Annotated in this window: 48 protein-coding genes (1 of these 48 only partly in view); 25 read left to right on the top strand and 23 right to left on the bottom strand. The window is 38.2% G+C overall.

The window, feature by feature from the left end; all coding sequences use genetic code 11:
- The 6 genes from QM538_05135 to QM538_05110 all read left to right on the top strand — a co-directional run.
- On the top strand, positions 1 to 1,459 hold the 3' portion of the coding sequence (locus tag QM538_05135) for a hypothetical protein (protein ID MDI9347868.1). 479 nt of this gene lie to the left of the window's left edge; the window shows 1,459 of its 1,938 coding nt (coding positions 480-1,938); its start codon lies beyond the left edge, outside the window; its stop codon occupies positions 1,457 to 1,459.
- Between the two features lie 288 nt (positions 1,460 to 1,747).
- Positions 1,748 to 3,469 (top strand): hypothetical protein, encoded by a 1,722-nt coding sequence (locus QM538_05130; protein MDI9347867.1) that lies wholly within the window; start codon positions 1,748 to 1,750, stop codon positions 3,467 to 3,469.
- Positions 3,470 to 3,643: 174 nt separating this feature from the next.
- Positions 3,644 to 4,171, top strand: coding sequence for a carbonic anhydrase (locus QM538_05125; GenBank protein MDI9347866.1), 528 nt, complete (start codon positions 3,644 to 3,646; stop codon positions 4,169 to 4,171).
- A 24-nt stretch (positions 4,172 to 4,195) separates the two neighbouring features.
- On the top strand, positions 4,196 to 4,507 hold the full coding sequence (locus QM538_05120; protein MDI9347865.1) for a hypothetical protein: 312 nt from the start codon (positions 4,196 to 4,198) through the stop codon (positions 4,505 to 4,507).
- The gene (locus QM538_05115; GenBank protein MDI9347864.1) at positions 4,508 to 5,395 is read left to right on the top strand and encodes an NAD(P)-dependent oxidoreductase; all 888 of its coding nucleotides are present in this window, start codon (positions 4,508 to 4,510) and stop codon (positions 5,393 to 5,395) included.
- 12 nt (positions 5,396 to 5,407) lie between these two features.
- The gene (locus tag QM538_05110) at positions 5,408 to 6,811 is read left to right on the top strand and encodes an amino acid permease (protein MDI9347863.1); all 1,404 of its coding nucleotides are present in this window, start codon (positions 5,408 to 5,410) and stop codon (positions 6,809 to 6,811) included.
- 4 nt (positions 6,812 to 6,815) lie between these two features.
- Here the strand turns inward: QM538_05110 and QM538_05105 are convergent, their stop codons facing one another.
- The 3 genes from QM538_05105 to fahA are packed head-to-tail and all read right to left on the bottom strand — an operon-like array spanning position 6,816 to position 9,903.
- Positions 6,816 to 7,958 carry a hypothetical protein gene (locus tag QM538_05105; protein MDI9347862.1) on the bottom strand — a complete coding sequence of 381 codons (1,143 nt, stop codon included), beginning with the start codon at positions 7,956 to 7,958 and terminating at the stop codon, positions 6,816 to 6,818.
- A gap of 3 nt (positions 7,959 to 7,961) precedes the next feature.
- On the bottom strand, positions 7,962 to 8,594 hold the full coding sequence (maiA, locus tag QM538_05100; protein MDI9347861.1) for a maleylacetoacetate isomerase: 633 nt from the start codon (positions 8,592 to 8,594) through the stop codon (positions 7,962 to 7,964).
- A gap of 13 nt (positions 8,595 to 8,607) precedes the next feature.
- The gene (gene fahA, locus QM538_05095; protein ID MDI9347860.1) at positions 8,608 to 9,903 is read right to left on the bottom strand and encodes a fumarylacetoacetase; all 1,296 of its coding nucleotides are present in this window, start codon (positions 9,901 to 9,903) and stop codon (positions 8,608 to 8,610) included.
- Between the two features lie 34 nt (positions 9,904 to 9,937).
- On the opposite strand from fahA, the gene hmgA reads away from it, so the two are divergent.
- Positions 9,938 to 11,251, top strand: coding sequence for a homogentisate 1,2-dioxygenase (gene hmgA / locus QM538_05090; GenBank protein MDI9347859.1), 1,314 nt, complete (start codon positions 9,938 to 9,940; stop codon positions 11,249 to 11,251).
- Here hmgA and QM538_05085 read toward each other — a convergent pair.
- The 3 genes from QM538_05085 to QM538_05075 are packed head-to-tail and all read right to left on the bottom strand — an operon-like array spanning position 11,248 to position 14,042.
- Positions 11,248 to 11,451: a hypothetical protein gene (locus QM538_05085; protein MDI9347858.1), complete on the bottom strand. Its 204-nt coding sequence runs from the start codon at positions 11,449 to 11,451 to the stop codon at positions 11,248 to 11,250. The genes hmgA and QM538_05085 overlap by 4 nt on opposite strands.
- Complete coding sequence (locus QM538_05080) at positions 11,448 to 13,055, bottom strand: FAD-dependent monooxygenase (protein MDI9347857.1); 1,608 nt, start codon at positions 13,053 to 13,055, stop codon at positions 11,448 to 11,450. Before QM538_05080 ends, QM538_05085 begins: the two co-directional genes overlap by 4 nt.
- A 9-nt stretch (positions 13,056 to 13,064) precedes the next feature.
- Complete coding sequence (locus QM538_05075; protein ID MDI9347856.1) at positions 13,065 to 14,042, bottom strand: MBL fold metallo-hydrolase; 978 nt, start codon at positions 14,040 to 14,042, stop codon at positions 13,065 to 13,067.
- A 39-nt stretch (positions 14,043 to 14,081) separates the two neighbouring features.
- On the opposite strand from QM538_05075, the gene QM538_05070 reads away from it, so the two are divergent.
- Positions 14,082 to 15,305 carry an acetyl-CoA C-acyltransferase gene (locus QM538_05070; GenBank protein ID MDI9347855.1) on the top strand — a complete coding sequence of 408 codons (1,224 nt, stop codon included), beginning with the start codon at positions 14,082 to 14,084 and terminating at the stop codon, positions 15,303 to 15,305.
- Here the strand turns inward: QM538_05070 and QM538_05065 are convergent.
- Positions 15,302 to 16,729: an amidase family protein gene (locus tag QM538_05065; protein ID MDI9347854.1), complete on the bottom strand. Its 1,428-nt coding sequence runs from the start codon at positions 16,727 to 16,729 to the stop codon at positions 15,302 to 15,304. The two genes, QM538_05070 and QM538_05065, sit on opposite strands and share 4 nt — an antisense overlap.
- Positions 16,730 to 16,733: 4 nt before the next feature.
- Positions 16,734 to 18,008, bottom strand: coding sequence for a phenylacetate--CoA ligase (locus QM538_05060; GenBank protein ID MDI9347853.1), 1,275 nt, complete (start codon positions 18,006 to 18,008; stop codon positions 16,734 to 16,736).
- Between the two features lie 64 nt (positions 18,009 to 18,072).
- Between QM538_05060 and paaZ the strand changes: the two genes are divergently transcribed.
- From paaZ to QM538_05040, 4 genes are all read left to right on the top strand, one after another.
- Positions 18,073 to 20,127 carry a phenylacetic acid degradation bifunctional protein PaaZ gene (gene paaZ / locus QM538_05055; GenBank protein MDI9347852.1) on the top strand — a complete coding sequence of 685 codons (2,055 nt, stop codon included), beginning with the start codon at positions 18,073 to 18,075 and terminating at the stop codon, positions 20,125 to 20,127.
- Between the two features lie 99 nt (positions 20,128 to 20,226).
- Positions 20,227 to 22,659, top strand: coding sequence for a TonB-dependent receptor (locus tag QM538_05050; GenBank protein MDI9347851.1), 2,433 nt, complete (start codon positions 20,227 to 20,229; stop codon positions 22,657 to 22,659).
- Between the two features lie 67 nt (positions 22,660 to 22,726).
- On the top strand, positions 22,727 to 22,924 hold the full coding sequence (locus QM538_05045) for a hypothetical protein (protein MDI9347850.1): 198 nt from the start codon (positions 22,727 to 22,729) through the stop codon (positions 22,922 to 22,924).
- Positions 22,921 to 24,450, top strand: coding sequence for a hypothetical protein (locus tag QM538_05040; protein MDI9347849.1), 1,530 nt, complete (start codon positions 22,921 to 22,923; stop codon positions 24,448 to 24,450). The genes QM538_05045 and QM538_05040 overlap by 4 nt, the downstream gene beginning before the upstream one ends.
- Here the strand turns inward: QM538_05040 and QM538_05035 are convergent.
- Genes QM538_05035 through QM538_04990 form a run of 10 tightly spaced genes read right to left on the bottom strand, consistent with a single transcriptional unit; the run spans position 24,445 to position 33,253 of the window.
- Complete coding sequence (locus QM538_05035) at positions 24,445 to 26,394, bottom strand: 3-hydroxyacyl-CoA dehydrogenase NAD-binding domain-containing protein (GenBank protein ID MDI9347848.1); 1,950 nt, start codon at positions 26,392 to 26,394, stop codon at positions 24,445 to 24,447. The two genes, QM538_05040 and QM538_05035, sit on opposite strands and share 6 nt — an antisense overlap.
- A 4-nt stretch (positions 26,395 to 26,398) precedes the next feature.
- Entirely contained in the window at positions 26,399 to 27,319 is a 921-nt protein-coding gene (locus QM538_05030) for a PaaX family transcriptional regulator C-terminal domain-containing protein (protein ID MDI9347847.1), read from the bottom strand.
- 11 nt (positions 27,320 to 27,330) lie between these two features.
- Entirely contained in the window at positions 27,331 to 28,410 is a 1,080-nt protein-coding gene (locus QM538_05025; protein MDI9347846.1) for a 2Fe-2S iron-sulfur cluster-binding protein, read from the bottom strand.
- Positions 28,407 to 28,883, bottom strand: coding sequence for a phenylacetate-CoA oxygenase subunit PaaJ (gene paaJ / locus QM538_05020; GenBank protein ID MDI9347845.1), 477 nt, complete (start codon positions 28,881 to 28,883; stop codon positions 28,407 to 28,409). Before paaJ ends, QM538_05025 begins: the two co-directional genes overlap by 4 nt.
- Positions 28,877 to 29,632, bottom strand: coding sequence for a phenylacetate-CoA oxygenase subunit PaaC (gene paaC, locus QM538_05015; protein ID MDI9347844.1), 756 nt, complete (start codon positions 29,630 to 29,632; stop codon positions 28,877 to 28,879). The genes paaJ and paaC overlap by 7 nt, the downstream gene beginning before the upstream one ends.
- The gene (gene paaB, locus QM538_05010) at positions 29,632 to 29,982 is read right to left on the bottom strand and encodes a 1,2-phenylacetyl-CoA epoxidase subunit B (GenBank protein ID MDI9347843.1); all 351 of its coding nucleotides are present in this window, start codon (positions 29,980 to 29,982) and stop codon (positions 29,632 to 29,634) included. Before paaB ends, paaC begins: the two co-directional genes overlap by 1 nt.
- Positions 29,979 to 30,899 (bottom strand): 1,2-phenylacetyl-CoA epoxidase subunit A, encoded by a 921-nt coding sequence (gene paaA, locus QM538_05005; GenBank protein MDI9347842.1) that lies wholly within the window; start codon positions 30,897 to 30,899, stop codon positions 29,979 to 29,981. The genes paaB and paaA overlap by 4 nt, the downstream gene beginning before the upstream one ends.
- Before the next feature lie 44 nt (positions 30,900 to 30,943).
- Complete coding sequence (gene paaI / locus QM538_05000) at positions 30,944 to 31,369, bottom strand: hydroxyphenylacetyl-CoA thioesterase PaaI (GenBank protein ID MDI9347841.1); 426 nt, start codon at positions 31,367 to 31,369, stop codon at positions 30,944 to 30,946.
- The gene (gene paaG / locus QM538_04995; GenBank protein MDI9347840.1) at positions 31,366 to 32,157 is read right to left on the bottom strand and encodes a 2-(1,2-epoxy-1,2-dihydrophenyl)acetyl-CoA isomerase PaaG; all 792 of its coding nucleotides are present in this window, start codon (positions 32,155 to 32,157) and stop codon (positions 31,366 to 31,368) included. The genes paaI and paaG overlap by 4 nt, the downstream gene beginning before the upstream one ends.
- A gap of 13 nt (positions 32,158 to 32,170) precedes the next feature.
- Positions 32,171 to 33,253: a hypothetical protein gene (locus QM538_04990; GenBank protein ID MDI9347839.1), complete on the bottom strand. Its 1,083-nt coding sequence runs from the start codon at positions 33,251 to 33,253 to the stop codon at positions 32,171 to 32,173.
- 21 nt (positions 33,254 to 33,274) lie between these two features.
- On the opposite strand from QM538_04990, the gene QM538_04985 reads away from it, so the two are divergent.
- Positions 33,275 to 33,823: a DNA-3-methyladenine glycosylase I gene (locus QM538_04985; protein MDI9347838.1), complete on the top strand. Its 549-nt coding sequence runs from the start codon at positions 33,275 to 33,277 to the stop codon at positions 33,821 to 33,823.
- Here the strand turns inward: QM538_04985 and QM538_04980 are convergent.
- On the bottom strand, positions 33,816 to 34,691 hold the full coding sequence (locus QM538_04980) for a metal ABC transporter permease (protein ID MDI9347837.1): 876 nt from the start codon (positions 34,689 to 34,691) through the stop codon (positions 33,816 to 33,818). The two genes, QM538_04985 and QM538_04980, sit on opposite strands and share 8 nt — an antisense overlap.
- Entirely contained in the window at positions 34,633 to 35,349 is a 717-nt protein-coding gene (locus QM538_04975) for a metal ABC transporter ATP-binding protein (GenBank protein MDI9347836.1), read from the bottom strand. Before QM538_04975 ends, QM538_04980 begins: the two co-directional genes overlap by 59 nt.
- A 43-nt stretch (positions 35,350 to 35,392) precedes the next feature.
- Between QM538_04975 and QM538_04970 the strand changes: the two genes are divergently transcribed.
- Entirely contained in the window at positions 35,393 to 36,283 is an 891-nt protein-coding gene (locus tag QM538_04970) for a metal ABC transporter substrate-binding protein (GenBank protein ID MDI9347835.1), read from the top strand.
- Here the strand turns inward: QM538_04970 and QM538_04965 are convergent.
- Positions 36,272 to 37,981 carry a lysophospholipid acyltransferase family protein gene (locus tag QM538_04965; protein MDI9347834.1) on the bottom strand — a complete coding sequence of 570 codons (1,710 nt, stop codon included), beginning with the start codon at positions 37,979 to 37,981 and terminating at the stop codon, positions 36,272 to 36,274. The genes QM538_04970 and QM538_04965 overlap by 12 nt on opposite strands.
- Positions 37,982 to 38,019: 38 nt before the next feature.
- A complete protein-coding gene (locus QM538_04960) occupies positions 38,020 to 40,872 on the bottom strand; it encodes a UvrD-helicase domain-containing protein (GenBank protein MDI9347833.1) in 2,853 nt (950 codons plus the stop codon).
- 22 nt (positions 40,873 to 40,894) lie between these two features.
- Here QM538_04960 and parE point away from each other — a divergent pair, with 22 nt between their 5' ends.
- From parE to QM538_04905, 11 genes are all read left to right on the top strand, one after another.
- Positions 40,895 to 42,784: a DNA topoisomerase IV subunit B gene (gene parE / locus QM538_04955; GenBank protein ID MDI9347832.1), complete on the top strand. Its 1,890-nt coding sequence runs from the start codon at positions 40,895 to 40,897 to the stop codon at positions 42,782 to 42,784.
- A gap of 16 nt (positions 42,785 to 42,800) precedes the next feature.
- Entirely contained in the window at positions 42,801 to 45,071 is a 2,271-nt protein-coding gene (gene parC / locus QM538_04950) for a DNA topoisomerase IV subunit A (GenBank protein MDI9347831.1), read from the top strand.
- 15 nt (positions 45,072 to 45,086) lie between these two features.
- Positions 45,087 to 45,974, top strand: a complete 888-nt coding sequence (gene htpX / locus QM538_04945) for a protease HtpX (protein ID MDI9347830.1) — start codon at positions 45,087 to 45,089, stop codon at positions 45,972 to 45,974.
- Positions 45,975 to 45,985: 11 nt separating this feature from the next.
- Entirely contained in the window at positions 45,986 to 46,561 is a 576-nt protein-coding gene (locus QM538_04940) for an ImmA/IrrE family metallo-endopeptidase (protein ID MDI9347829.1), read from the top strand.
- A 1-nt stretch (position 46,562) separates the two neighbouring features.
- The gene (locus QM538_04935; GenBank protein ID MDI9347828.1) at positions 46,563 to 47,420 is read left to right on the top strand and encodes a hypothetical protein; all 858 of its coding nucleotides are present in this window, start codon (positions 46,563 to 46,565) and stop codon (positions 47,418 to 47,420) included.
- Between the two features lie 53 nt (positions 47,421 to 47,473).
- Complete coding sequence (locus QM538_04930) at positions 47,474 to 47,773, top strand: DUF1524 domain-containing protein (protein ID MDI9347827.1); 300 nt, start codon at positions 47,474 to 47,476, stop codon at positions 47,771 to 47,773.
- Positions 47,774 to 48,010: 237 nt separating this feature from the next.
- The gene (locus QM538_04925) at positions 48,011 to 49,564 is read left to right on the top strand and encodes a class I SAM-dependent DNA methyltransferase (protein ID MDI9347826.1); all 1,554 of its coding nucleotides are present in this window, start codon (positions 48,011 to 48,013) and stop codon (positions 49,562 to 49,564) included.
- Between the two features lie 41 nt (positions 49,565 to 49,605).
- Positions 49,606 to 49,977: an HI0074 family nucleotidyltransferase substrate-binding subunit gene (locus QM538_04920; GenBank protein ID MDI9347825.1), complete on the top strand. Its 372-nt coding sequence runs from the start codon at positions 49,606 to 49,608 to the stop codon at positions 49,975 to 49,977.
- On the top strand, positions 49,974 to 51,503 hold the full coding sequence (locus QM538_04915) for a restriction endonuclease subunit S (GenBank protein ID MDI9347824.1): 1,530 nt from the start codon (positions 49,974 to 49,976) through the stop codon (positions 51,501 to 51,503). The genes QM538_04920 and QM538_04915 overlap by 4 nt, the downstream gene beginning before the upstream one ends.
- Positions 51,504 to 51,505: 2 nt before the next feature.
- The gene (locus tag QM538_04910; GenBank protein ID MDI9347823.1) at positions 51,506 to 53,830 is read left to right on the top strand and encodes an AAA family ATPase; all 2,325 of its coding nucleotides are present in this window, start codon (positions 51,506 to 51,508) and stop codon (positions 53,828 to 53,830) included.
- Positions 53,814 to 56,972: a type I restriction endonuclease subunit R gene (locus tag QM538_04905; GenBank protein ID MDI9347822.1), complete on the top strand. Its 3,159-nt coding sequence runs from the start codon at positions 53,814 to 53,816 to the stop codon at positions 56,970 to 56,972. Before QM538_04910 ends, QM538_04905 begins: the two co-directional genes overlap by 17 nt.
- A gap of 117 nt (positions 56,973 to 57,089) precedes the next feature.
- On the opposite strand, the gene QM538_04900 is transcribed toward QM538_04905, so the two are convergent.
- Positions 57,090 to 57,671: tetratricopeptide repeat protein (locus tag QM538_04900; protein MDI9347821.1), on the bottom strand; the 582-nt coding region annotated here is incomplete at its 5' end.

Genomic DNA, 57,671 nt, shown 5'->3' with positions numbered 1-57,671 from the left:
CTCAGAAGCCTATATTAATTATGAAACTGACTTACTTCGATTCAGAGTTGGTAGGCAAAAATTAAACTGGGGACAATTTGATATTTCTCCTATATCATATTTATTACCCTTGCAACTTACAGGTAGTGTTCATCAGGCAAATAAAAATAATATTCTTTATCCAATTTTATCTGCTACGTTATCTATTTATCCCGATCCTGAATGGCAAATAGAATTACATTATTTTTTTAATCACGATAGAGATCCGTTAGGATATAAGTACTTTAATTCTGCTTTTGTTGATGTAAGTAGGCTTGAAAAAAGCGCATTTCCCAGGCTTGATAATGCATTGACTGCAAATGATTGGGGTAGACCAGGATATACCTTTATTCCACAGTTTGCTCAATACCGTTTGATAGATACTAGCGATGATCAGCAAGCGATAAGAATTTTATATTCTAATCCTGCTGTAACTCTTGGCCTGACTTTTTTTAATGGATATTGGGGGCAGTTACATGGAGTGGAAGGGAAGCACAGAAGAGCGGTGCAAGTCCTTGATGTCGCACCGCCTACCTACCAAAACCCAATTCGCAGCGAGTATGTTGACCCATCTCGTTTTACTCCACTGTATAGTACTTTTACTGATTTTGGATCTGGATTTGCAAAAATTAAAGCTGTGGCTTTTGAATTATCAGTACCCGATGATCGTTATACTTTTAAATTTGATTATTTAAAAGTATTAAACGCAATACCTGATTCAAGAACTGCTTTGAACTCAATAATAGCCACAGATCAACCACACTATTTAGCTATTCCAACCTGTGCAGACATTCGTCAAGCACTATATGCTGATTTTACTTTAATTGATGGTAAATATCTTCAAGGTTGCACTTCAGATCTTGAGCAAGTTTATTTTAATTATATTTTAATTAAAAACAAAGGCAAGTTGGATATTTTAGTTGACTATGAACTTGCGTCTCTGGGTTTTGATTATCAAGGCGAAGAATGGAATACAACATTTCAAGTGTTTATTTATAAGAAAAAATACCGTAACATAAATTTTATAAAATTCTACGAAATATATGATTTATTTAATCGAAAAATCTTAAAATCAAAAACAGAACTTTATTATTTACCTCTCATAGCTACACAGTATATCTTTGGACATGAGAGAAGTGAATCAGTTGGGTTTATTTGGAAAATAACAGAAGAGTTAGATAAAGAAATAGCTTTAGGGTTATATTACACCAACAAATCAATTGACAATGTTGAATTTACAGTTACATTAAGTGTCATATCAGCTGAACTTGGTTTTTCAGGTGTGTATCTACCTTCGTTACCTCAGATTGAAAATAAACTTAAGCAATATGGACACAAAACAGATGGGCCAGAATCTCTCTATAGTGCAGAATATAGTAATGAGAGTCACCCTATAGGTCGTACCGGATCACTTACTTTTAGTGTGAAATATTATTATTAGGGAACCTCAACTCATTCTATAAAAATATCTGGGCTGTTTTAACTAAAGCCTCGGCATATACTAGAAATATTAATGCAAATGTATTAAATATAAGCCTGGGTTTAATGTATATAAAAACAGAAACGATCAAAATTATAGTTGTACAGTTACTAACCCATCAAAAATAACAACAACTATAACAAATAAGCATAGTAGATTAAATGCTATAGCTAAAAATTATAGAGTAAAATATTTATCTTAAAGCATTACATCCTACATTATCTGGTGGAAAAGCGGGAAGATCAATTTATGTTTACGACAGAAGACCAACATCCACTGGTTTATGTGAATAAATACAAATCATTCGGTTATAGTATTTTAATTATCATTGCACTTTGCCAATGTACTCAATTAGCAATTGCAAATGATGAAACTGGAAATATAGATAAAAATCTATCAGGTGAGATAAATTATTCAATTTTGACAAAAGGCAACATTGAAGATTTTCAATATTTGCAAAGTATTTCTGCGAGATTAAAATGGAGAGATACTTTTGATGAAATATTTACTGTACAAGTAGATTTATATTTATTTAATTCAAGTGCTAAATATAATTTTGAGATGAATTATGGCTATAATAAAGATGGAAACTCAGTATTTGAAATCTCAAGTCGCCACTCCTACTATCGTTTTGATGAGACCTTTATCCAGGTTGAAAATGATTATTTAGTATGGCGCTTAGGCAATCAAAAATTTGTATGGGGCCAGAATAAAATATTTTCACCGATTAATTTATTACTACCGATTAATCATTCAGAATATAGTGTGAAAAAATCCATAAGTGAGTATTTGTATCCCATGCTTTCTACCTCTTTACTTATCTATCCAATCCCTGAATTAGAAATAGGGTTGTACTATTACTTTAATCACACAAGAGACCCAACTTCACATGTATATATTGATTATCTTAAAGAATACGCTAAGCACGATAATATTCAAATAACACCTGATTGTGCAAAAAATCAGCAAGTGGGCAGTGGTGATTGCTCATTGTTGTATGCTTACGATTCCGTAGGGTACGCTTCTAATTCAAACTCACAATCAGCGTTTAGGCTCCTTTATTCAAAAGATGTGAATATTGGCGTAACATATTTTGAAGGATTTTGGGGTCAAGTACCAGGGATAGAAGGAAAGAAATTAAAGATTGTTGAAAGTGGTCTACCTAAGCACTATAATTTACATACAGATTTTGGTAATGGTTATGCATTTATCAGAGCCATTGGTCTTGAGCTCGCAATTCCAGTTGGGCGTTATTCTTTAGAATTTGATCTCCTCTCCTTATTAAATAAAATACCTTTTTATGACGATGAGAATTATTTTGGAAGTAGAACGATAGAATTTGATCTACAAAGTTATAATAGTAATTGTGATCTTAATAAATATTATTATTGTTTAAATAACGATGCCATACTAGCAATTAAAAAGAATAATAATAAAGTGTATGATGAGGCAACTTACTCGTATCTCTCAATTGGTTTTAGTTATTTGGGGGAAAATCTTGATGCGTATTTTTATTTTTATGGATTGCAAATTAAATTCAAGAAAGTATCTAACGATAGCCAATCTTACTATAATAAAAAAACATATCAAGATGGAATACCTACTTTTGTCGTAAGAAAGTATCTTGATGATGAAAGAAAAGAAACTCTATCTTTTCTTTTTGGTAACTATACCAGTTGTAATAATTGTTTTGGTATTGGTATGTCATACGAGAATCAAAGTTACGAAGAAGTTCAATTTAATTTATATTTAGCTCATTTTGTTGGTGATTACTCATTTAACTATTTCTATATTCCTGATTTACCAAAAATTATTAACATTGCAAAACAATATAGGTATCTTTCAAATACACCTACATCGCCTAGAAATCAAAAAGGTTTTGCTTCCCCACTTGATTTCAGAACTAGAACTGAAGCTAGCAAAGGCGCCGATAGTATTATCATTGGGTTTGGTGTTACTTATTATTACTGATTGCAATTTATATTATTGTAATGCGCGGAACAGTACAGAAGCGCAATACAAAATTTAAATAAATATCAAGTGACTTTTAATATTTTATATAAATAGTAAGTTTTGCCCTAATCACCTACTACAAATTTTATACAATTTGAAATATCGTACAATACAGGTTGTATAATACAGTTCATGCAAAAGATTGATTCAAGTAATGCAATTCCCAATTCATTAAAAGATACTCCTGTGGGTAGGTTATTGGAATACCATAATCTTGGTAGGCCATTTGACCGATATGATAATGCTCAATTATTGATAGGTATGTGTATGGATAATAGAAAGCATTTAATCATGCCTGATAATTTTGCTTATATTATTCGTTCTGGTGGTGCTAATTTGCGTTATAGTGCATTTAAGGTATCCTATGCGATTAGCGTAGGAGGGGTGCGCTCAATAGCTATTATGGGGCATTCTAACTGTGGGATGGTTAATTTAATCTCTAAAAAAGACCAGTTTATAAACGGACTTATTAAGGGTGCGGGTTGGGATAAGATTGAGGCAGAAGATCATTTTATGAATCTTGCCTTGATGCATGAAATTCACAACGAGCAGGAGTTTGTTTTAAGTGAATGTGAGAGAATTAAACGAATGTACCCGCTTATTATGGTCACACCACTGTTTTATAAAGTAGAAGACAACAAGATTTACCTACTAAGTTAATTAAGGGTGTGCTAAACTATAGGCATGTTAATTCTTAACATTCTTTCAATTATCACATTGTTAGAAAAATACGACCTTGAGCCATATGATTTTTCAATAGATGATGGCTATGCAGTTGTGTATGACTTTGGGTATCATCTAGAAATTGAAATAGAAGATAGCACAACTATTCTAATAACGGTTCGGTCTGAATCAGGCACCAAACAAGATCTTGCTTTTAATTTTTATGAATTTGAACGATATATTAGACATCGCTTGTGGTTAGGAATATTATCTACTCCTAAACAAGAGCAGGTTGCCAAGGTAATAGAATTTAAAAAAAGAAATTCGTTGTAAATGACCTCAAAAACTATTGCTTTTATTGGCGTAGGGGTAATGGGAGGTGCAATGGCTAGCCATCTAGCCAAGGCAGGGTATAGTTTGCGATTGTTTAATCGTACCAAGGAAAAAGTAAATCAATGGTTAAAGCTAAATCCAGGATATGTCGCCACTTCAATTTCTGAAGCATGTGATGGCGCAGACTATGTCATTACTTGTGTCAATACCGTAGCCGAGGTTCGTGAAGTCATACTTGGGGATAGTGGAGCGCTTGCTTCCATGCCAACAGGCAGTATGATTATAGACCATTCAACCACAGCACCTTCATTAAGCCGTGCCATTTATGATCAGGCGCAAAGTAAAAATATCTACGCTTTTGATGCGCCAGTTAGTGGTGGTGCAGAGGGAGCTCGGTTAGGAACTCTGGTATGTATGGTAGGTGGGGATGCTGGAAAATTTGATGATTTGAAAAAAGTCAGCTCTTCGTATTGCAAGTTAATAAAACTAATGGGTGGGGCAGGGATCGGCAATCAAACTAAATTAGTTAACCAACTTTGTATAGCTGGAGTGTTAGCAGGAATATCTGAAGGATTAAGCTATGGAAAATCAGCAGAAGTTGACCTGTCATTAGCGTTGCCGCTGTTGATACAGGGCGCGGCAGGAAGTTGGCAGATGCAACATCGAGGTGAAACCATTCTGGAAAATAAATTTAATCATGGCTTTTCAATTAAAAATATGGTTAAGGATTTAGAGCTTTTTTTAGATGCATGTGGTGACACTAAGAGTAATTATCCAAACGCATTGGAGGTGCTAAGACGATATAAACAGCTCTGTGAGCTTGGTAATAGTGAGTTAGATACTTCAAGTTTAATTCTTTCATATAATAATAATCCGCAATCTAACTAGGGGGTACAATCCATGAATTTTTTTAAGATTAAGTCAATTGAACAGTTTCGTGCAGAAGACGATCAATCAGCTAAAACTCTCAACCGTTGCCTAGGTCCGCTCGATCTAATTCTTCTTGGTGTTGGGGCGATTATTGGTACTGGTATTTTTGTTCTGACTGGTGTTACTGCCGCAACTGCTACAGGCCCAGCAGTAGTTATTTCGTTCATTATTTCAGGTGTGGTGTGTACTTTTGTTGCGCTCTGTTACTCTGAACTCTCTTCCAAGATTGGGGGTTGTGGAAGTGCATATGGTTATAGTTATGCGGTATTTGGTCAGGGGATAGGATTTTTAGTAGCTTGGATGTTAATTTTAGAGTACTTAATTGCCACTACTGCGGTATCGGTAGGGTGGTCAGGATATTTGATTAATGTTTTAAATAATATAGGGATGCCATTGCCTGAGTCTCTCACCGTAGGATATTTTTCAAATCCAGAAAAAGGCATTATTAATTTACCGGCAAGTTTGATTTTACTAATTCTGATGGGGTTGCTGCTCGTTGGAGTGCGACAGAGTGCAACGCTCAATACTGTATTAGTCGCAATTAAAGTTTTTGCGGTAATAGTATTTATTGGGGTGGCAATGTTTAATATCCAGCCTAGCAACTGGTCGCCATTTATACCCTACGGTTGGTTTTCAACTACTGCAGATGGCCATACGGTAGGTATCATTGCCGGGGCTTCATTGGTATTCTTTGCCTATGTTGGGTTTGATGCGGTTTCAACTGCCGCCGAAGAATCTAAGAATCCTGCACGCGATGTGCCGATTGGAATAATAGGTTCACTTGTTTTTTGTACTTTGATTTATATTGTGGTGTCAGGTCTTATGACTGGAATTGTTTCTTATAAAGAATTAAATGTTTCATCACCAGCTTCACATGCGCTCACCCAAATTGGCTTTAAAGGTGCGTCAGCATTAGTTGGTACCGCAGTAATTGCAGGACTTACCTCTGTGATGTTAGTGCTCTATTATGCTTTGACGAGAATTTTATTTGCCTTATCAAGAGATACATTGATCCCAAGTTTTTTTTCTTCTGTTAATAGTAAAACCAAAACCCCAACTCGAATTATTATAGCTACTGGAATCACCATGTCTTTTATTGCTGGTGAATTACCGTTTAATACGTTAGTTGAGATTGTCAATATCGGTACTTTGTCGGCGTTTATTTTTGTTTGTTTAGCGGTGCCAGTTGCAAGGAAAAGATACCCGCAGTACATAAGTAAAATTGTTATTCCTGGGGGTTTGATTATACCTATCCTTGGCGCACTGTCTTGCTTTGGATTAATTCTTGCCTTACCGACACATACCATTAGTATGTTTGCGCTATGGATGCTTGTTGGAGTGTTGGTGTATGTATTGTATTCTTCCAGGCAGTAACTTTTTAGTGGAGAGGAATGACTTGGTGGTTGGCTAGTATTTCTTTTGTTTTTGGGTACACCTCACCTGGTATTGTCATGGCTGGGCCAGCTACCTCAAACAGCACATAGGTAATACCGTCCTTAGTGATAGAGGAATCACCTGGTTCGCTTTTGATTGCGGCCGCCAAGAGCGCATGTTCGGGTACAAGCACTAAAAGCAAAGGTAAGCCTGGGAGATGGTTGAGCAAAGTGCTTGCTGCCGCTATCGCTTTTGTATCACAGTCTCCAAGGTTATTATCTAATAATGTTGTGGGAAGCACTATTCCTAAAGCAGAAAATCTATCCTTATCTTCTATGGCCTGGTAAGGAATTGATTGAAAAAAAGAAGTTATAGTAGCAATTAGTTCGCGCGTACTTGCAGTGTTAGAAAATTGTTTAGCAAGATTCGCGAGTGCAGGTTTATAATCTAATACCACTTGCCTATAATCAACTTGAATGATTGGAATAAATTCATTATCCGAGTTAACTATGGTAGCGTATGATTTTTTTAATTCAGAATTAAATATTTCTTTAGAAGTATTTTCAATACCTTTTTTTGAATCAATTACCAATTGGTTGATTTGATCGTGATGTTCTTTTGCCTGGGCATTGATATTTCTCGCCAGGGTTTCAAGTTCCTGAGTAAAGGCAATCTGCAATTGCCGGTTTTCTTTGTCACTTGCACCAGGTTTAAACTGTAATGTGCTGGTTAGTTGTAAGTTTTTGTCTTGAATGGTAACATTAATAGTGGTGCCTGGTGGGTAACGCCGAGCCAGTAAAGATGCTTGGCTTTGTGCCTGTTCGTAGAGGGCTTGAAAATTATGTTCAATTACTGATTGGATTTGTTGGTTGGTATTCTCAACTACCTGCTGGTTTTTTTGTCTTACTACCGAATCTATCTCAGCATGTTGCCTTAAGGTTTGGCGTCCTTTTTCAATATCTTTGTTATCAAGCGTAAAGGCGATGGTTTTAAGCCCACCAAACGCATTGCTTCTGTAGGTAATGAGATAATGAGTAACCTCTTTGCTCACGATCTTTTTAAAATCAGTTTGTTCTGCGCTCACTAAGGTTACATTAGTGAAAGAACAAGTCAATAAAATCAAACAAATATATTTGTTTGATACCATGTATTATTCCTGAGGATATGCCTTACTAAATGACTCCAACGCGCAGCAAGTATTGACTATGGCCGCAAGCTTAGGATACGGAGTGCAATCAAGTGAAAATCGCAAGGCGTTGTACCATTGAGCGACTAAAAAAATATCAGCAAGACTGGGAGTGGAAGTTTTGGCTAAAAATCCTTGCTCTGGTGCGAGTTGTTCAAGGGTAATAAAACCTTCTCGCATCCAGTGATGCATCCATGCGATTTTATTTTGTTCAGTGCAATGTAATTCTTGCTCTAGATACTGTTGCACTCTCAAATTGTTAAGGGGGTGAATGTCGCATGCAAGTATTAGACAAAGTGAGCGCACCGTAGCCCGTGTTTGTGGGTCATTACCAAGTAATGGTGGCTGGGGGTATTGCTCATCAAGCCACTCACAGATGGCCATTGATTGGTAAAGATAAAAATCTACATTGCTGGAAGCAACATGAAGCACAGGAATAAGTCCTTGTGGATTAATTTTGCGAAACTGCTCGCCTCTGTCTTCCTTTTTGAGTAAATTAACAGTCTTTTTTTCATAGCTAAGTGACTTGAGATTCAAAGCAATGCGAACTCGGTAGCTTGCTGTAGATCTAAAATAATCGTATAGAGTTAATTGCATTGGGAATAGACTTCTATGGCTCGATGGTGGCGAACGCTTCCCCAAATCCAATTGAGACTGCCTGATTAGCTGTGCATGTGGCTTTGAGAAGTACGCTATCACCATCGAGTAGAAATGTTCGCCCCTCATCGTTAGATATAGCAATTGGTGTTTTACCATTGGCGGTTAATTCTAATAGAGAGCCAGCCTGCGAGGGTTCAGGGCCAGAAATAGTTCCAGTACCTAATAAATCACCTGATTGTAAGTTGCATCCATTGCTGGAATGATGGGCGATACATTGGGCTGGAGTCCAGAGTAAAAATGAATTATTTGTTTTACAAATAACCTTAGGTGAGCTTGAGGTTTTTCGCAGCATTGGAGAAAGTATTGAGGCGGTAATTGAGATATCAGGAATTAATGAAGGTTCTTTAGTTAAGTAAGGGAGCGTGGACGGAAGTCCAGCAATTCTCTTATGAGCCACAAAAAAAGGCGTTAATGCAAAACCAGTGATTACAAATGGAGAAATAGTGGTTGCAAAACTTTTACCTAAAAATGGACCAAGTGGTTGATATTCCCAAGATTGAATATCACGAGCTGACCAATCGTTGAGTAAACAATAACCAAAAATATATTCTTCTGCTGATTCAATTGGGATAGGCTCACCCAATTGATTACCGCCTCTAATAAATATTCCGAGCTCAACTTCAAAGTCTAGTTTTGCAGTTGAACTGTATGTCGGTAGAGGTTGATCTGGATTTTTAATTTGTCCTTTAGGTCGTTTTACTATTGATGGACTTACCCGAATACTAGAGCTTCTGCCATGGTATCCGATTGGCACATGCACATAGTTCGGCATTAGGGGCTGATCAGGCCTAAACATTTTACCAACGGTTTGCGCGTGGTAGTAGGATGCGTAAAAATCAGTATAATCACCAATAATGGTTGGAAGAACAAATTGTGCCTGGGCAATCGGAGAACAGTGCGCGAGAATTTTATCTTTATGAACTGAAGATTCACAAAGTAGATTTGAGATACTATGCCGTAAGGTTAGTAATTGTGAAAAAGATAAATTCATAAGCTTTGACATATCGGAATGAAGTAGAGCGCTACAGGTCACGCTAGGTATATCAATTGCTTGTGAATGCGCTTCGCAAAATGCTGATAGGTTAAAAAGTAAGTCACCGATCCCAACCATGATAGAATTTCTATTTCCGTTTTGCGCTACTGCAAAAGGGAGATTCTGTATGGGAAATTCTGTGGTTTGAGATTGTGCGCTTGTGATAAAGCTATTTCGTTTTGGAGAGTGTGTTTCGTCTAGTGTAAAAATCATAATGGTAACTTTACTTATTTTATAATATAATTGAATGATGAAAGTAAGTTATTTAACTGGGTTTGGCAATGAGCATAGCAGCGAAGCGGTGGTCGGAGCACTACCACTCGGTTGTTTTTCTCCTCAAAAACCCCCACTAGGGCTTTATGCCGAAAAATTTTCTTCTACTGCCTTTACCGCACCTCGCGCAAAAAACCGAAGAAGTTGGTTTTACCGAATGTTACCTTCAGTGGTACGAAGTGAAATGCAACGGCTAGCGAACCAGTACCCAAATTGGCGAACGGCAGGTATTGGGAGCGATGAGGAACTCGCTGAGTACGATCCTCGTGCAATGCGCTGGGATCCGATTCCACCAGCACAAAAGCAAATTGATTTCCTGTCTTCTATTAGAACTGTCGCTATCGCAGGTGACACGAGAACACAAATAGGTACTGCAGTTAGTCTGTATCAATTTTCTAAAAATAATGAGCGATTGTATTTTGTTAATGCTGATGCGGAGATGCTTTTTATCCCCCACCAAGGTGATCTCATTATTAAAACTGAATGTGGGGTGTTAGAATTAGCTCCTTTAGAAATTGCTGTAATTCCGCGTGGTATGGTATTCTCAGTTAACTGCAAAGGTGGTTCGGTAGCAGCGGGCTATCTTTGTGAAAATTACGGTGCGCCATTAGACCTTCCTGAGCGTGGTCCAATCGGATCGGATGGCTTTGCTAATGATCGAGATTTTTTATATCCACAGGCTTGGTATGAGGAGGGAATTGGTGATTGCAAGTTAATTAGAAAAATTGCCGGCTTATTTTTTGAGACAGCTCTGCAAGATTCCCCGTTGGATGTTGTTGCATGGGTGGGGAATAGCGCACCATACAAATATAACTTACAACTGTTCAACACCATAAATACTGTTTCTTATGATCATCCTGACCCTTCAATTTTCACTGTGCTAACTTCACAAAGTGATACACCAGGTGTGGCTAATATTGATTTTGTGATTTTTCCACCGCGCTGGATGGTTGCGGAAAACACTTTTAGACCTCCATGGTTTCACCGTAATTGTATGAGTGAGTGGATGGGATTAATTCATGGAGTGTATGACGCAAAACCCGATGGATTTATTCCTGGTGGCATGAGTTTGCATAATACCATGACACCCCATGGCCCTGATGTGCAGGCCCATACGCATGGAAGTGAAAGCGAGTTAAAGCCAGTTCATTTACTCGGTACCATGGCGTTTATGGTAGAGACGAGATATACTTTATTCCCAACCTTGTTTGCACTCGACACTTCAGCTAGGCAAAAAGAATATCACCAATGCTGGCAAGGGTTTTCAAAAAAATTTAAAAAACCTTAAATTGAAATATCTTTCAGTGCAAGAGTGATCGCATCAAGTTTGCTTTGACTATCGTGGCTGGATATTGCGAGAAGAATGACCAGCCTGCTTAAAAAAGCCTCTCTCTGTGGCTGAGGCACTTTGTCAATGGCCCGAGAAAGTTGGTATAAAAATTCATCACCGGATTCTCGGGTAAAGACCGAGCTAGATATTTTTTTCATGAAAGTCTCCCAATCGCACGATTGTACGCTCGTGAAACCTGACTTGGATTAAAGCTCTTAAAGCTTGCACAGCGATACTGGTCGGGTCTAATTAATAACAGGCAGGGTTCTTGCAACCGTAATCGATTTGGAAGTAATTTTTTTCTGTCAAGATATTGATTTGCGTTTTTCCCTATGACGAGATAGTTAAGATCGCCATGGTTTTGACAATAGGTTTCAATAGTTTTATTGTGGGGTAACAGGTAAGACAGTAAAGTGAATTTATTTGAAAGTACATTATGTAACCATTTATTTTTTCCTTGATGAGTGAGCGGAGCGTCCTGCATCAACCAACAACCATCTTGCTGGTCGCTTAGCGTGCTGGCGGGGTAATCACAATGCTCTGATAATCTGCCACTATTTACTAGGGGCTGAACTGCAGAGTGGTTTTTTGCGAGAGAAAGCACCGAATCTCGTATGGTTTGACAAGTTTGGTTGAGGGGGCTAATAAACAATGCCGATCTAGTAGAATTGAGTATATTAATATCTGAAGCATAGCCTCGCTCCTCATCGTATGACTGAAGAAGTTTTTTAGGCGCGATTTTTTTCAGTACTCTTGCTAGTTTCCATCCGAGGTTTTGAGCAGCTGCAATTGCTCCATTTGCGCCTCGTGCTCCAAATGGTGAAACTTGATGTGCGCTATCACCGAGAAATATAACATTGTTGTGCACAAAGGAAGAAAGCCTGCGACACCTGAATTTATAAATACTTGACCATTCAAGTGACCAGCCGTTCTCACCAAGCATGGCATTAAGATATTTTGCCACTTGCGCAGGCTGATTTTCTACTTCAGGATTGCAATGTGGACCAAGTTGAAAATCAATTCTAATAACTTTGTCTGGTTGTTGATGGCGCAATACTGAGCCTTGGGGGTAAAAAGAAGGATTGAACCAATAGATTCTTTCATTGGTGTAGGTAGTTGAAGTTTTTACATCACAAATTAAAAAATAATCTTCAAAAGATTCTCCTACCGGATGAAGATTCATCATCGATCTAATCGTGCTGTTTGTCCCATCTGCAGCGATGAGATATTGGCACGCAAGTTGGTAGGTTCCCTTCTGTGAAGTGACGGTGACAATGGATCCAGACCTGTGCGCGACAAGATTTGAAACCGATTCTTCAAATCTAAGAGAAATAAGTGGCTGCATCAAAACTGCCTGCACCAGGTAATCTTCAAGATAATATTGTTGTAAATTAATAAATGCCGGCATCTGAAAATCTTTTTCATTTACTAATCGGTATTTGTAGATCAGGGAATTTTGTAAAAATACTGAACCATCATTCCATCTAACTCCTTTGGCTAGAAGTTTTTTGCCAATCCCAAGTCGTCCTAGAATTTCTAAAGTTCTTTTGCTATAACAAATCGCCCGTGAGCCAAAGCTAACTGTGGAGTCTTTATCAATTATTACTGAAGGGATTTGTTGGGCCGCCAATTCAAGCGCAAGCGTTAATCCACTCGGCCCTGCGCCAACAATTATTACCGGAACGGTTCGTGTTGTTTGGTTATCTAAATCTTCATGTACCGTGCTTTCATAGGTGGTAAATGAAAAATCCGTGATTGGCATACTAGTTAGTTAGGTTTTATTTACCGTATCTAACGCTGATTGTAATGAGTGCCACATGTCTTGATCTCTACTATCAGTCCAAATTCTTGGGTCGGGATATTCGTTACCAGCTTCATCAAAACATCTGGTAATGTCAAAAGGCAAGCAATGCTCAAAGATAACCCATTGTTTGTATTTTGGTGCCAAAGTGGTGTAGGCGTCAATATAACACTCAGACAAGGATTTACCTTTTTTCTTCCCAGCTTCCACGCTTGAGAACATGGCCTGCACAAATTCTCTAGTGCCTTCAATAGCTTCTATACATTTCTTTTTACCAATTACCGCTTCGCCTCGGCCAGGTACGAGCATCTCAGGTTGTAATGCGAGAAGTTTATCTAATGTAGAAGGCCAGTCGCGATGATAGGCATCACCACTATATGGAGTTGCACCATACTCAACAAGATCACCTGAGAATAAAATTCGTTCTTGTTCTAACCAAGCTATCGTGTCGCCTTTGGTGTGACCTCGACCTGGGTTTGAAATGTCAACGCGGGTCTTGCCCATAAAAAATTTCATTGCATTGCTAAAGACATGGGTGGGCCAAGTTAATCCAGGTACAGAATCCACCCCTCTAAATAGTCTAGGGAATCTACCTACCTCACTTTTGTAATCTTGCTCACCTCGTTCGCAAATTAATTCAAAAGTAGGTTGCGATGCAATAATACTTACTGGTGAGTAAGCACTCGCACCTAAAACACGAACAGCGTGATAGTGTGTAAGGAGCACATGACGGATAGGTTTGTCAGTAACGCCTGCGACTCTGGCAATAACATCCTGCGCCATGATAGGAGTTGCTTGGGTGTCTATGACTAGCACTTCTTTGTCGCCAATGATAATCCCAGTGTTAGGATCACCTTCTGCGGTGTAGGCATAAGCTCGATCAGACAGCTTGGTAAAATGGATATTTTTTTCTTCAGTATCAGCGTGTGATGCAAATTTTTTATTCATAATGTAACATGTTATATCATATTATTAGGAAATTGTAACATGTCATTAATTGAAGGAGCATTTATTTGTGATTACCAACGCACCGCAATTGGTCGTTATAACGGAAGTTTAGCATCAGTTAGGCCTGATGATTTACTTGCGATCACGATACAAGCTCTTATGACAAGAAATCCAAGTGTTGACTGGAGTACCGTTAGCGATGTATTAGCAGGATGCGCGAATCAAGCTGGTGAGGACAATCGATGCGTGGCTCGGATGGCCGTGTTACTCAGCGGATTGCCAATCTCAGTGAGCGCGACTACCATTAATAGACTATGTGCATCAGGTATGGACGCAGTTGCTTTTGCAAGTGCCAGTATCAAAGCCCAAGATGGTTGGATGTTTTTAGCTGGTGGTGTAGAAAGCATGACTCGTGCACCATTTGTACTTGGTAAATCTCCAACTGCTTTTTCTAGAGAAGCCACAATGTACGACACAACCATTGGCTGGCGTTTTATCAATAAAAAAATCGCAGAGCAGTTTGGCACCTTAAGCATGCCTGAAACTGGTGAGGAGGTTGCAAAAAGATTTGCTATTTCCAGAGAAAGACAAGATGAGTTTGCTTTTGCATCGCAACAAAAATACGCACAGTCATTTAAACAAGGCCGTTTTGCAGAGGAAATTACTCCAGTAAAAATTCCCAGTTCTAAAGGTGGTGGTAAAGGTGGTTCCATAGATTTTTTAATTGACGAACATCCGCGCCAAGACACCTCGCTTGAGAAGTTGCAGAGTCTGTCACCTTTATTTACTCATGGCACGGTAACCGCAGGGAATGCGAGTGGAGTTAATGATGGGGCCGCAATGACATTATTAGCAAACCAAGCTGCGATAAAGCAATTTTCACTAAATCCCATTGCACAAATAGTTGCCGTCGCCCGAAGTGGGGTTGAGCCAAATATAATGGGCATCGGTCCGCGTGATGCTTGCAGGGCGCTCATTAAAAAAACCGGATTATCAATTGATGAGATTGATCTTTTTGAAATTAATGAAGCGTTTGCCAGCCAGGTATTAGCTTGTCTAAGTGAGCTGGGTATTAGTGATAATGACCCTAGGGTAAATCCAAATGGAGGTGCCATCGCACTCGGTCACCCGCTCGGTATGAGTGGAACAAGATTAATTGGAACCCTTGCGCTTGAGCTCAAACTTAAATCTCTCACCTACGGCATCGCCACCATGTGTGTTGGTGTCGGGCAAGGAGTCGCAGTACTCCTTAAAAAGGTTTAAGGAGTTGATTCTTTTTGAAGTAAGCTAAGTATCAGTTCCGCTACGGCAAGTAAATACTCATCGTTACCTTCAAAAGATTCTAGCTCAATACCAATAGGAATACCAGTTAATGTTTTTCCAAACGGAATGGCTATCCCAGGAATCCCTGCATTGCTTGAAGGATCCATGTTTTTAATCATAGTCTGAAACGTAGGCACCATTTTGCCATTTAGCTTAAATTGTTCTTCATTTCCTGCTATAGGAATTGTTTGACTAGGAGTTACTGGAATCAAGATAATATCAATTTTATGCTCTTCAAAATATTTTTTATAAAGAGCTTGTAACTCAGGTCGTTTATTTGCGATAGCATCGGTATAGACAGATTCTGGAATACCATGAGGAATAATAAACTTTTCATATGTTGCACGAACATCCGGAGATTGAACATTGTTCAAAAAGTCCTTGGGGTTAGTTAGATTTGGTGCGTAGGTAGCGAGCAGTTCGTTAAATCCTTTTCCTGATTCAAATAATACAATTGGGAAACTAATTTTCTCATTTAATTCACCAACACCTGGTAAGGGCGCCTCAACAATCTTAGCTCCTAATCGTTTTAAGATTGCAATGGCAAGTTCAATATTTTGTGAAACTTCAGGAGTTAGTGATTCGTAAAAATAATTCCTAGGTATCCCAATGGTAATTGAAGAAATCTCTTCGGGCTTAAATTTTTTGGAAGAAGGCTTAGTACCAGAAAGGACGGCGTCTAAAGTCCTTACCAGATCCACCGTTTTTGCCATTATGGTAACAGTATCTCGGGTAGGAGAAATTGGCACAAGACCGTCGTTTGCGTATCTACCTGTTGTAGGTCTAAAACCAACCACTCCGTTAAAAGCAGCCGGTATTCTGCCTGAACCCCCTGTATCAGAACCTAATCCAGCATCAACTAATCCTAGGGCAACTGCTACAGCAGTACCGCCGCTACTCCCACCAGCTATGTAATCAAAATTTATTGCGTTATGTGCGGTGCCGTAGCTTGCATTAATGTTCGTGATCCCAAATGCTAATTCATGCATATTAGTTTTACCAACCATAAGTGCGCCTTGATCTACTAATCTTTGAACTGTAGAAGCGTTTTTTGTCGGTTTGTATCCTGCAAAGGCCTTAGTGCCTGCTGTGGTGTGATATGGCAAAGCGTCAATATTATCCTTTACAGCAATAGTTAAGCCATGCAACGCCCCTTTGATAGGTTGTGCGTCTAAAGCTTTTGCTTGATTCTTTACATTATCAAAATCAATTTCTAAAAAGCTATTGTATTGTTTGACTGTTTCATATTGTTGCTGCAGAGATTCAATCTTTGTTGCTACTGGATTTGTTTTGCTTTTGTCAGCGCATCCTCCAAGATACATCATGCTTGCTAATAATGAAATTACAATTATTTTTTTACTCATAGTGTTATTCTCCTCTTTTGTCTGTTACTCTTTTTGCTTTACCTTCTGATTTTGGCAAACTGTCTTTTGGAACTATTGAGACTTCAACTTGAATGCCAACAAAGGTCTTAATTTTTTTTACTAATTCATTTTTGATGGTATTGATATCTACCCCAGCATGCTCTGACTCTACTTGTAATAGAAGCATATCAAGCCGATCTTTTTTGTAGAGTTGGATTTGATAATTTGCTCGCAAACCATTACAAGTAATAATTTGCTCTTCTAGTTGCGATGGAAACACATTTACCCCGCGAATTATCATCATGTCATCATTTCTTCCAACTATTCTATCCATGCTCCTCATACATCGGCCATGGGAAGGTGGGTTGAGTTTTGTTATATCTCTAGTACGATAGCGAATTATGGGCATTGCTTGTTTTCGTAAGGAAGTGAACACCAATTCACCACTCTCTCCCATTGGTAATACATTCCCATCTGGGTCAATAATTTCAGGATAAAAATAATCTTCCCATAGTATCGTGGTGCCTTTATGGAGGCTAGATTCTTGCCCAACACCAGGACCAATAACTTCTGATAATCCATAAATGTCTAGAGCGTCAATACCGATTCTTCTTTCAATCTCTTCACGCATGGCAAATGTCCATGGTTCGGCTCCTAATATACCAATACGCAAACCCAACTCTTCTTTGCGCACCCCACAACTATCCATAGCATCTGCAATGGTGAGTAGATATGAAGGAGTAACCATTATAATTTTAGATTGAAAATCTTTAAGTAACTTTATCTGTCGTTCTGTTTGACCGACTGAATGAGGCACTACTACACAACCTAATCGTTCAGCTCCGTAATGCGCTCCTAGTCCTCCAGTAAATAGTCCGTATCCATAAGAGACCTGCACTATATCACCTGGCCTACCACCTGCAGTAAAAATACTTCTTGCTACTACATTTGCCCAATCATCAATATCGTGTTTCGTATAACCCACGACTGTTGGAGATCCCGTGGTACCACTTGAAGCATGTATCCTTGATATTTCTTTTTGCGGGACACAAAACATTCCGAATGGGTATTGTTTGCGTAAATCCTCTTTAACTAAAAATGGAAACTTAGCCAAATCAGAAAGTGATTTGATTGTATCAGGACCGACCTTATGTTGATCAAAGTGTTTTTTCCAAAAAGGATTATTGTGGTAGGCATGATGAATGGTGCCTTTTAATCGCTCGAGTTGAAGTGCTTGTAATTCTTTCTCAGATGCTGATTCAATCTTGTCTAGAAACATAGTCATAATTATAATACAATATGATATATCAAATTAAAAGAATTGTTAACAATAGAGGGAAGATATGATAGAAATTAAAAGTTTTGTAAATGACAAATTTATTTCAGGAACCAAATCACAGGAATTAATTGACGCTAATTCTTCCGTACCAGTGGCTAGCTTTGCTCATATCAGTGATTCAGAGGTGCAAAACTGTATCTCCTATGCCAAATCTGTTGGTAACCCCACTCTTCGTGCATTAACCATACATCAAAGGGCGCTATTACTTAAACAGCTGGGTTTAGCATTACTAGAGCAGAAAGAGACATTATATAAGGTTTCTACCTATACTGGTGCCACCAGGGCCGATAGTTGGGTTGATATTGAAGGTGGGATAGGCACCATGTTAAGTATTTCAAGTATTGCGCGCAGGGAATTGCCTGACCAGCCTTTTATTACCGAAGGAAATCTTGAAACTTTATCTAAAAGTGGAAGCTTTGTTGCTAGGCATATCTTGACACCAAAAACTGGAGTTGCAGTACATATTAATGCATTTAATTTCCCAATCTGGGGTATGCTTGAAAAGTTTGCACCTACATTCATTGCAGGTGTTCCGTCAATCATTAAACCCGCCACCCAAACTTCTTATTTAACCTTTGCCTTAATGAAACTTATCCAAGAAGTCAACTGTTTACCTAAGGGCAGTCTTTCACTTTTGATTGGAAATATTCATTCTCTTTTAGATCATCTAGATGGTCAGGATACCGTAACCTTTACTGGCTCCGCATCCACAGCAAAAACTATTGCTTCTAATCAAAATCTTATCCATCACAATGTCAAAATAAACAAAGAAGCTGACTCGCTTAATGCTATAGTCTTTGGTGAGTCTGCACGGCCGGGTACAGTAGCATTTAGTTTGGGTGTTAAGGAAGTTCTTCGTGAGCTTACCGCTAAGGCAGGCCAAAAATGTACCGCAATACGAAGGGTCATCATTCATGAAGACTTTGTCAAACCTTTTCAAACCGAGCTAGAGCAACAATTACAAAGAGTACAAATCGCACCAGCTGGATATCAAGTGGAAAAAGGAAAAGTTCACCTCGGCCCTCTCGTCTCACTTACGCAAAGACGAGAAGTGCAAGAACAGGTAGCGCTACTCAGACAATCTGCGGATATATTGATTCAGTCTCCTATCACGGTTATAGAAGGTTCAGAAGATAAAGGTGGCTTTATGGCGCCAGTAGTTCTCATTGCGAAAAACCCTGAGGCATCCGAGCTGCATTCAATTGAGGCGTTTGGGCCGGTATGCACCGTTATTCCATATCAAAATATTTCCCAAGCTATCGCCCTCACCAATAAAGGTGAAGGTAGTCTAGTCGCTAGTATTGTATCTACACAACCTGAAGAACAGCAACAGCTTACCTTGGGCATTGCACCATACCATGGACGATTATTACTTATTAATGAATTAACCGCAAAAGAATCTACAGGGCATGGGTCGCCACTTGCTCCATTAGTGCATGGTGGTCCCGGTAGAGCAGGTGGGGGGGAAGAATTAGGTGGAGTTCGTTCAATTAAATATTATATGCAGAGGACAGCACTGCAAGGCACACCAACAGACCTCACTAGCGTTACACAAGAATACTATCAAGGTGCGATTACCCATGAGGATATCAAACATCCATTTAGAAAATATTTTAATGAGCTACACATTGGAGATTCACTCACCACTCACAAGAGAACAGTTACAGAAGCCGACATAGTTAATTTTGGCTGCCTAACGGGCGATCACTTTTATGCCCATTTTGACGAAACTGCGACAGCCAGTTCATTGTTTGGTAAAAGAGTTGCCCATGGGTATTACCTCGTTTCAATGGCTGCAGGTCTTTTCGTCTGGCCAAACCTAGGCCCAGTGTTAGCAAACTATGGCATGGATAACTTGAGATTTATTGAACCAGTCGGTATTGGCGATACTATTCAAGCCACAATAACGGTAAAACGCAAGATTGAGAAGCCTAAAAAAGAAGGGGATAATAAAAAAACTGGGGTGGTGGTATGGTATGTCCAATTATTTAATCAGCACAGTGTATTAGTTGCAATGTATGATATACTTACATTAGTTCAGATCAATGAAAATATTTAAAAAAATATTTAAATTAGAGTTGACAAATTGAATAAAATGTAGTATAAAATTGTAATGAAGAAATGTGTAAAAAATTTATAAAAACCAGGAGGTAAACTTATGAAAAAAGTAACACTAATAATAACCGCACTCACTATGGCACTGTCATGGAGTGTAACATTCGCAGCTGAAAGCACACTTGAAGAAGTGACTGTAACAGCACAAAGAAAATCTGAAAACTTACAATCAGTTCCAGTTGCCATAACAGCACTAACTGAATCTGTAATTAACAGATCTGACATCCATGACCTAACAGCAATTGCGCTTAAAACTCCTTCGTTAGTTTTTGCGCCATTTTCACCAGGTCAAAACATTATTTCACTCAGAGGTGTTTCATCTAACGATGATGGAGCAGGTACAGAAAGCTCTGTTGCGATATTTCAAGATGAAGTCTACCTTGGTAGAGTTTCTAACATTAACTTTGAAATGGGAGACCTAGAACGAATTGAGGTACTTCGCGGACCACAAGGTACCCTATACGGTAGAAATACCCTTGGTGGTGCAATTAATATAATAACTAAGAAACCTTCACTAGACAAAGTTTCAGGTAGTTTAAAAATTACTGCAGGTACCTACAACAAAAGAGACTATGGATTTTTAGTTTCAATACCTCTCGTAGAAAATGAAGCTGCGATTAAACTTTCAGCACAGCAAAAAACTAGAGATGGTTGGATTAAAGATTACTATGTGCAACCAGACAAATGGTATAACAACAACACAAAAAAATTACAAGATGAAAACTCAACTAACTATCGCTTAAGTATTTATGCAAAAGGTGATGATGCAGATGTTTTAATCAACTATGATAAAAACACCATTGATATCAATGATATGGGTAGAATTTCGTTAAGTGGTTTATCATTAGGTTCTTACAATGCTTTGTATAATCAAAAATGTGCTCCTTCTGGTATTGATCGTCAGTATTGTAATGCGTCTGCAGTTGATGGATTTGCCAAACGAGATGCCGAGGGTACAAGCATAAAAGTAACCTCTGAAATTGATAGCGATACTACTTTTACTTCTATTACAGCGATTCGTAGTAGCGTAGTAGATTGGGAAATGGACTCAGTTGGTGGGGGATCTTTTTATTTGTGTCTAACACCTAATAAATCAGGTCCTAATTCAGTTCCTCCTAGTGTCCCTTGCGTTCCTAGTGATATTCCAAATCTTGTAACTAATGTTATTACTGGAGCTCTTATTGATAATATTTATGATAAGACCAAACAAACCTCGCAAGAATTTAGATTTAATGGTAAAGGCGATGGGTATTCTTATGTGGTTGGACTTTGGTACTATTTAGAAGATACAGATCGTTTTGAAGGATTTACTCGAACTGATGATGTGAATTTTGGTTTATCTGCCGCTACTTGTAATCAGAATAATTATAATATCTATTTTACATCTACAACAATTGGTGGTTGCGATCAGGATTGGTATAGACAAACCAATGAAACTACTAGCTATGCCGTATTCTCACAGTTTGATATTGATATTGGCGACAACTGGAGTGTGAAGATTGGCGGAAGATACACTGTGGATGAAAAAGTTATTGATTCTTTATCAGTAGATGGATCTCGGTTCCCATTTATTATTTCTCCTTCAGGATCTCTATCAACCAAATGGGATGGTATAAAATCTTGTGAGCCAATCAACGGTTGTTTTTCGGCAAAGAAAAGTGCTTCATGGAATGATTTTTCACCTAAGCTAGTCTTTGCGTACAGTGATCCAGATGGTACGAATTTTTATCTGTCCTATGCTAGAGGGTTTAAGAGTGGTGGTTTTCCAGCTGCTCCTGCCGTGCCACAAGTATTCATAGAGCTAAAACCTGAAACTGCTGATAGCTATGAACTTGGTGTGAAAGCAGATGTTAGTGGAAATACTAGGGTTAATTTCTCACTATTTTATAATCTTTACAAAAATTTACAGATTCAACAATTTGGACCAGCTAGTCCAGCATCTCAAGCTAAGTATGGATTGACATCTTCATTTGGAGTATTTTCAACATTCAATGCTGCAGATGCGGTATCTAGAGGTATTGAATTAGAAATTACTTGGATTCCTGTTGAATCGGTTATATTTAACGCATCGCTCTCACTAATTGATAGTGAATACACTTCAGATCAATTACTATTTAATGGGGTTAATCTTAAAGGAAGAACCCTGTATGAAACTCCTGAAGTAAAGTGGGATATGGGTGTATTGTATAATTCTGTACAAAATGACCAGTCTGTAGTTTCTGCTTCGCTTGATTTTAATTATTTAAGTGAAACAACTACGGATTTTTCTAATCCTCTTGCAAATCGTTGGGCTCGTACATTAGCTAATGCAAGATTATCTTGGGAATCTAAAGAAAAAGATTTTGAAGTGTCTCTTTGGGTGAATAATATTTTTGATACCTATCATGTCATTCATACTTATAGCGTAGGTAATGGCGCACAAGGTGTACCAGGCTTACCAAGAATGAGTGGTATTACTCTTGAATATAAGTTTTAAGGTTAGTTAGTGTTTATCAAGGGCAACTTATAATGGGTTGCCCTTGTTTTTTATATAGAGGAGAGTTATGAAAAGAATTATATGGTCGTTAGCATCACTGATGGTGATTTTTAGTTTTGTACTATTGTTTGTTCCTGCGGTTAAGGAGCTGTTCGTGTTTGATTCGTTTTTTAGTATTAAATGGTATATGGGCATTATTGTAATGTTGGTTGTGCTAGAAGGTTTGTATATTGTTCTTCCTGTTCGTTTTGGTGGTGCAAGATGAGTGGTACGATAGTAATGTTTATTGGCTTTGTCGTAATGTCATTGTTGATTAGCTACTATGCGGCAAAACGAACAAAGACTAAGGAAGATTTTTATACTGCGGGTGGTAAATTATCTGGTTTTCAAAATGGCTTAGCGATAGCTGGTGATTTTATAAGCGCAGCTTCTTTTCTCGGTGTTACGGGATTGGTGTTTTTATTTGGTTTTGATGGATTATTGTTTGGTCTCGGAGCAGTGTCAGCCTGGGGTGTGGTGTTTTTTTTAATGGCGGAACGGATTAGGAATTTAGGTAAGCATACCTTTGTGGATGTGGTTACCTTTCGTTTTGAGCCTCGTAGGTTAAGAATGTTTTCTGTTGTTACTACTTTGTTTATTGTAGTATTTTATTTGATTGCCCAAATGGTTGGTGCAGGTAAGCTGATTCAAATATTGTTTGGTTTAGAGTATTGGGTTGCGCTATGTGTTATTGCGTTGTTAGTCTTGATGTATGTTTTTTTTGGAGGTATGCTTGCTACTACCTGGGTGCAAATTATCAAAGCAGTCCTGTTGCTTGGCGGAACAACGGTAATAGTATTATTAGTGTTAGCAGAGTTTAATTTTTCTTTTGAAGCTTTGTTTACAACGGCAGTATTAGTCCATCCAAAGTCAATTGATATACTCTCACCAGGGTTATTGTATAGTGATTGGAAACAGGTTGCTAGTGTATTGCTTTCTATGGTTTTTGGTATTGCAGGATTACCGCATATCCTGATGCGTTTTTTTACTGTCCCAGATATGAAACAAGCTCGTCGCAGTGCTTTTTGGGCATCAATATTTATGAGCTTCTTTTTTCTCTTAATGGTGGTATTAGGGTATGGTTCTATAGCGATGTTATACCAACATCCTGAATTATTTGCTAATGGCAAACTTATTGGTGGGAGTAATATGACCCCTATTCATCTTGCAGGTGTAGTAGGCGGGCCTATGTTGCTTGCATTTATTTCTGCAGTTGCTTTTGCGACCATTATTGCCGTGGTCGCAGGTTTAAGTATCAGTGGGGCGGCGACTGTGGCGCATGATCTCTATGCTGAAGTTATTAAAAAGGGCAAACCAGATCCTGATTTTGAATTAAAGTTATCTAGATTTGTAATTTTAATAGTGTGTTTATTAGGGATTGTGTTTGGATTGTTGTTTGAAAATCAAAATGTAGCTATCACTGCAGTTTTTCCATTAGTGCTTTCGGCTAATGTTTGCTTTCCACTCTTAATGCTTACTATGTACTGGAAGAATTTTACCACCAGAGCAGCGTTAGTTTCTGGTATTGTAGGTTTACTTGCATCTTTTGTTTTGATTGTGGTGGGACCAAAAGTTTGGGTTGATATATTTCACTTTGAAGAAGCAATAATACCTTTTGATTACCCTACTATTATTACCTTGCCAATTGTTTTGACAGTTGCGATCGTGGTCGCTTTACTGGATAAAAGTCCCCGTGCTACTATTGACCGAGAAGGCCATGCAGCAATGGTAAAACGCTCTGAAGGTTTATAGAGTATTGTTGAATGAAAACATAGGCCCGCCTTTAATGCGGGGGTAGCCATACCCATGTATCCATAGTAAATCAACCGCTTGCTGATTGTCTATGATTCCTTCTTGGATCATTTGATTTGCTTCTGCACATACTTTTGTAAAGGATCGTACTGGGATTTGTTCTAGTGCTGTGAGATTTGGACTAACACCCAGTATATCGGCCTGTGCTTTGATTAGTTCTAGTGCTCTTGGATTAACTCCAGTTTTTTTACCTTGTTGATAGAGATAAAATCCTGCATTAGTTTTCTTACCTAATAAAGAATGCTGCGCGAGAGAATTAATTGCGGCAAAGTATCTGGGATCTTGGGGTGGATTAGGATTATTTTTCCTGCCGAGATAACCCACATCTATACCCGAACTATCAAGCACCTCACATGGTCCCATAGCCATACCAAAATCTAGATACGCTTGATCTATTATTTCTGGGCTCATCCCTTCTAAAAGCATAAGATTGTTTTCAGCATTGTAGACGGTGTAGAGTCTATTGGCAGCAAATCCAAAACAATGGTTCACTACTATGGGAATTTTTTTTAGCAAAGAGGCTAGAGTTAGACAATAGTCTAGGGTATCTTGGTTGGTTTTTTTAATTTTTATAATTTCTAGAAGTTTCATGCGATCGGCTGGGTTGAAAAAATGTAATCCGACACATGAGGTGCTACTTGGCATTGTCTCGGTAATAGCTTCTAGGTCTAGGTAAGATGTATTTGAGGCAATGATAGCCTGAGGGTATGATGCCTGTAATTGTGCAAAGATTGTTTTCTTAATGCTTGGATCTTCTATAACCGCTTCTATGCACATGGTAGGATTAATTTCTTGGGGTAAGCTAGAATTGTAATGGAGGTGTGAGAGTGTCTGCTGCGCTTGTTGTTTTGTGATAAGATTTTTCTCTTCTTGTGTGGTGATTGTTTGGGTAATAGAAGTTTGAGCTTGTTTGAGGATTTCGTTGTTAATATCAAAAAGATGTGTTGTTACAGAGGCTCCTGCGCATGCTAACGCTATGCCTCTACCCATGGTTCCACCACCAATAACAATGATGCTTGTGATGTTTTTCTTTTGTGTTGCTTTTGCGACATTTCGTTCTGCAAAAAATACATGGCGTAGAGCTTTGCTCTGGAGACTTTTTCTTAGCTCTAAAAATACTTGCCGTTCTTTTGCCCTTGCTTCTAGATAGGGAAGTCGATATGCGTCTTGGATCAGTTCTAATGCTTTACATTGAGCAATGTGCCCCTTGTATTTTTTTGCTATGGTGGTCTTAGCGTTACTGATTAATTCATTTTGTTTTTCTACTGATATAGTTTGCGGTTGAATTTGACTGCAATCTTTGCGAGGAGATGACTGGTTTGCGATTAATAAACTATATTCAAGAGCGTCTTGCTCAAAAGTTTCATGCTCGGTTACTTTATCAAGTAATCCAAGTTCTAGTGCGGTGGTGGCATCTATTGGCTTTGCTTCTAGTATCATGGTAATTGATTGCTCCAATGGGATTAAGCGAGGTAAATGTTGTGTTCCACCAGCGCCTGGAATCACGCCGAGCGATGTTTCCGGTAATCCTAGCTTGGTTTGTTTTTCTGCGATGCGATAGCTCGCCGCCATGGCAATTTCCAATCCTCCCCCAAAGGTGGTCCCATGTAAGGATACGATAATCGGGATAGGGCAGGTTTGCATGGCGCTAATCACATCAGGAAGGGTTGGTGATGGAGGGTTTTCAAAATCAAATTCATTTAAATCTGCCCCAGAGAAAAAAGTTTTGCCTTTGCAACGAATGAGAATCGCTTTAGCTCCTTGCTCACGAGCTGCTTGGATATTACTGATTAGACCTTTTCTTATTGCTTGATTTATAGTATTTACTGGAGGGTGATCGCATGAAATAATGGCAAGTGAATTATGGTAAGTTATTGTAATCATGGCTTTATTGTAATCTTTGTTTAAATTCTATTGAAGCTTCAGGTAAGTAGCCTTGTTCATTGCGTAGCGTCTTGCTAATATATTCTGAAGATAGTTTTGCCGTAGCGCTATATAGACGATTAAAGAGTTGCCTTGCCCGATAGCCAATCCAATTTGATGAAAGAAATGAGCTAGGTAGACATGGATCGCGTAATTGTATCTTTCTAAAATCATTTAATAGAAAAATTCTAAGTTGTACATGGTGGGTATCTTTTAGTTCAGCAAATTTAGGAATAAAATCGGCAATAGGTAGATAATAGTTGATAAATTGCTGATAGCGTTTATTTAGTGTTTGTATTTGTAATTTTTGAGGTAACACAGAAAAGATTAAATTATGTTTGGTAATATCTTCAAGTGTTCCAGAGAGCACAATGGTTTTATCGTTAAGGTCATACTCATCTAGAATTTCTATAATTTGCTTAATATTGCTACTTTGCCTAATATAACACCTCGGTAATATTGCACAGTAGCCGAGCCATTGTAATCGTGAATTTAGTAAGTAGAGCTTTTTATTGTTTAGCAGAGGCGCAAAGATTACTATCCATGTATTTTCAAAGGTAGTTTGGTGGCTACCGTAGAGCCGTTTACTAATTTCGTGATATTGAGCATAGGCAACTGAACTAAAGCTTACGAATTTATTTTTCCCAAGTCTATTGCTAGTAATCCAGCCATCTTTTTGCAGTCGATAGATGGTTATTCTTGTAGTTTGTTCAGTGTAGCCAAATTTTTTAAACATACCTACGAGGCTATTGAGTGATATAACCCCACCATGAACTGCTAGAACATCTCCAAAAAATGAAACCAACATACTTTGACAAGTGGTTTTATGATTCGTTCGTTGAATTTTACAACTATGTTCTATTATATCAGCGAGTGATTTTTTCATGGAATGGTGAACTACACATCATCAAATGATACGGAAAGCAGTTTGTCGTTGGTAAAGGTTTGACAGGTAAGAACATATCCTCTTTTCTTCTCATCTTCACTAAGGACATGATCAAGTCCCCGAACGAATTCACCTGAAATAACTTTTGCTTTACAAGTTGAGCATACACCAGCTTTACAAGAATACGGCAATTCCAGTCCTTGCTCTAATCCTTGCTGCAGTACACTTTTCTGTGCAGAGGTGTTGCTGATACTTCTGGTACGACCGAGGTGCTGGATCTCTATGGTTGCACCGGCTGCAGCTTGCTTACTAAAATAAGGAGGGATGTACTGGTTGGTGTTGGTAAATAATTCTGATGAAATTGATTTTAATGGCATTGCTAATGACCTTAAAATTTTAATTAACGATTCAATCATTTGACTTGGCCCACATAAATACGCGTGATCAATATTTTTGATTGATGGGATATAATTATTTTTAATTAATTTTGTTAAAACCTCTCCGGTCAATCTCCCATTAGATATCTCAACTGCTTGGGGTTCGCGACTAAAAAAGTTAATAATTTGTAATCGTCCTAGGTAAGTATTTTTAAGAAATGCTATTTCTTCTTGTAACATTATTCGTTCACTAGTAGTATTGGAGTATAGCAATGTAGCACTAGCGTATTTTGAGTTTCGCAAGTATTCTGAAAGCATTGGGTAAATAGGAGTTATGCCACTTCCACCAGCAATAAATAGTGCATGTCCGTGCGGGGTTGGTTTATTGAGTTGAAAATTTCCTCGAGGAGTTAGAGATTGTAATGTGTCCCCTACAGAAACACTACTGCCTAACCATGACGAAGCTATACCTTGGGGTTGAACTCGCACCCCGACGGTGAGGATTTTACTTTCTGGCAGAGAGCATAGTGAGTAGGAACGAACTGGAGAGTTTTTGAGATTTGGAAAAATAAAGGTAAGAAACTGCCCAGCTCGAAAGTTGAACCCCGACTGTGCGTTTTCTCGTGGTTGTAGCGTGATTAAGACACTGTCAGGAGTGCTTTTATCTATGGCAGTAACGGTGAGAGGGAGGTAGGTAGAGTCTTTTTGTTTCATGCGAGTTGTTTAAAAAGTTCAAATGGTTCATGGCATGCTAAGCATCGATAGAGTGACTTACAAGCGGTAGAAGAGTAGGCATTAATACAGGATATTGTTTTTGATTGACATCTTGGACATTGCAAAAAACTAACCGTGTTTGTGTCTTTTGGAGGCGGCACTATGCCGAGCTGAGCAAGAGCTTTCCTACCCGAATCTGTTACCATGGAAGTATTCCAGGCCGGACTAATTGCTATTTCCACCTTCACGATGAACTGCCCATAACTTTTTGTTGCGCTGTACACATCCTGCATGATGGCTTCTACTGCAGGGCAGCCTGAATATGTCGGGGTGATAGTAATGGTGACAGTATTGCCATCTCTCGTAATGTTTCGTAGAATTCCTAAATCATGGATGGTGACCCCTGGTAGTTCTGGGTCACATACTGATCGTGTGGCGTTAATTAACGCATCAAATGAATCTATGTTTACCATTTACAGTTAGGCATTGTGTTAGTTATATATCTCATTTCCGAAATTAAGGATTCAAAATCTTCATGATGTTGCAATGTAAATGAAGCGCTTCGTAATCGTTGCGGTGCGTTACATCCACAGTGGGTAATAAATTGTTTCACTTCACGATAGTAGGTTGTGGATAATTTTTGCCTTGAGGGGAGCAGATTTTGCTGAATTAATGTGACTTCATATTCACGGTCTGAAAACAGTTGTGCTGAAAGCGGAAAGAGCGAGCTCCAAGCATGATTAAATCGTGTTTTTGCTTCTTTGGTGCTGTTAGTTAGTACATGTATCCAATAAACGCTACGCTTGAGATGGTATGTGATTTCTTTTAGCGATTTAGCTGCAATGGCAGCGAGCGGAGGGTAGTTGCTATTCTGTAATTCAGCGTAGTACCATGACTCAAAAAGGTCAATGAGATACTGTCGTACCATAGTGTATGCAAAATCACCATTTGGCATTTCATAAATTAAATGGTTTGAAAATTCCTTGCTATCTCTAACATAGGCAAAATAATCCTCACCTTGCTCTTTGGGATTGCAATCATGAGCATGTTGATAGAGCAATCTTGCTCGTCCTAGAAAATCTAGGCCAGTATTAGTTAAGGCTATATCTTCTTCTAGCGTTGGGCCATAAGAACACCAAGCGCCAAGCCGTTGCGCAAGTAGCAGTGAGTCGTCACCAAGCGCACAAACTGAACGAAGTAGTGGTTCGGTAGCAGAGTTCATTACAGATGTTTAACCTCTTGCGGGATATGGTAATATTCTGCTTTACGATAGTCTTTTTCTTGCATGGGCTCATAAAAACTTGAAACTTCTTCTTGGGTACTGGCCCGTATTGCGGATGCGGGAGTTACCCATAGACTTAATCCTTCACCTCGGCGTAAATAACAGTCTCTTGCAAGTGTCAGCGCATGGTCGATATCATGGGCATGGACGCTACCTACATGGATATGCGCCAAACCTCGTCGCTGTCTTATAAACACTTCAAATAATGAAATTATTGCAGTGTTTTTTTTTGACTGTTTTTTTTTGGTTTTAGTCTTAACAGGTAGTTTTTTTTTGATATTTTTTTTCATGCGATTTTATTAAATTGTGATTGGTTGTGGTGATGAGCCATTGCGTCGCGTACCCATGCCCCATCGGTATGAGCCTTGAGATGGTGAGAAATCCGTTGTTTGTTGCATGGACCGTTACCGCTGATGACCTGATAAAATTCTTCCCAATTAATTTCACCAAAATCATAATGTCCGGTTTTTTCGTTTAGGCGTAATTTGGCGTCTGGAATAGTCAATCCGAGGTATTCTGCCTGGGGTACTGTTTGATCAATGAACCTCTGTCTGAGCACATCATTAGATTCAACTTTTAATCCCCATCGTAATGACTGTTCGGCGTGGGTACTTTTTTGGTCTGTAGGACCGAACATCATCAATGATGGCCACCACCATCTATCTAGTGCTCGTTGAGCCATGGCTTTTTGCTCACTTGTACCCCGAGCCAGCGCCATCATTATTTCATATCCTTGCCTTTGATGGAAACTCTCTTCTTTACAAATACGAATCATTGCTCTCGCGTATGGCCCATATGAGGTTCTCTGGAGTGAGACTTGGTTAACTATTGCCGCGCCATCAACCAGCCATCCAATTGCTCCGATATCGGACCATTCTGGGGTAGGGTAATTAAAAATTGAAGAGTATTTTGCGGTTAAAGCATGGAGTGCTTGAACCTGAGCCTCACGAGAACTGCCAAGTGATTCAGATACACAATACAAATATTGTCCATGGCCAGCCTCATCTTGTACCTTAGCTAATAGGATAGTTTTTCTACGCAGCGAAGGAGCTCTGGTGATCCATGAAGCTTCTGGTTGCATCCCTATTACTTCAGAATGTGCATGTTGGCTTACTTGTCGCAGGACGCTTGAACGGTATGTATCGGGCATAACATCATCTGCTTCAATTTTTAATTTTTTATCTATTGTTTGTTCAAATGTATTCATAATTATATTTTACACTAATTTATTAAAAAAATTATTTTATGTAATTAAAAAATTGGTTTTCCTAACGCAAAGGACTTGCCACGAAAAAGGGCAATAAGTTCTTGTTCTATGCGGACTTCTATATCGTAAACACCGGTTGTTTTGTTCCGCCTTCGTTCAAATCCAGTCGCCACGAGTACAGAGTCCACGGGCACTGCTTTTAAATACTCAATTGAACAACCTTGTGCCACGGTAATATTATTATAAGTATTGCAGGAAAACGCAAAACATGAGTCAGCGAGTGCAAAAATATACCCCCCATGGCAAATTGCATATCCGTTTAGCATTTTTTCTGTAACTTGCATCTGCAGAGTGGCTGAACCTGGTCTGATAGTAACTATTGATATCCCAAGATGTTGAGAGGCTTTATCTTTCTCCCACATAGTTTTACTGCAACGAAGTGCTAGTTCTTCTGGAGTCACTGTTGTCATGATCCTTTGAATTGAGGAGGGCGTTTTTCTAAAAATGCCGACACGCCTTCACGGTAGTCATTACTAGATCCAAGTTTGCCCATGACGACCCTCTCTTTATCTAATTGATTAAGTAGCGAATCACCACATGCTTCGAGCATTAACCGCTTGGTTTCAGCGATTGCTAAGGGCGCTCGTTCGCAAAGTATCGAGGCGACCGCTCTCGCTTCTCCTAAGAGTTTGTCGTCATCCACAACATTCCAAATTAGACCCCATTGATGGGCCCGTTCTGCTGGGAGTTTTTCGCCTAATAGAGCTAACGCTCTAGCGCGTGGTAAGCCGATAGCATTGGGTAATGACCAAGTTCCTCCTGAATCAGGCACTAAACCAACTTTTGAAAAGGCTTGGACGAAGCTAGCGGATTTTGCGGCAATAACTATATCACATGCAAGCGCAATGCTTGCACCAGCTCCAGCAGCTACCCCATTTACTGCAGCGATAATTGGTTTTGGCATAGAAGTTAGGGTGCGGATAAGCGGATTATAATGTCGCTCAACAGTCAAAGATAAATCCACTCGCTCTTCTTGTCCTGGCTTTGTGGCGCGGTCTTGCAAATCCTGTCCGGCACAAAAACCTTTTCCTTCACCCGTGAGTATTATGCACTTTATATCATCAGTGTCTAGACACCATGTCAATAAGTCTCTGAGCTCAAGATGCATTTCCTCATTAAAACTATTTAACATAGCTGGTCGGTTGAGGGTTAGTTCAGCAATATGTGCGTTTACTGATTTTTTAATGGTTTGGACCATACTTAATTATATGCTATTCAAAGGGTAATTTGACTTTATTCCAGTGTTTTGAATAGTCTAACTTATTTTCTTCTAACGGGCTACATTTTTGCAGTATTGAATCGTTGGTATTGTAAAAGTTTGTAAAACCACCGCTGAGATACAATTGATTGTTTAGTAAATTACTGTCAATTTTAACCATGGGATATAAATTGGTTTCATTGGTGTAAAGTACAGCATTTCTAATGCTGAACATAAAGTTAATAAAATCTTCAGCTTGCTCAGATTTAAAGCTTGATTTTGCCACACTTAAAGTGGTGTAAAATTTCATTCCACCTTCAGGGGATGAGAAAAATTTATAATACTCGCTGATTCTCATAATACCTATACCCATACCACTATCTGCAATTGTTAATTCACTATTGGCGTTTATTAATTCATTTAGAGATCCTCGAGGATTATAGTCCCATAAAGAATTTTCTATTACTTTAGCTACAGTAAATACATAGGTTGAGTCAGTGCAAAAATCTCGATTACCATTTATATGGTTTAAAAGTCTCGTTGCATTTGATGTGTTCACCAAAAGTGTGATTTGAGGATTGTTTGACAAGCTGACGGCAACGTCTAACCATTTTTTAAATTGAGGACGGTTAAAGCGTAGGTCCTGGATGATGCCAATCAGACCTGCGCTATACGGAATAACTAGAGTTGCTTTTTGATCGTAATAGTGGTTAAATGCTTCTGGAATTAATTGAGATAAGTTAGGTATATTGATTGAGTTTACTTCTTTGATGTAATCTTTTTGAACGAGTTCAAGCGCAATCTCATCATGTGCAAAAATTAAATCAATTTTCTGGGATAGAGAGACAATACGGTTGCGATTGTCTAGTTCACGGAAAAATTCATCTCGAGTTTTTGGGGAAATAGTCGTGATCATGACACCTCGTTCATCTAGATATCGTTTTACAATACTATCAGGCAATTTCGTATTCCACAACAATACAAGTAATTCTTGACTAGTTGAATGTCTATACAATGGAATAACTAAAATAGCAAATGTAGCTACCAAGATAATGATTATAATGGAGTAGAATGAACCGCGAAACATCTTTTTCATATTAATACTTTATCATAAGTCATGGTTGTATCATATTGTAAAGCAGTCAAAATTCACGAAGAGAAATCTTCAGCCTACGCTCGCTTACATAGGAAGCACCATGATGAGGTCCATGGTAGATTTCCGATATCAGATGACGAATTTTTTGCAAGATTGACGATGGAGATACATCAAGCCGGACTCAATTGGGGGTTGATCTTATCTAAAGAAGCAGCTCTGCGTAAGGCCTATTGTGATTTTTGCATAGCCAAGGTAGCTACATTTACAAAGCCAACCATAGATGAGTTATTGCATAACTCAGACATTATTAGAAGTGAAGCCAAGATAAAAGCAACTATTTACAATGCTGCGAGTATACTTGAAATAACAAAAACCCACAGCTCTTGCAGAGCTTGGTTACTGTCTTACCGCGGTAGCACGCTCGCGCAATGGACGGCAATTCTCAAAAGCAAATTCACCTTTATTGGTCAGGAAGTAACCAAGGAACTGTTAACTGGCATTGGCATACTACCTGGCGCACATCATCATACCTGTCCGGTCGGAAAACGCATTAAAAAAATCCCTACCTAGCCAGTCGAAGATAAATTTTTTGAATCATATATGCAGAGCCCATACAAAATACAATGGTTGGGCTTGGGGGAAAGTTAAACACTAGCGAAAGTAGTATTCCGGTAGTGACCATGAGCACGCTCATTAGCGTTGAAATGAGCACTGATTGTTTAGGGGATACTGCGATTACCTGGGCATACAAAGCTGGTAACACCATTAAGGCACTAACCAGTAAAATTCCAATCGTCTTGATGGCAAAAACAATAATCACACCACAAATACAAGTAAGCGCTAATTCAATGTTCTTTACCGCAATACCTTCTGCAAGCGCAAGATCTGAGTGAAATGATATTAGGATTAAATTATTAAAGTGGAAATATAAGAACACTAAAGTAACTAGTACGATTACCATGAGTAAGCACAGATCAAGAATAGTTACGCTTAAGAGATCTCCAAACAACATTGCTTGAAAGTTGCTTGTTGCCACCTCTGCGGTAGAAAGTATTAAAACACCTAAGGCAAAAAACCACTGTGCTAGAGCGCTGAGCAGCGCATCGCGTGAGTTAGTATGCGCGCGAAGTAAGACGACAAAGAGTATTAAAAAAACTGACAGTACCGCTATTGAGGATATGGTGGGGTTGATCGCGACAACATATCCGAGCGCAACGCCAAGAAATGTACTGTGCGCCATTGAATCGCTCAGAAAAGATAAGTTTCTCCACAACAAAAAACAGCCAATCGTTCCAGTGACACATGAAAATAAAATTGCTGACACCAACGCTAGAAGCACGAAGTCTGTAGTTACTAATTCAAAAAATTGTTCCATCGTATCAAGCGTGGGTGTGATCATGGTGATGCCGATATCGCGCCATGGTGCCTGCAAATTCACTGCCAAAAATTTCAATAAATTCCTTATCCTGTGCAACAGTTTCTGGGGTGCCCGAGCAACAAATATGATGATAAAAACACAGCACCTGTTTACTCTCTGCCATAACCCAGTGTAGGTCATGTGATACCATGACAATAGCTATTGGATAGGTTTCATAATAGGTTTGAATAATTTTATATAGGGCCGCTTGACTTGGTAAGTCTAAGTATTGGGTGGGTTCATCTAAGAATAATAATCCTGGTTTTTTAAGCAATACCCGACATAATTGAACTCGTTTTAATTCACCACTGGAAATCTGTGAAATTTGAATATGTTGAAGGTGGTGAAGATCACAACTACTGAGCAACTCCTTGTGTAAGGTAGTGTCGGGGTGGCTATTACCAAGCACTAAATAATCAGCAACTCTCATTGGAATCGATGGGTTAATTTTTTGATCCTGTGGCATGTAAGCAAAACTACACAACGGGTTCTTTTCGATTGATCCGCTTGATACCCGTTCCAACCCCATCAGGGTTTTTATTAATGTTGTTTTACCTGCTCCGTTAGGACCAATGATAGTGATAAAATCTTTGGGGATTATAGATAGACTAACTGAGTCAATAATTTTAATTTGATTTTTAATGACATTGAGATTGGTTGCATGAAGTAGGGCGTTCATGGTAAGTTGTTTATTATACAAGGTGAAGTATATAATGTTAGATATGAAATGGAAAGTATTGGCAGTGCTTTTTTTTAGCCTCTACTATTCCGTAGGAATTGCTCAGCAGGCTCCTACGAACATTATTACCACACTCCCGTTTTTAACTTCATTGGTGCGTGCGCTTACCTCAGCAATTCCAAATGTTACGGTCATTTCACTGGTGCAGGTAGAGCAAGATGAACATCTCTCATCCCTCACCCCACGGCAATCGTTATCGGTGTTACATTCCTCACTCATAGTTTTCTTAGATAAAAATTCTCAAAGTGCGCTACACCAAAAAATCCATAGTGTGGCACCTGCTGTGACAAGGGTTGTTCTATGTGAAATTGTAACTTGTAACTGGATTGCTGACATCAATAAAAATCCAGACATTCATCTTTGGCAGGACCTTGAGCAAGCGGTGCCATTAGTCTCGGGACTTGAAGCAACACTACTTACAATTTTTCCAGATCATTCGCAAAAAATCAAGCAAAATGCTTCGCAGTACATCTCAACATTGCGTACTGCGACAAAAAAAATCCAAAATCTCTTGGTCTCCTATAAACATCGAGCTTGGGTAACTCCAACCGGAGGTTGGAAATATTTTGCCAGATCCGCGGGGCTCACAGATCCCATTTCGCTTTTAACCCATAGCTATCACCATGAAGCCCCTTCAGCAGAAGCGTTGCTACGCTTCCAGCGCCGTGTGACTGCTGAAAGAGCCTATTGTCTAATTAGTGATAGCGCAGTGCCTCCACCATGGCTTGAACGGACAATAAAAAAATTACCGATTCAGTACATTGTCGCACAACCGATTGGTATCCGAGCAAGGAAATATGGTGAAGCGAATAGTTACCCCGAAGATTTAATAACGCTTGCCGAGGAATTGGCGCGTTGTTTTTCAAACTCGTGATATGTTGTATCGTTTTAATTTATCTTGCTTGAGGTAATCACACCGTAGCAACATCAGCCCATCAATACAATTAGTAAAATCAGGATCTATTCCAAAACTAACAAATGCAACTCCTCCATCTTCTACTAATTCACTATACTGCTTAAAAAGTGTAGGGATTCTAGAACCCATATTTTTAAGCGCAAGTCTAAATTCTTGTTGCCGTATGACTGGATCGTTTTGTGTAAAAATTGAACTAAATTCTTTTAAATCTGTTTTGTTGACCAGGTATGGATAGCGATGCTGAGCTGAAACATTTTGCGATCCATGCAATGTGTAAAACGTTTGGTAATAGGCAACAATCAATGAAGTAGCTACGCTGCTTAAAGAATCAGGTAGTGACACCGGTCCGAAAAAAAATTTTATCTCTTGATGGTTAGAAATGAAGGCTCCTATTCCAGCCCAAAGATGTTCCAAAGCTTTGCTGTTCCAGTATTTTGGTTGTACAAAGCTTCTGCCAAACTCTATTGACTCTGGCAGAATCGCCAAGAAGTCAGGACTAAATGAATATAAGGTACTTGAGTAAAAACCTCCACTCCCTTGCTGTGCCATTATTTCTTTCCCAATCCCAAGTCGGTACGCTCCCATTATTTCAAGCTCTGCATCATTCCATAGCACTAAGTGTTTATAATGATTGTCAAATTTGTCGGTATCATAGGCTTTTCCACTGCCGGTGCCACTGGTGCGAAAAGAAATCTCTCGCAATCTCCCAATTTCTTTTAGTAGCGGTGAATTGGCGTCTGCACCGCACAAGTACACCTGTAATCCTGATTCAATACTTAGTATTGGGGTGAGTTTATTTAGGAATTGTTTAAGGTGACTTCTTTTTTCTGGCAATGCGATCCCAGCTTCAGTTCTAAATATCAACTCTTTATCTTCGCCAAGATGAATTAAATGTTTTCTCAGTCTGGAAGTTACCGTAGCCTCTGAGAACTGGTTATTAAAAATTTGTTTGAATGGAATGAGTTCACCAATAGTTAAATTGATGGTTGAGTTTTTCATCCACCACATTTCCCTAGGCAATAAAAGTTTGCTCAAATGTTGACTTATCATGGCAACAAATTTAAAAAATAATGTATGTCGTGCAGATATAAAGACTGGCAAGATCGGACATTGTAATTTTCGTACAATGGAAATAAAAGTACTATGCCAATATTTTTCATAAATACTATTTCTGGAAACTTCAAGAGCGGGAAAATGAATAAGCAATCCATCCTTTCCATGTTTAAATATTTCTTGCATGGAAGACTCACTAATAATTCCTCGTTCATAGTCAATGGGAATTAGAATCGGGCGTAAATTATCCACCCCCGAGAGTAACTCACTGGCGATGATCTTGATATCATCTCGTATTTTGCTAATTGCTACAACTAAGGCCAACGCGTCAAGTGCTCCAACTGGATGGTTGGCTAATACTAAGCATCTACCTTGACTAGGGATATTTTCCAATTCTAGATGTTTACACTGTACATTTACTATAAATTCTCTAAGCAGTGCGTCACAAAATGATGTTGCTTTAAGATCCGCATATTTTTTTTGTAGCACTTGGAGGTCTTGCTCTCGTATCAGCCATTGTAAAAATAATACCAGCAATCCGCGCAGTTTACTTTTATCACTTTGCTTAAATTTTCTTGTTATTAATTCATCTATAGATATCATCGTTCTGTTTAACAGTATTGTACCGTAACAAACAATAGCTATTCAAACGGTAGGTAGCGATTGGAATCTATCAAGAGAACTCCAGTGTGAATGGGGAGATTTGGGTAGAGATAGGTTACATAGCTACGATAGATTTCAAGTTGCGTTCTATATTCTGAGCGATATACACCAGTTTTGAAATCAATAACATACACCGCTACATCAGTGACAATTAATCTATCTATGATTATTTTGCCTCCGAGTGATTCGGCATAGAGGGGAAGTTCTTTAAAGGCCTCTTTATACTTTGAGAATATCCAATCAAAAGAAGGGTTATTGATAATGGCAAGAGCTTGGCTGGCAAGTTGGGCAATCTCCTGTTCACTATTCCCCACGGCTTGACAATAGATTTTTAATTGCGTAGTGGAAAGATCAAGTTTAGCCTGGGGATTGCTTAATAGATACAGCATTCGGTGCATAATCGTGCCTCGATCTAGAGCTAAAATTTCTAAACGGCTTGAAAAAACTGCGGGCTTGGTTTGTGCATGGATTGGCTTTTGTCGCAAGGTTGGCCGCTTCGCCACGAGTTTGCCGATTGTTGGGGACACCATGTCGCTTAATGCTCCCTGAACAAATGTATCGCCATAGCCAACCCCCCAAGATAATTCTTCCTGAGGATGAGGTAATGATTGCTTAAAAAATTCAAACCACTGTATACTTTGCTCAGTTCGCTTGGATGGATAATGGGCGCTGAGAATCAGTAGCTCAGAGGCTCTGGTTAGCGCAACATACATGAGATTGGCAAGTTCTATCATCGCCGCTTCCTCCCAGTTTTTTTTAATCTTGTCAGTAACTGGTTTATTGCTATCAAAGAGTGAAACTGAACTAATAGTTAACCCATTTCGCTCAAGATGCGTTTTGTATTTTCCCTGTTCAGTTGGACAGGCAACATCCATAAAAAAAACAACTTTTGCTTCAAGCCCTTTTGCAGCATGAATAGTTAATATTCGCACTGCGTCTCGCTCGGTGGGTGGGGTTGCTAATTGTAACGCACCAAGCTCTAGGAGCTGCTCAGTGTAGCTTAAGAAATCACGCATGGATGGGTAGCGCCCTTGCCGAAAAGACAAGGCGCTATCTAAAAATGCCGCTACTGCAATTGGAGTGATTGGCGCAAAATCATAAACACGCTCCTCAAATCGTAATTTTGCCAACACCATGGTTAATAGATCATGGGGAGTATATTCTACCCAATGGGAAACACAGTATTCTAATGTACTTAGCAATAGGGTAAGGTCGTTCGCTTGTTGCTTCACGACCAGGTGTAGCGTATCCCAAAGTAGTATTGATGAAGCAGTTTCACTTTGCGCTATTCTTAATTCTTGTAAAGATAGTATCGCTTGAATGTTAGACTGACTTAACCCAGCCAATTCGCTACAAATAAAATCTAGCAAACTTCCATTTGCCTGCGTGGAAGTAGATCGGGTAACCCAACGCATCAGAGAAATAAGCGCAAGTACTGTTTCATCTTCGTAGCCGTTTTTTTCATCATCGCTTATGAATGGTACTCCGACTTCTGCTAATGCCTTTTCTAATAGTTGGCTACGCAGTCGGTTTTTTCTAAGAATCATAACATCGCTATAACGATAGGCCACTCCTGCAATGCTCATGTGGCCCGCTACCAAGTCCTTGATTTTTTTAGCTACAAACATTGACTCTTGCTCTGCATTTGCTTTGGATTGTTTTGCGCTGTCGCCAAACATGTGACCTATTTCCACTCTTCCTTTTTTATTTGGATTGCTGGCAATGTGATTACTAAAAGTAAATGATGGTGAGCTCAGTGTGGCACAAGAACTAAAAACTGCATTAACAAAAGCAAGAATCGGAGTCGGGCAACGGTGTGAAGTGGTTAGCTCAGCGCTCTCAGCCCCAAAAGATTCTCTTAAGCGCAAATAGGCGAGTGGTTGCATATCAGCAAGTGCGCCTCTGAAGCTATAAATCATTTGTTTGTTGTCGCCCACGATAAAAAAACCTCGACTTCCTCGGTCATCTGCTTGTTGCATCGTTGCAGAGAGCAATGAGTGCAAACATTGCCATGCTAAAGGATTGGTGTCTTGAAATTCATCAACTAAGACATGGGTAATTCTGTTGTAGAGGGTATAGTAAAGGTAGCTAAATTCATCTTGGTGTTGTAATAGACCATAGGCTTCAAGTTCAATATCTGAATATTCAAAAACAAACTGACGGCTCGCTTCGCGATGTACCGCAGTGTTAAATAGCTCGCCGGCTTTATGCCAGTGATACGAGAGTGAGCCAATACCGTGAGCATGCTGGGCAAGCGCCAGCGTATTTCTTAATTCTAAGTACTGTCTGAGAAGTTTTTTAGTAGTAAACAATCCCCCTACATGAATTAATAATGTAAGGAGATGTCTACTTCCTTCTGAACGCAACGGTTGTTGCATAAGTTGGTTAAATACTTGATCATGGAGCGTAATGGGGTTATCTAACACGGTACCCGGTAATGCTAACCCGAGTCCTCGCGGTACGGTTTGTACGAGTTCAAGAAAAAAAGAATGAAAAGTTTTTATCTTTAAGCCTTGATTACCTAAATAAATTTTGTTATAGAGCGATTGTAAACTTAGAATGGTTTTCTCTGAAGGCGTCAAGCCAATGCGCGTGAGGAGCGCTTCAATTTCTTGTTGGTTTCCTAAGGCGGCTTGACGCACGAGCTCATGTATCTTTCGTGTGACATCTTGCGCTGATTTTCTTGAAAAGGTAACCACTAAAATCTGTGCGGGGTTTGGCGTGGTAACCAGCAATCGTAAATATCTGGAGAGCAGGGCGTGGGTCTTACCACTTCCCGCTGATGCAGTAACTACAAAACTTTGATGTGGTTGGTTTAGATCTAAAGTCATTGAGTATATAATACCTTGCAGAATGTCTAAAAATTATACCGCGCAGGATATTGAAGTATTAGAAGGTCTAACCCCCGTTCAAAAAAGACCGGGCATGTACACAGATACCGCAAACCCGAATCACCTCGTGCAAGAAGTGATAGATAACGCTATTGATGAAGCGCAAAACGGACATGCCAATGAAATTAGCATAACCATTAAATCAGATGGTAGTATAGAAGTTGAAGATAATGGCCGTGGCATTCCTGTTGATCTCCACAAAAAATCCAATAAAAGCGCGCTAGAGGTTATCTTTACCAGCCTGCATTCTGGAGCAAAGTTTTCTAACGCTCAATACGCCTACGCAGGTGGATTGCATGGAGTGGGGATTTCCGTGGTAAATGCCTTGAGTGAATGGCTAGAAGTTGTCGTGCATCGCGAAGGCAACCAATACAAGTTACTCTTTAAACATGGTGTGCCGACCTCACCGATAAAACAAAGCAAAGCTAAAGATAAAAAACAACATGGCACCTACATTAGATTTAAACCTGAAGCCAAGTATTTTGATTCCGTCTCGCTAGACTACCAAGCATTACTCCAACTATTGAAAGCTAAAGCAGTGCTCTGCAATACCGTAAAAATTACCTACACCAATAAAATCAATCAAGAAAAAATTGTTTATTTTTATCCAGATGGATTTACCAGTTATCTAAAAACAATTCCGATGACGCGCAGTTGTGTTCATGGTAAGCCAATCTGCGATACCACTAAAGACGCCACACATTCCAGTGTAGCAACCTGGGCGCTGTTGTTTAGTCCAGAAGATGAGATCCTACAAGAAAGCTATGTGAATTTAATCCCTACTCCAGAGCATGGTACTCATGTCGCAGCATTTCGCACTGGCATCGTGCAAGCACTTAAAGAATTTTCTGAAGTTAGAAATTGTGTGCCGAAACATATCAAACTAAGTGGCGAGGATATTCTGCAGCATGCTTCATTTATCTTGTCATTAAAAATTACTAATCCACAGTTTGCTGGTCAAACTAAACGAAAATTAAGCTCCAAAGAATCAGTTTCGTTCCTCACCTCTATGGTAAGTGGCCAGCTTAGTGTCTGGTTGAACACCCACATCGCTTTTGGCGAAGCTATTATAGCCCTCGCTGTGGAAGTTGCTGAGGAGCGAGCTCGCGCTGCTTCTCGCCAGGCAAAGAAAAAATCTAGTGCTGGGGTTAAACTTCCTGGCAAGCTAGTTGACTGCACCGATCCAGTTGGCTCTGGCACCGAACTGTTTCTGGTCGAGGGCGACAGCGCCGGTGGAAGCGCAAAGCAAGCACGCGATAGAAAAACCCAAGCGATTCTTCCCTTGCGTGGTAAGATTTTAAATACTTGGGAGGTCTCAGCTTCTGTAGCCTGTGCTTCAAGTGAAGTTGCTAATATTGCCACAGCAATCGGCGTAGAGCCGAATGCCAAGACCTGCTCGGGCTTGCGCTACGATAAGATTTGTATTTTAGCGGATGCTGATTCTGATGGCGCGCATATTGCCACTTTGCTCTGCGCACTTTTTGTTAAGCATTTTCCTATCCTTGTAGAGTCTGGAAAAATCTTCGTCGCGCAACCCCCATTATTTAGAATAGATCTTGGCAACCAAGTACATTATGCGATTACCGAAAAAGATAAAGATTCCTATATTCAGCAGCTAACTCCCAGTGCGCAAAAGCGAGTATCGGTGCAGAGATTTAAAGGATTAGGTGAGATGAACCCTGAACAATTGCGCGAAACTACCCTGGACCCACAAACGAGATGTTTGATTCAACTCAGGATGGGTGAAGCTAATAAAACTACTAAAATGATGAGTCTGCTCTTAGCGAAACAAAAAAGCGCAGAGCGAAGAAAATGGCTTGAAGAAAAAGGCAACAGTGTCGCGATAAACTAACCAAACCAGTGCTGTTATGAAAACCAAAAATAAAATTAAAATAAATAAAAAAATTTCCTCACCCATTACTAAAGCCGCGATTGATTCAGTGCTGGTGCATGATTTTAGTGAACGATCCTATTTAGACTATGCAATGTATGTGATTTTAAATCGCGCCTTGCCACATATTGCCGATGGCTTAAAGCCGGTGCAACGAAGAATTATTTATGCCATGAGTGAGCTAGGACTTAATGCTACTGCTAAGTACAAAAAATCAGCAAGAACGGTAGGTGATGTGCTTGGAAAATTTCACCCACATGGCGACTCTGCTTGCTATGAAGCCATGGTATTAATGGCGCAACCTTTTGCGTTTCGTTATCCTTATATTGACGGGCAGGGTAACTGGGGATCAATCGATGACCCCTCGTCATTTGCAGCTATGCGCTATACCGAAGCGAAGCTATCTCCCTTTGCTAATCTTTTGTTAGATGAACTTGCCATGGGCACCGTGACTTGGCAAAAAAACTTTGATGGCACCTTAGATGAGCCAACATTATTGCCTGCGAAGCTCCCCATGGCGCTTATTAATGGAGCGAGCGGAATAGCCGTTGGGATGGCAACCGATATTCCACCTCACAACATGCTTGAAGTGGGTAAAGCCACCATTGCCTTGCTCAAGAATTCTAAACTTAGCCTTGATGATCTTATGGAGTTTATTCCTGCACCAGACTTTGCTAGTGGTTGTGAGATAGTTAGTTCAAGAGAAGAAATCAAACAATGTTATCAAACTGGTAATGGCACCATTCGCGTGCGGGCCAGGTATCGCGTAGAAAAAGGCAACTGCATCATCTCAGCATTACCGTATCAAGTCGCCACCGCAAGTATGGTAAGTCAACTCGCCTCGTTAATTGAACAAAAAAAACTACCTATGATAGAAGAGGTTCGCGATGAATCCGACCGAGAAGAAAATGTCCGCATTGTCATAGTGCCAAAATCAAAACAGATGCCTCATAATGAAATCATGGAACATCTTTTCGCTACTACTGACTTAGAAAAAAGCGTACGGATTAATTTTAATGTAATTAACCTACAAGGCGCTCCGCAAGTGTTTGGATTAAAACCATTCCTCTCCACCTGGCTCTCCTACCGACAAAAAACTGTCACCAATAGATTACGCTACCGGTTAGATAAATTAAATGATCGCCTGCATATCTTAGATGGACTTCTTGCGATTTACGCATCAATTGATGAGGTAATTAAAATTATCAGGAACGCAGAGGAGCCCAAACAAGCATTAATAAAAAAATTTAAGCTGAGCGAACAACAGGCAGATGCCATCTTGGAAATAAGACTACGACAACTCGCAAAACTAGAAGAAATAAAAATCAAAGACGAGCACCGCACCCTAAGTGCAGAGCGTAAAGAGATCAAAGAAGTTCTATCAGATGAAAAGAAACTTAAACAGCTCATTATCAAGGAGCTTAATCAATCACTCGAACAATGTGGCGATGAACGACAATGCCCAATTGTCTCCAGAGAAAAACCCACAGCACTTTCAGCCCAATCACTTATAGAAGAGCGTGAGATTACTATTGTGGCGAGTAAAGGTGGCTGGATTCGTAGTGCGCAAGGGCATTCATTTGATACCACAAATGTCACTTACAAACCTGGCGATACTTTTCTAGCAGCCATCAATGCCAAAACTAATTTTCAGACTATGTTCCTAGATACCAAAGGGAGAGCCTACACCACCATGAGCCATGATTTAGCTTCTATCCGAGGACTAGGTGAACCCCTTTCAGCACGAGTTAATCTTCAAACTGGTGCCACCCTATCAGGATTGATTAATACCAGCGAAGACACTCCAATCGCATTAGCCTCATCCAATGGTTTCGGGTTCAAAACCACCTACCGAGAATTAATCACCAAAAATAAAAATGGCAAACAAGTCATCAAGGTCACCAATGCCCAAGCGATAAACCCCATCACCTTACATAATGAATTTTTAGCGCTCTTCACCTCTACTTCCAGAATCCTCGTTGTCAAAACTAACAAACTCCCTCAAACCATCAATGCCAAAGGTGAGAGACTTATTCAACTTTCCACTTCCAAAAAGCAACCAGAACTTCTCATCGCTATGGTCGGTTTTGATCATAAACAATCCATTACCATTACGCTTAAAAACAATAGCACCATCACCATGTCAGCCAAACAACTCCTAGAATACTCAGGAAAAATCGGCAATGCTGGCAAGCCACACCATAAAAATCTCTCCGATTTAATTTATGTTATAATCAATTCAAATTAATTACAGAGGAATTTTATGAGAATAATGCTTTTTTTAGTCGCCAACATTTTGATAATGATCACCTTATCAATTACTGCATCTATATTAGCCCCATTTTTCGGCATACAACTTGGCAGTAATAGCCTAACTACCCTATTTTTCTTCGGAACAATTTTTGGCTTCGGCGGAGCATTCATCTCACTAGCCCTCTCCAAATACTTTGCTAAACTTTCTATGGGCGTTAAGATCATAGACCGACCACAGAACAGCTCAGAACAATTTATTAAAGACACCGTAGCCAGAATGGCACAACAAGCAGGTATCGGTATGCCAGAAGTTGGTGTCTTTGATCATCAACTACCCAACGCTTTTGCAACTGGCATGAACAAAAATAACGCACTAGTCGCAGTGAGTACAGGACTACTCAACCATCTCAACAAAGAAGAAGTAGAAGCAGTGATTGGACATGAGATCAGCCATATCAGCAACGGAGACATGGTCACCATGACACTCCTACAAGGATTACTCAACACCTTTGTTTTTGTCCTAGCTCGAGTAATCGGTGGCATCATAGACAATGCACTCAACAAAGGCAGAAATCAATCATCAGGTCGTGGCATAGGATACTTCTTTACCGTCATGATCCTTGAAATACTACTCGGCATCCTTGCTTCTATTATCCTCATGTGGTTTTCAAGACGCAGAGAATACCGAGCAGACGAAGGTGGCGCAAGACTAGCAGGAACACAAAACATGATCAACGCACTGCTCGCCATTCAACGATCCACCCAACCACAAGCAGAAGGACTCCCTAAATCAGTCGCAGCACTCGGCATCAATGGCAGTGCAGTAGCAATGTTATTTCGCACCCACCCAACCATTGAGAGCAGGGTGGAGTATTTGAAGTCGTTGGGGAATATTTAGCAACGGAAGCCATGGGTATTAATAACAACCCAGTCCCAAAAGAATATAAATTGCACGATTTAGTCACCGACATACCAAAAATAGAACCAAGCACTTTAACTAATGAAGAAATAATGCGGCTTGCAGAGCAAAAGGCAGAGCGTCTAGGGTATAAACCTGGAGAAGACTTAACTGAGCTAGTTAAAAATATTAATGGAAGAATTGAATATTGTAATTATGATTTTGATTACGAAAATAAAATCTCTGGAGCTATAAGTATAGCAACAGACAAATCCTTTGTCGTTTATATTCCAAAAGGAACTTCTTTTAAACGAGATAGATTTACGATTGCACATGAGCTCGGACATTACTACCTTCATGCAAATGAGGGGGCGATTCCCAGTGTTTTCAAGAGAGAAATTGCTAGTGATAAAATGGAATATCAAGCTAATTATTTTGCAGGGGCATTTCTAATGCCAAGCGAATCTTTTAGAGATGAAAATAGTAGATTGCATGGTGATGACAATAAGAATATTAAATTATCAATTCATTTCAATGTTTCCGATGCCGCTATTGCTGTCAGACTAAAAACATTAAATTTGAATTAATGTGCTTGAAAGTGCAAGTAGCTTAAAATTGTTTCTAAGTGTTGATTTAGTTGGTTCTACAGAATTTAAAACTAAGCATCTCTCTGAAAATCTTACAAGTGATAAAGACTGGAGAAGTTCTATCGTTGAGTGTTTTGAAAGATTTAACCGCGCCCTCCGTGAACATCAAAAAAGCTATATCGAATTAAATTATAACTATTGGAAATTTTTAGGAGATGAGCTAATTTACTATGTGGATATTAAACAACCACAAACTTTGGTAAATGGCTTAAAAATATTTATAGACACCATTAAAGAAATGAGAAAATTTAATCCCATCAAAGAACTTCCAATTAAAGGGACAGCATGGATTGCAGGCTTCCCAGTAATCAATATGAGTTTTAGAAATGATTATGACAATAACAATGTAGGATCATTTGACTTTATTGGACCAAGTATAGATGCTGGATTTAGAATCTCAAAATATTCCACTGCAGATTATTTATGTATTACAGCCGAACTAGCCTATTTTCTATTTCAATACATGTCTAAACCTAACAGTGATTACCATAATAAAAATCTACCTTTATATTTTTATAAACTGGAAAATATAAAAGGATTACTGGAAGGTGAATTATATCCAATATATTATATTGAGATTTCTGAGTTGCAAAATAAATTCAATAGCATGAAAGGAAGTAAAGAAGCAAACCCTAAAGAATCATTAGCTTACTTAGATGAGTTATTTAAAAGCGTCAATAATGAATTGTTCTTTTGCAAGCCCTATCTGCTTGGTGATATGGACAATGTGATATTTGGGGATTTTCCAGAATCCCATAAACGATACATACAGACAATGGCGAAAGAATTAATATCTTAAAGTAACTTTTGGCAATAATATAAATTAAAAAAAATGTATAATGTGAAAATACTATGACTGAAAATGTTAGTTTAAATGTAAATAAATCTTCACTTGGCAAGAAATATATTGAATATCTTGGTAATAAAGTTGCGCTTGATAAGAAAACCAACATTAAAGCTGGAGATAAGTATTTTAAGCTAAAGAAAGAAAAATATAATTTGTCACTTGAAAGTAAAAAAATATGGAATCCTGCAGTTCAAGAATTATGTTATCACAATAAAGATGATTGGACGAAAGAAGATATTATTAAGAGAACAAATAAAATTAAAGACACCATATTAAAATTTATTGGTACTGAAATTAAAATATAATAATTATTCGGTTCTAAATCATTATAAAAAAACAGACTATTATCTGATGTTTAATATTTGAAGTTATAAAATATGACAACAAATATTTTATCTTTTATTATAAACATAAATCCTTAAGTTAAATTATATCTAATTAGTGAAAATGCACAGTTAATGTAGTAAGTTTAAATATGTTACAATGAATATTATAAAACCTATTGAGATATTTACGATTATTGTAGATTTATTTAATTATCTATGGCAAATAATAATAAGGGCAATTCAGAGCCGATTGAGAAAACACTTTTTAAAGCAGCGGATAAGTTACGCAAAAATATGGATGCGGCTGAATACAAACATGTCGTACTAGGACTAATATTCTTAAAATACATATCTGATTCATTTGAAGAACTACATACGATAATCAAAGAAGGCGAGGGTGATCATAGTAGTGCTAATCCTGAAGATAAAGATGAATATCTTGCTGAAAAAGTTTTCTTTGTACCAGAAAAAGCTCGTTGGTCTTATCTTTATGCCCGTGCTAAAACACCTACTATTGGTAAGGATATTGATGATGCAATGGAAAGCATCGAAAAGGAAAATTCTTCGCTTAAAACGATTTTACCAAAGGTCTATGCTCGCCCCAATCTAGATAAAGATGGGCTTGGCGGATTGATAGATTTAATTGGTAATATTAAATTAGGTACTGAAGCAGCTAAATCAAAGGACTTGCTCGGTAGAGTGTATGAATATTTTCTAGGTGAATTTGCTAATTCGGAAGGAAAAAAAGGTGGGCAATTTTATACACCAAAATCAATTGTCAGATTAATGGTTGAAATGATTGAGCCTTTTGATGGCAGGGTATATGATCCTGCCTGTGGTAGTGGCGGCATGTTTATCATGTGTGAAAAATTTATAAAAAACCATGAAGGTAATATTGATAATATTTCCATTAATGGCCAAGAAAGCAACCAGACCACATACCGCTTGTGTCGTATGAATCTTGCGATTCGAGGAATTGAGGGTAGTCAGGTTAAATGGAATACGCAAGGTTCATTTCTAGATGATATGCATCCCGATCTCAAAGCTGATTTTGTCTTAGCTAACCCACCTTTTAATGATAGTGATTGGTCAGGGCATCTATTACAAAAAGACCTACGGTGGAAATATGGCACACCACCAGTAAACAATGCAAACTTTGCATGGCTCCAGCATATGATCTATCATCTCTCAACAAAGGGCGTGATGGCATGTGTGTTAGCAAATGGTTCGCTTTCTTCACAATCAAGCAATGAAGATGTGATTAGACAAGGTATGATTAAAGATGATTTGGTAGATTGCATTGTTGCACTACCTAAACAGCTTTTCTATAATACTGGAATTCCTGCTTGCATATGGTTCATCTCAAGAAAAAGAACTGGTAATGGTGATCGTAAAAGAAGTGGAGAAATCCTCTTTATTGACGCCTCTGATCTTGGTTTTATGGCAGATAGAACTCATCGAGATTTTACAGATGACGACATTACTAAAATATCCAAAACATATCATTCTTGGAGGAAGAAAGGTAAAGCCTATAAAGATATACTTGGATTCTGCAAATCTGCTACTCTTCAGGAAATCTCTAAGCAAAACTTTGTGCTAACACCTGGACGATATGTTGGAATTAAAGATGAGATTGATGACGGCATCCCATTTGAAAAGAAGATAGCTGAGCTCACCTCAACACTTGCAACCCAGATAAACGAAGAAAATAAACTAAACCAAGAGATAAAGAAGCAATTAAAAAATATTGGCCTAAATTTAAAAATCTAATACATGAAAACATTTCTATGAATTATAGATGGCAATTGAATATGGATAAGCTACAAAAAGCATTTAATAGGCTACTTGAAGCAACAAAAATAGATAACCCAAATGAACTTGAGATTGATGGCACCATTCAACGATTTGAATTCACTTATGAGCTAGTTTGGAAAACATTAAAGATTTACCTAGAAGAACTAGGACATCAAGATACATCATCCCCTAAAGCAGTCTTAAAAACTGCATTTAAAGCTCAAATTATTACGGATGACCAAACATGGCTAGCCATGTTTAATGATAGAAACACACTAACTCATAGATATTCTGATACTGATAGTAGAAGCATCCACAGACAAATAACGACTAAGTACATAACTGCTATTCAAGATCTTATTAACTACCTCAACAATCATTCAGAATGAAATTTGGTCTGACCACTGAAGAAATATCACTAATCCATAATGTGTTTGCCAAGCATACACAGATAACGAGAGCTTTCATTTATGGCTCTAGGGCAACCAATACATTCACTAGAACTTCAGATATTGACCTAGCAATAGAACTTGCCCCTAATCACAAAAACATTACATCCACTATTAAAGATCAATTAAATGATCTGCATATCATCTACTCAATTGACCTAATTAATCATAATTTAATCACTGATGAATCCCTCTACAAAGAGTATCAAAGGACTAAAAAAATATTCTATATTAAGGGATGGAAAACGACGACATTGGGAGCGGTGGCGAATAAAGTGCATAGCGGCGGGACGCCATCAACTTCAAATAAAAAATATTATATTGAAGGGGATATTCCGTGGTTAAGAACACAAGAGGTTAATTTTAATTATATTTATAGTACAGATATAAAAATCACAAATGAAGCCTTGGCTAATTCTTCCGCAAAATGGGTTCCAAAAAATTCAGTAATTATTGCTATGTATGGCGAATCAGCAGGAAGAGTTGCACTTACGAAAATTAATCTCACAACAAATCAAGCGTGTTGTAATTTTATTTTAGATATTGATCGATCAAATTATCACTTTATTTACTTTAATTTGTTAAGTAGATATTCTGAAATTAAAAATATGGCAACTGGCGCCGCTCAGCAAAATCTAAACCAATTACTTTTGACGAACCTTTCACTCAGTTTACCGCCACTTGGCGAACAAAATGCAATTGCAGCTGTGTTATCATCACTTGATGATAAGATTGAACTATTACGAGAGCAGAGCAAGACATTAGAGGCCATCGCCCAAACAATTTTCAAAGAATGGTTTGTTAAATTTAATTATCCTGGAGCAACTGGGAGGATGGTTGATTCAGAACTTGGGAAAATACCTAAGGGATGGAAGATTGGTAAAATTAAATATGATATAAAAACAATTTTAGGGGGGACGCCTAGTCGAGCTAACAATCTATTCTGGGATACCGGTTCAATTCCTTGGATTAACTCTGGAGCAATAAATAACTTTCCAATCATGCGAGCTTCGGAATATATCACTGAAGATGGGTTAAAAAACTCTGCTGCAAAATTGATGCCTGCAAAAACAGTAGTTCTTCCTTTCGTTATTACCCGTGGAAGCGAAATAAAAGTTAGTTTTTTGGGTATTGAATCATCAGGAAATCAGTCTGTTTTAGGCCTATTAGAAACAGAAAAATTCTCATGTGGTTATATATATTTTTGGATTCAACAAATGAAGAATAAGCTCTACTCTTGTGCTACTGGAGGGGCGCAACAGCACATTAACAAACAAGAAGTAGAAAATTTAGAGTTGCTAATTCCAACGCACAAAGTTCTAGAATCCTTTAATGTTCTTTCATATCCTGTATTTGAAAAAATAATTGAGAACTCGTTTCAGATTCAAACACTTTCGACATTTCGAGATTCGCTTTTACCAAAACTAATGAGTGGTGAAGTGAGAATTAAAGGATTTGGCAACTAATTATGTTCATACGTTTCAAAAAAATTATTCAAACAGGTGTTTTTCATAAAACAGATGATATAGCAAAATATGAATTTAAAAATACAGTTGTTTTCTATGGTGAAAATACCCAAGGTAAGACAACTTTTAAAGATATTTTTAACTCCCTAGCGCTTGATGATCCAAGTCAAATTACAGTGCGTAAATCTATTCCTGCTATGGATAGGACTTTACAAGAAGTTGTCTTGTGCTACAAAAAAAATACTTGTGAGGAGATGGAGTATAAGTTTGCCAATGATAAATGGAGTAGCAGTGATCTTAAGGGGAGAGTATTAGTATTTGACAATGATTTTATTCATCGGAATTTAATCACTGGGTTTGAGATAACACGTGCGAATAAAGAATCCTATACAGATTTTATACTTGGAGAAGGTGGTGTGAGTATTTCTGAAAATATACGAGTTCTGAATGAGCAATTAACCGTATTAAAAAGTAAGATAATTATTCCAGGCTCACTTAATAAAAATTCAACAGCTGACGAAATAAATCAATTTATAAATATGCAAGTTAATGAGAGCCTTGAGGAGCTTAAAGAATCTATCAAATTAAAAGAAAATGAATTAAGTCACCTAAATAATCAAGCTAAGATTTCAGCATTACCTGAAACTAGTGTCCCAGTCTTTGACTTAGAAGAGAAAATTAAGGATGTTGTTGAAAAAATGAATTTAGAATTTATAAAGAATTATAAGGATGTTACAAAAGAAACTCTTAATTTTATTACTGACCATTTTGATAAGTGTATTACTAATAAAGAGCCTCATCAATGGGTTAAGACAGGCTTGCTTCTTAAAAAAAATGATCACTGTCCATTTTGTGGTCAGAATATTTCAGAATTAGCTAGTAAATTAATTGATATGTATCATTCATACTTTAATAATAATTACGAGAGTTATACTAAGGACATTTCATCAAAACTTTCAAGCGTTGAAGCGATGATTGATAAATTGAATGTTAGTGCAACTAGGAGTTTTATTGAGGCGGAACTCCACTTTAATAAATATAAAGAATATAACCCAACATTAGAGTTCGTATCAGATATTGTTCAGCTAAAAATATCGGAAGATGAATTAAATTCAAATCTTGAGGAATGGAAAATATATGTGAAGAATGCGATTATACAAAAAAATAAAGAACCTCATGTTGCTTCAAGCGATATCACATTAAGCGAAAAGCTTTCTTTATCTTTATCTGCATTCTTAGATATGTTTAAAGCTCAATGTCTGATTTTAGATAATCTCATTTCTAAAGCAAATAAATTCAAGGAAGATATTACTAAACTAACTCCTGACGAGGTTAAAACTAAAGTGGCGACTGTAGGAAAGGATATAGAAATATTAAAGAGAAAAAAAGATCGTATCGATCATAACAGAGACTGCGAAATACGAATTGCACAGCAAGAGGAAATAAAAACATTAGAAAATCGAATAGCAACTGAAAAGATAAACTTAGAGACTGAGCAGTCGGAATACATTTGTAAATATTATGATGAGCTAAATAAACAATACTCTAGCTTAGGTAGTGGTGAATTTGAATTGAAAAGTAGTACCCATAATCGTGGTAATAAGAAAGTATATGAATTTAATATTTCATACAAAGATATTGATATTCCAAATGGCCAAATTCACAAGTTATTGAGTGAATCAGACAAACGCAGCCTAGCATTTTCTATATTTCTTACTAAACTTCAATCGCTTGCCGAAAAAGATAAGTATATAGTTGTCTTAGATGATCCTGTTGTTAGTTTTGATGATCACCGTATTAGAATCACTGTAGACATCATTAAGTCGCTTGTTGATGATTTTAAGCAAATTATAGTATTTACACATTATCCTTATTTTATTAAGAGATTATTGAATTATAAAGTTAATGCGGCTTACTTTGAGTTAAGTAAAAATAATATTACTTGTACTTATAACAATCTTAAAGTTGATAAATTTACTAAGTCTGACCAAGAGCTGGCTTTTGATAAAATATATCGCTTTATTAAACAAGAACATGATGAAGATATAAGCCAAGATCTCCGTGTTTATCTAGAAAACTATTTAAAAATTATTTTTCAAAATAATATTCTTGAAAATAATATATCTGTTTCATCACTTCATTCATTAATTATTGGTTTATATAATCATCAATTAATATCAAAAGATATACATGATAAATTAAATTCCTACCGAGAATCTCTAAATCACGAGCACCATGCTTTTTCTGGTAAAAATATCCAAGATACACGAATATATGCTAATAATCTTTTAAATACCTTGAGAAGAATAAATGGCCAAAATATTTGAATCAGATATTGAAGAGTTTGTAATTAAACTTTTACAGAAACAAGGCTGGCAGTATGTATCGCCTGAGGATCTTGAAAAAGAGAGATCAGATTTTACTGAAGTAATTTTGATTGATCGTTTAAAGCAAGCTATTGAAATAATTAATCCCGCTATTGCAGAAGAGGGTAGTGATCAAGCTATTAGCATGGTGAAGAATTTATCAAGTCAAAATATGCTTGAAAATAATGAACTGTTTCATCGCTTACTTACTAGAGGTGTTGAGATTGAGGTGATGGGAGAGGAGGGGATTAGGGGTGATAAGGTTTGGCTTGTTGATTTTGAGTCTCCTGAGAGAAATGAGTTTGTGGTGTGTAATCAATTTAGTGTGACTGAGAATGGCGTTACTAGGCGTCCTGATGTGGTTTTATTTGTGAATGGTCTGCCCTTGGTTGTTATTGAGCTTAAAAATCCAATAGATGAATCTGCTACTGTTTTGAAGGCATTTACGCAATTGCAAAATTATAAAAGCGCTATACCATCTCTATTTGCTTATAACGCTGTGTTGGTAGCTTCTGATGGTTTAGATGCTCGAGCTGGTACTGTTTCTTCTGAATTTTCTCGTTTTATGTCTTGGAAGTCTAGCGATGGTGTGGGGGTGGATTATGACACTATTCCGCAGATTGAAACCTTGATTAAAGGTATGTTGGTTAAGAAAGTATTGCTTGATTTAATTCGTCATTTTATTGTTTTTGATATGAGTGAGAAGGTTACTTCTGTGAAGAAGATTGCAGCGTATCATCAATATTATGCAGTTAATAAAGCTGTTGAATCTACTGTTAGAGCATGTGCGTTGAATGAACCTTTAATGGTGAGAGAAGATCCGGTTAGTTATGGTTTGTCAAGTGTGCTTAGTCAGCCTGTAGGTGATCATAAGGCAGGAGTAGTGTGGCATACACAAGGGAGTGGGAAGTCTCTCTCAATGCTGTTTTATGCTGGGAAAATTATATTACAGTTACGTAATCCTACAATTGTTGTTATGACCGATAGAAATGATTTAGATGATCAGCTCTTTGATACTTTTGCATCCTGTAAGCATTTGCTTTGCCAAGATCCGATTCAAGCATTGAGTCGGGATAATTTAAAAGTTTTATTGCGAGTTGCGGGTGGTGGGGTTGTGTTTACTACCATTCAAAAGTTTTTTCCAGAAGATGGTTCTGAAAGTTTTGATATGTTATCAGATAGAGCTAATATTGTTGTTATTGCAGACGAAGCTCATCGCAGTCAATATGGTTTTGGTGTAAAAACAACTGAGAAGAATGGTGAGATTACTACTGGATATGGATTTGCTAAGTATTTACGCGATGCCTTACCTAATGCGTCTTTTATAGGCTTTACTGGTACTCCAATAGAAAAAGAAGATATTTCTACTCCAGCAGTATTTGGTAATTATATTGATGTGTATGATATTGCTCGAGCAGTAGAAGATGGTGCAACTGTTCGTATTTATTACGAATCACGACTAGTACAGGTGCATCAAAAGCCAGAGATGTCGGATTTGCTTGATGCAGAAGTTGATGCTATAACTGAAGGCGAAGAAAGTATGGGAGCTGAAAAAGCCAAATCAAAATGGACGCAATTAGAAGCGATTGTTGGGAATAAAGATAGACTAAAGTTGGTGGCTTCGGATTTGATTAAACATTTTGAGAGTAGGGAAGGTGCTATAGTTGGAAAGGGCATGATAGTTTGTATGAGTCGAAGAATAGCTGTTGAGTTGTATGAGGAAATTATTGCCATTCGTCCTGAATGGCATGACGCTGATCTGAGCAAGGGTACAATTAAAGTTGTAATGACTACTTCATCGTCTGATCCTGAATCTTGGCAAAAACATAGCACTAACAAAAAATCCAGAAAATCAATTGGTGACCGTTTCAAGGATGAGAGCAATGGGTTAAAGTTAGTTATCGTTCGCGATATGTGGCTTACAGGCTTTGATGTGCCTTGTTTGCATACGATGTATGTTGATAAGCCAATGCGGGGACATAATCTCATGCAGGCAATTGCACGAGTAAATCGTGTGTTTAAGGATAAGGATGGCGGTCTGATAGTAGATTATATCGGCATTGCCTCTAATTTAAAATCTGCGGTTGCGACTTATACGACTAGTGGTGGAAAAGGTACCCCTACCTTTGATCAAAGTAAAGCAGTTGAAACGATGCTTGAAAAATATGAAATAGTTGTGCAAATGTTTAAGGAATTTGATTATAAAAAATATTTCTCTAGTGATACCAGATCAAAACTTACCGTTATACTTGAAGTGCAAGAATTTATCCTTGGCTTTGGAGATGAGTATAAAAATAGATTTGTTAAAAATGTTGTCCTACTTTCTCGGGCTTTTGCTTTGTCCGTTCCAAATTTAAAAGCTATGGAAATTAAAGATGAAGTTGGTTTCTTTCAAGCAGTTAAAGCGAGGCTTACCAAATTTGAGCCAGAAGGATCGGGTAAATCAGATGCTGAAATAGAAACAGCGATTAGGCAGATTGTAGATAAAGCTTTAGTTTCTGATGGAATCATTGATGTTTTTGATGCTGCTGGAATTAAAAAACCTGACATATCGGTCTTGTCTGATGAATTTCTTGCAGAAATTAAATTAATGAATAGAAAGAATATTGCACTAGAGTTGCTGAGAAAAATATTAGGTGATGATATAAAAGTAAGGTCAAGAAAGAACTTTATTCAGAGTCGTAAGCTATCAGAAATGCTGAATAGGGCTATTAAAAGATATCAAAGCAATCTTCTGACCGCTGCACAGGTAATAGATGAACTAGTGAGCTTAGCTAAAGAAATTCGTAATTCTGATAAACGAGGTGAGAATTTAAAATTAAAAGAAGATGAATTAGCTTTTTATGATGCGCTTGCTGATAATGACAGTGCAAAAGAAGTATTAGGCGATAAACAATTAGCTGTGATTGCAGTTGAAGTTTTTAATAGTGTCAAATCTAATGCAAAAATTGACTGGACATTGAAGGAAAATATCAGAGCCAAGTTACGCCGTGATGTAAGGAGAATATTAAACCAATATGGCTATCCGCCAGATAAGCAATCAGAGGCTACCGATAGAGTTTTGAAGCAAGCTGAGTTACTTGCAAATGAATTAAATCAATAATTTATACAAACGGTGACCTTCCCCCATCGTCTGTGCCATTTCATCGATGAGATATTTGGTCATTATTTAATTTTAAATGCACCATTGATCTATTCAAAGAATGCTTGAATATTTGTCTTATTTGGTTTCTGCGTTTAGTAATTTTAGTTTTTCTTGAGCAACTGCATAGCCTTGTTCTGCTGAGAGTTTAAATAATTTCAATGCTTCTTCATTGTCTTGTGAGACTCCGGTACCTTCATAGTAAAAAAGGCCTAGCTTGTATTGTGATCTGTATTCATTTTGTTTGACGGCGAGTTTATACCATTTAATTGCTTTACGGTATTTAGGTCTAGTGGCTTTTCCTTCGGAATAATAGTCACCTAGATAATATTGACCAAGTGCATTTCCTTTATCTGCAGCTAATTCATACCACTTTAATGCTTCATTGTAATCTTGAGAAATGCCATTGCCGTCATAGTAAAGTTTTCCAATGATAGACTGAGCATTTGTCTTACCTTTATCTGCAGCTAACTTATACCACTTAAACGCTTGGCTATAATCTTGCGCAATTCCTTTTCCATCGTAGTAGAGGCTTCCAAGTTTAATTTGAGCATCAACGTTCCCTTGCTCAGCAGCTAACTTATACCACTTAAATGCTTCACTGAAATCTTGCGCAATTCCTTTTCCATCGTAGTAGAGGCTTCCAAGTTTAATTTGAGC

This window comes from Candidatus Methylacidiphilales bacterium, assembly GCA_030054035.1.
In the GTDB taxonomy this organism is placed as follows: domain Bacteria; phylum Pseudomonadota; class Gammaproteobacteria; order JASGCS01; family JASGCS01; genus JASGCS01.
This window is presented reverse-complemented; position numbering and strand designations above follow the sequence as displayed.

Coding starts and splice junctions, on each gene's coding strand:
- QM538_05130 (MDI9347867.1), top strand. CDS start 1,748: ATGTTTACGACAGAAGACCAACATCCACTGGTTTATGTGAATAAATAC.
- QM538_05125 (MDI9347866.1), top strand. CDS start 3,644: ATGCAAAAGATTGATTCAAGTAATGCAATTCCCAATTCATTAAAAGAT.
- QM538_05120 (MDI9347865.1), top strand. CDS start 4,196: ATGTTAATTCTTAACATTCTTTCAATTATCACATTGTTAGAAAAATAC.
- QM538_05115 (MDI9347864.1), top strand. CDS start 4,508: ATGACCTCAAAAACTATTGCTTTTATTGGCGTAGGGGTAATGGGAGGT.
- QM538_05110 (MDI9347863.1), top strand. CDS start 5,408: ATGAATTTTTTTAAGATTAAGTCAATTGAACAGTTTCGTGCAGAAGAC.
- QM538_05105 (MDI9347862.1), bottom strand. CDS start 7,958: ATGGTATCAAACAAATATATTTGTTTGATTTTATTGACTTGTTCTTTC.
- maiA (MDI9347861.1), bottom strand. CDS start 8,594: ATGCAATTAACTCTATACGATTATTTTAGATCTACAGCAAGCTACCGA.
- fahA (MDI9347860.1), bottom strand. CDS start 9,903: ATGATTTTTACACTAGACGAAACACACTCTCCAAAACGAAATAGCTTT.
- hmgA (MDI9347859.1), top strand. CDS start 9,938: ATGATGAAAGTAAGTTATTTAACTGGGTTTGGCAATGAGCATAGCAGC.
- QM538_05085 (MDI9347858.1), bottom strand. CDS start 11,451: ATGAAAAAAATATCTAGCTCGGTCTTTACCCGAGAATCCGGTGATGAA.
- QM538_05080 (MDI9347857.1), bottom strand. CDS start 13,055: ATGCCAATCACGGATTTTTCATTTACCACCTATGAAAGCACGGTACAT.
- QM538_05075 (MDI9347856.1), bottom strand. CDS start 14,042: ATGAATAAAAAATTTGCATCACACGCTGATACTGAAGAAAAAAATATC.
- QM538_05070 (MDI9347855.1), top strand. CDS start 14,082: ATGTCATTAATTGAAGGAGCATTTATTTGTGATTACCAACGCACCGCA.
- QM538_05065 (MDI9347854.1), bottom strand. CDS start 16,729: ATGAGTAAAAAAATAATTGTAATTTCATTATTAGCAAGCATGATGTAT.
- QM538_05060 (MDI9347853.1), bottom strand. CDS start 18,008: ATGTTTCTAGACAAGATTGAATCAGCATCTGAGAAAGAATTACAAGCA.
- paaZ (MDI9347852.1), top strand. CDS start 18,073: ATGATAGAAATTAAAAGTTTTGTAAATGACAAATTTATTTCAGGAACC.
- QM538_05050 (MDI9347851.1), top strand. CDS start 20,227: ATGAAAAAAGTAACACTAATAATAACCGCACTCACTATGGCACTGTCA.
- QM538_05045 (MDI9347850.1), top strand. CDS start 22,727: ATGAAAAGAATTATATGGTCGTTAGCATCACTGATGGTGATTTTTAGT.
- QM538_05040 (MDI9347849.1), top strand. CDS start 22,921: ATGAGTGGTACGATAGTAATGTTTATTGGCTTTGTCGTAATGTCATTG.
- QM538_05035 (MDI9347848.1), bottom strand. CDS start 26,394: ATGATTACAATAACTTACCATAATTCACTTGCCATTATTTCATGCGAT.
- QM538_05030 (MDI9347847.1), bottom strand. CDS start 27,319: ATGAAAAAATCACTCGCTGATATAATAGAACATAGTTGTAAAATTCAA.
- QM538_05025 (MDI9347846.1), bottom strand. CDS start 28,410: ATGAAACAAAAAGACTCTACCTACCTCCCTCTCACCGTTACTGCCATA.
- paaJ (MDI9347845.1), bottom strand. CDS start 28,883: ATGGTAAACATAGATTCATTTGATGCGTTAATTAACGCCACACGATCA.
- paaC (MDI9347844.1), bottom strand. CDS start 29,632: ATGAACTCTGCTACCGAACCACTACTTCGTTCAGTTTGTGCGCTTGGT.
- paaB (MDI9347843.1), bottom strand. CDS start 29,982: ATGAAAAAAAATATCAAAAAAAAACTACCTGTTAAGACTAAAACCAAA.
- paaA (MDI9347842.1), bottom strand. CDS start 30,899: ATGAATACATTTGAACAAACAATAGATAAAAAATTAAAAATTGAAGCA.
- paaI (MDI9347841.1), bottom strand. CDS start 31,369: ATGACAACAGTGACTCCAGAAGAACTAGCACTTCGTTGCAGTAAAACT.
- paaG (MDI9347840.1), bottom strand. CDS start 32,157: ATGGTCCAAACCATTAAAAAATCAGTAAACGCACATATTGCTGAACTA.
- QM538_04990 (MDI9347839.1), bottom strand. CDS start 33,253: ATGAAAAAGATGTTTCGCGGTTCATTCTACTCCATTATAATCATTATC.
- QM538_04985 (MDI9347838.1), top strand. CDS start 33,275: ATGGTTGTATCATATTGTAAAGCAGTCAAAATTCACGAAGAGAAATCT.
- QM538_04975 (MDI9347836.1), bottom strand. CDS start 35,349: ATGAACGCCCTACTTCATGCAACCAATCTCAATGTCATTAAAAATCAA.
- QM538_04970 (MDI9347835.1), top strand. CDS start 35,393: ATGAAATGGAAAGTATTGGCAGTGCTTTTTTTTAGCCTCTACTATTCC.
- QM538_04965 (MDI9347834.1), bottom strand. CDS start 37,981: ATGATATCTATAGATGAATTAATAACAAGAAAATTTAAGCAAAGTGAT.
- QM538_04960 (MDI9347833.1), bottom strand. CDS start 40,872: ATGACTTTAGATCTAAACCAACCACATCAAAGTTTTGTAGTTACTGCA.
- parE (MDI9347832.1), top strand. CDS start 40,895: ATGTCTAAAAATTATACCGCGCAGGATATTGAAGTATTAGAAGGTCTA.
- parC (MDI9347831.1), top strand. CDS start 42,801: ATGAAAACCAAAAATAAAATTAAAATAAATAAAAAAATTTCCTCACCC.
- htpX (MDI9347830.1), top strand. CDS start 45,087: ATGAGAATAATGCTTTTTTTAGTCGCCAACATTTTGATAATGATCACC.
- QM538_04940 (MDI9347829.1), top strand. CDS start 45,986: ATGGGTATTAATAACAACCCAGTCCCAAAAGAATATAAATTGCACGAT.
- QM538_04930 (MDI9347827.1), top strand. CDS start 47,474: ATGACTGAAAATGTTAGTTTAAATGTAAATAAATCTTCACTTGGCAAG.
- QM538_04925 (MDI9347826.1), top strand. CDS start 48,011: ATGGCAAATAATAATAAGGGCAATTCAGAGCCGATTGAGAAAACACTT.
- QM538_04920 (MDI9347825.1), top strand. CDS start 49,606: ATGGATAAGCTACAAAAAGCATTTAATAGGCTACTTGAAGCAACAAAA.
- QM538_04915 (MDI9347824.1), top strand. CDS start 49,974: ATGAAATTTGGTCTGACCACTGAAGAAATATCACTAATCCATAATGTG.
- QM538_04910 (MDI9347823.1), top strand. CDS start 51,506: ATGTTCATACGTTTCAAAAAAATTATTCAAACAGGTGTTTTTCATAAA.
- QM538_04905 (MDI9347822.1), top strand. CDS start 53,814: ATGGCCAAAATATTTGAATCAGATATTGAAGAGTTTGTAATTAAACTT.